This is a genomic window from Aetokthonos hydrillicola CCALA 1050 (genome assembly GCF_017591665.1).
Lineage (GTDB): Bacteria > Cyanobacteriota > Cyanobacteriia > Cyanobacteriales > Nostocaceae > Aetokthonos > Aetokthonos hydrillicola.
This window is the reverse complement of record NZ_JAAKGC010000047.1, coordinates 1-57671: the sequence shown is the minus strand read 5'-3', so window position 1 is coordinate 57671 and position 57671 is coordinate 1. Positions and strand designations below refer to the sequence as shown.

Sequence of the window (57671 nt, the reverse complement as noted above, 5' to 3'; positions counted from 1 at the left end):
GGGGATGGGCCAGAGGGAGAACGGTTAAAGTCCAAAGCATTGGGCAATATCGAGTTTTTAGGACATGTAACTGATGTAGAACGTACTCTGTTATTTTCCCAAGCCAAGTCTATCATCGTTGCAGCTTTGGAAGATTATGGGTTAGTTCCAGTCGAGGCTAATGCTAGTGGCACACCAGTGATATCCTATGGAGCAGGAGGGGTGCTAGATACTCAGATACCTGGTAAAACAGGAGTCTTTTTTAAGAGGCAAACACCTGAGTCATTGCTTGCTGCACTACTAGAAGCCAAACAAATCAACTGGGATTATCACAACATCCGCGATCATGCAATTCAAAATTTTTCAGAAGAAGCCTTCTTTAGTAAAGTTGAGCAAGTTATTGGCCAAGCTTGTGGCGTACATTAATTATTCATTTTATTTATTTATTAACTGAAGGATAGTAATCGTGGTACAAAGTAGTTTGAGTCCTCATGTAAATCCAGTTGTTGAAGAAGAAGCTGGTTATGGACAAATCTTTACAGTTCTGATACGTAGATTTCCTTGGTTTTTAACAGTATTTATAGTTTGTATCGCCATTGGGGGTTTAATCACTAAAAGGACTCCGCCAACCTATAAAAGCTCAATGCAACTTCTGATAGAACCTAACTATCAAGGTAAAAAAGAAGGAAAAAATCCAGAAAGTGAGTTTGCGGATCCTAGTATTCAGATAGACGCGGCAACTCAGCTTAATGTGATGCAGAGTTCTAAACTTCTTCAAAAAGCAGTTTCTCAACTCAAGCCCCAGTATCCTGATATGACAGTAGATGGTCTTAAACGCTCTCTACTGTTAACTCAAGTCAAGGGAAAAGAGGATACTGTCCCTACAAAAATATTTAAAGTAGACTACTCTGATAAAGATCCAAATAAGACGCAGGAAGTTTTAGAAGTTGTCCGCCAAGTTTATATAGATTACAACAAGAAGCAGCAAGAAGAGCGTTTGACAAAGGGACTTAAAGTGATCGCCGAACAGTTAAACAAAGTAGGCGATGAGGTTACTAAAGCTGAAACAAAATTACAAAGGTTCCGCTCCTCGCAAAATCTCATTGATCCAGAATCCGAAGCTAAAAATATCGAGGGAGCTTTAAGCAATATACAACAGGAGCGCCGTTCTACTCGTTCTCAATACGAAGAAGCTGTGGCTCGTTACAGTACTTTACAAAAGCAGCTGCAAAGTACTCCACAAAATGCTCTTGTTGAAGCCCGTCTTAGTCAGTCTACACGATATCAAGGATTACTCAATGAAATCCAAAAGACAGAGCTAAGCTTAGCACAAAAACGTTTGCTTTTTACAGACAGCACTCCTGAAGTGCAAAAGCTTATCGAACAACTCAAAAGCCAGAAGGAATTATTGCAGCAAGAGCAGAAACGGACTTTAGGAGGAATACCTGAAGGAAACCAAGGAGCTTTGTTAGAGCAAGGACAAAAAAGTCAGATTGATCTCAACTTAGCCAATCAGCTTGTTGAAACACAAACAAATATAGTTTCTTTAAGTGCTCGTGACAAAGTTCTTGCTAAAAAAGAACAAGATTTGAGTACACAACTCAAGCGCTTCCCAAATTTGCTAGCCGATTTCGGTCGCTTACAACCACAGATCCAACTTGGTCGAGAAAGGTTACAGCAGCTTTTGAAAGCAGAGCAGGAGTTGAGACAGGAAATTGCCAAGGGAGGATATGATTGGCAAGTTGTAGAAGAACCTCAACTAGGAGCGTTTGTTGGTCCTGATCTCAAGCAGAACTTGTTGCTGGGTGGAGTCGTTGGGTTAATGTTGGGAGGTATTGCGGCTTTTGCTCGTGAAGCATCTGATGACTCAGTTCATTCCACTGCCGAGTTAGAAAAGCAAATTCCTTTACCACTATTAGGCACAACTCCCAAGCTACCACCTGCTAGACCTAAAGAATCAATGGTTCAGTTGCCTGTTGGTAAGGCAGAAGTTTCTGGTCCTTGGACAATTCAAGTGCTCCAATCACCACCACGTTGGGAATCATTGGATCTAATCTATAAAAATATTGAACTGTTCAATACTGTTAGCACGCTGAAATCTTTGATGATCACTTCAGCGTTACCAGATGATAGTAAGTCATCTTTGTCTTTAGGTTTGGCAATGAGTGCTGCGCGATTACATAAAAAAGTACTCTTGATTGATGCTAACTTACGCGATCCCAGCCTGCACAAACACCTGAACCTTCCTAACGAACAAGGACTTTCAACTTTACTAGGAAGTGATAGCATGCTTCCTCACAAGATTGGGATTCAATCATTAGGCTCATCTTACATCGATATTTTGACGGCTGGCCCAGAGCCTGCTGATCCCGCTAATTTGTTGAGTTCCCCACGTATGCAACAGTTGATCTCAGCATTTGAGAATCACTATGATTTGGTTCTTATAGATGCGCCTCCAGTTCTGGGTATGGTCGATGCTGTACTTACAGGATCTTATTGTCGCAGTGTGGTACTCGTGGCAAGCATTGGTAAGGTGACTCGAACTCAGTTAGCCCAAACTACCACTATGCTGAGTAAGTTAAACCTCATCGGGGTTGTTGCTAATGGAGTTTCAAACTCTAATAGTACTTATGTTCCTTACACCAGACAACATCGATTTGCACTGCAGCAGGCAATGGAAAAATAATTCAATAAACTTAGTGGGTTTCCACAGGGTTTTACATTAGTCAATCAACTGATATAGCAATCCTAACTCAAGAACCAAACACCTCTACTTTTTCAGCTTTGTTTGGAACTCAAATAGGATTGCTATATTAATTTTTGGGTAAAGTCATACCAATTCTCTAAAACAAAACAACAAATAGAGTATAGGCTACGCCCCTACACTACGTATTTGTCTCAGTATTTTTGTGAAATGGTATTATCCGCACCAGAGTCAGGCTCAAACTACTTCTTTAAATTGAGTTTTTTGGAAAAAAATAATTAATTTTCTCTGGGTATGGAAAAAGAAAAAACTTTGATTTTTACATACCCTCAATCGACGTTGTTTAACTACTTTATTTACAAAAATTCAAGATTAAATCTTTGTATCGCAGTATATGGTAAATTTTTAGTACGTTGGTGATTCAGGGCGTTGGTAGACCAACCTACGCTACTATACAGCTTCTTTATTTACTACTTTCAAAGGGGGGATAAAATATTTCTTTCCCTATTTCCTAGATAATACAAAGAAGGCTTTTTGCGAACACTATAGCGCAAAAAAAGACCATCTAATTATTTACACGAGTTCTTTTTACTTTTTAAATTTTTCATTCAGGCTTGGGCAGAAGTGTAAAGGGATCGCTTTAAGTAATTAAAATAATCTTGATAATTGACCTTTTTTGTCTGAGAAATATACTCGGTAGTTATGCTATTATAAGTCTCAGTTATCAGGGCAATCCTAGCAGGATAGTTATATTACTGAGATAATTCATCGGAACTTAATAATCTTCGTAAAAACAGAGTGAATATTTAAAGAGTAAATAAAGAATTTACCTAATCAATATTCCTACTGACAGGCTACTATATCCTAGATAATATAACCCTTTCGAAAAATAGCAGCATAGATTTTAATTGTCTTGATTGATATCAAAACTAGTGTTTTAGTTATCGGTATCTCACAGTAAAGTGGATCTACAGAATATGTTATATCCTGTAAAGGGTTGTAAAGCTGCTTGTTCCCGTTCCCCGAACGCACTTTAAGTTTTCTTGACAATTCTAGAGATAAATGCGGAATCAAACTCGTCGGCGTTGTATGCCTTTGATATAGGTTCCTCGGCGTTTACTAAAATTTATGAGTTGAAATACTTATGACAACCTCCTTAATCCCAGCATCTAAATCTAATACTAGCTACTATACTTCAGCACAGGAAGCTCAAGATAATCACGCTCCATACTGCACACTTCAGTGGCGGTGTGGTCAGCTGTTGGTTAAGTCTCCTAGAAATGAGCAACAGCCATATCTTGCTGCACTCGATACAGAGGAGTCTTTGACAAAGTGTTTGGAACATTCTCGTATAAATTTGGTCCGCATAGATCCAAAATTAGGTGAAGCAAAGATCTTGCTATGGGCAAATGCTTGCCTGCAAGCTAAAAAGCCAATATTTCTCAATATACCCCCCGCACATAAGCCCCCAACATCAGGTGGATCACTGTCATTATGGGTGAAGAAGGCAATTAATTGGAGTCTTGGCTTGGTATTTCTAGTAGTATTAAGTCCAATAATGTTCGGATTGGGTCTTATGCTCCAGCGTCAATCTCCTGGTTCCGTGTTTACTCGTGAGTGGCACATTGGAAAACGCGGTAAACTATTTAGGGTGATCAAGTTTAGTACAACTACGGTAGCCAAAGAATCTTTAATTCAGGATGATGAGCAAAATACTTCATCATTAGGGCTTTGGATCCGTAGGTATGGATTGGACAATCTACCGATGTTATTGAATGTGCTGTCTGGTGAAATGAGTTTGACTGGATTCCGTAGCATAAGTTTGACAGAAGCTGTACGCCTGAGTCATGAACAGCAGCGACAGCTTAATCAAAAACCAGGAATGCTCAGCTCATGGGAAGTCGAGCCAGAAACCAACGTATTGCATCTAGATGGCCAAACTTTGTGATCGCTTAACTTTGTTTATTAAATATTTTGAAGGAGGTTTGCGATTAGAACACCTATCTGAAAAATATTATGGGCGCTAAGAGCGATCGCAAAAAATGATCTCGGCGATGGTAAATCTAGTAAAGTTATTGTTAACCTACTGAAAATTTGGTCTTTGTGTGAGTGTGCGGTAATTGATGCTTTCTTTTGCCGCGCTAATACCTGATCATGTTTTTAAGGCTAATAAATAATTCAATTTCAGAATTCTGTCAACAATTGTTGCAAAATATCAATCAATGCATCCCAACTCATTCGGCAATCTGCTCAAAACTACTAAATTCTGGCAAGATAACCGTTTAATATTACGGGAATTTCAATATTTTCGCAAAATTACTATTTTTGCTTTAGTATTTTCCTTCTTAGCCGCAACCTTTGAAGGCGTTAGTATTGGTTTTTTACTTTCATTTTTACAAAATTTAACAACTCCAAATTCTCCACCAGTGCACACAGGTGTTGAATGGTTTGATATTTGGATTTTAGGAACTAAGACATCAGTAATAAGTCGCCTATACCGAGTCTCTATTTTAATTTTATTAAGTACTTGGGTACGTGCAGCATTCAACTACTTTGCGCAAACCAACACTGAGTTTGCACAAATACATTTAACAGATCGCTTACGTAAGCAAATTTTTGAACAACTACAAGCACTACCACTGAGTTTCTATGCTAAAACTCGTGCTGGTGAAATTATCAATACAATCACGACAGAAATCGAGAGAATAAAACAGGGATTTGGGGCAGCCGCCTTTTTGGTGTCTAGATCGTTGACATTGATTGTCTACCTGATATCAATGTTTCTGCTTTCATGGCAACTAACATTGCTTTCAATACTACTAGCTTCACTGTTAGCGGTGGGATTAAAAACCCTGAATGCAAAAGTCAGAGAAAGAAGCTTCAGTACTTCGACTGCTAACGGTCAGTTTACCTCAACAGCTGTAGAGTTTATTAACGGTATTCGTACTGTTCATGCATTTTGCACCCAAGAATTTGAACGCCAGCGTTATTATAAGGACAGTGATGATGTCGTAAAGACTACCAAAAGAGTTATATCGGCTTGGGCATTGATTAGACCAATAACTGAAGGGGTATCCTCTACAGTTTTGATCTCGATGATCATTTTGGCGTTTACTATCTTTGTGCAAAATGGAACGCTTCAAGTCGCTTCTTTGCTAACATTTTTCTTTGTCCTGTTTCGCCTCGTGCCAATTGTCCAAGATTTCAACGGTACGATCGCCTACCTCAACACCCTTCAAGGTTCAACAGAAAACATTAAGGATCTGTTGAGAACAGACAATAAGTCGTACATGGAAAACGGCAAAATAGAGTTTCGGGGTTTGCAAAGAGCAATAGAATTTCTATCTGTAGATTTTGCCTACCAACCTGACAAGGTTGTATTGCATAACATTAACCTCACCATTGAGCGAGGAAAGATGACAGCCTTGGTGGGAGAATCAGGTTCTGGTAAAAGCACCCTCGTTGACTTGCTCCCCCGATTTCGTGATGTAACAGAAGGACAAGTGTTGATTGATGGGGTTGATGTACGGCAGTTTAACATCAATACCTTGCGTACTAAAATGGCTGTGGTTAGTCAGGATACTTTTATTTTCAATACTTCTGTTTGGAATAATATTGCTTACGGAACTCCAAGAGCAACCCCAGATCAAATTCGAGAGGTGGCGAAGCTAGCAAATGCGCTCGAATTTATAGAAGCAATGCCTGAAGGGTTTGATACACAGTTAGGGGATAGAGGCGTTAACTTATCTGGAGGACAAAGACAGAGGATTGCGATCGCGCGCGCCTTGCTGCGTAATCCAGAAATTTTAATTTTAGACGAAGCAACCAGTGCACTCGATTCTGTAACTGAGCGCTTAATCCAAGAATCATTAGATAAACTGGCTGTAGGTAGAACAGTGATTGCGATCGCTCACCGCCTCTCCACAATTGCCCAAGCAGATAAAGTTGTAGTACTAGATCAGGGACGTATCGTAGAACAGGGTAATTACCAACAACTATTAGAGCAACGTGGAAAGCTCTGGAAATACCACAAAATGCAGTACGAATCTGGTCATGCAGCTTAGCATTGACTGAGTCAGTAAAACAAAATAATCGCGCTATGACATTAGATCATAACTCCCAACAACCCTTAGTTAGTGTTCTCACTCCCACCTATAACCGTCCAGAATATTTAAAAGAAGCTCTCTCAAGCGCTATTGGACAAACCTATCAAAATATTGAAATTGTTGTTTCAGACAATTGCAGTCCCCAAGATATTCAAGGACTTATTGAATCTTTCAACGATAAGCGGATTCGTTTCTCCCGCAACGAAAGCAACTTAGGCATGATTGGCAATACCTTAAAAGTCTTTAAAATGGCTAAAGGAAAATACGTTGCTTGTCTGCTGGACGATGATATGTGGGAGCCAGAATTTCTGTCAAAGCTTGTCCCAATCCTAGAAGCCAATTCCAATCTCGCTGTTGCTTTCTCAGATCATTACGTAATGAATGCGAATAGCGAAATCGATCAATTTGAAACTGAAAAATGTTCACGTGGTTATAAGCGAGCAACTCTTAAAGAGGGAATTTATCAACCTTTTTATAAGTTAGGTTTGGTTGATAAATCCGTACCAACAGCAATGTCCACTTTAATTCGTCGAGAAGTTGTTGATTGGGATAGCATTCCCACCGACGTCGGAGGTTCATGGGATGTTTACTTAACTTACCTCTGCTGTCGTTCTGGTTTAGGAGCTTATTATTATCCAGAAAAATTAACTCGTTATCGCCAACACGAACAAACAGAAACAATGCTCAGTGGTAGTCGTCGAGATGTTCACATAAAAATGGGCAAAGCCAAGGCTGATGCTTTTTGTTATGAACAATTCATGAACGACGAAAAACTTCAAGAATTTAAACCATACTTTCAACAAAGGTGGGCATTCTTGAACACAACTATAGGAGTTGCATTTATGCGGACTGAACAAATGGAACAAGCCCGTTCTTATTTTTGGCGTTCTTTAAAACAAAATTTCAGTTTCCGAGCAGTTGCAGCACTTGCGCTTTCATTTTCTCCACCATCACTAGCCAGTCGATTTTAAAAATATAAAATTTATTGGAAAACCTATGCTTGAAAAATTTAATGTATCGGTCTGTATTTGTACAAGAAATAGACCAGAAAATCTCAAAAAAGCCTTAGATTCTCTAGAAAAATCAACTTACCCCATATTTGAAACTATTGTATCAGATGACAGTACCAACACTGATACAGAAAATTTAATCAACTCCTCCTATCCTAATATTAAATATCTGCCTGGTCCAAGACTAGGTTTAGGAGCAAATAGAAATAATGCATTAAAAGCTGTCACTGGTTCTCACGTTCTGTTTATTGATGATGATGTTGTCTTAGGGGAGAAATTTCTGGAGACAATTTTTACTAACTTAGAAACCTACACGAAGCATGGTGAGGATATTAGTAATCTTATTATCACTGGTCCACAATTGGATCATGGATATTTAATGTTCCCCAATGACCAAGACTTTTTAGGGTTTCAACGGATTACTTATAAAGAAGGTGAACCTTTAAAAACTGTCGTTATTAATAGCGCAGTTTTTCCTGCTTCTGTTTTCCAAAAAGTATTGTTTGATGAAAAATTAGTCTACGGTTGTGACGAAGTTGATTTTACAACCAGAGCAGTTAAAGCCGGTTACAGAATCAAACTTTGCTCCGAGGCTGTGAACCTTCACTTACCTTCCCTAATTAATCGAGACTTCTATAAACCATACCATGAAGCCTCAAGAATTTATGTTACATTTAAGCGGTATTTTTCTACAGAAAAAAATAAATTAAAAGCCTTGCTCTACTTGCCGATCGCATCAGCACATACAACAGCTCGAACTCTAAAAGTAGAAGGAATAAAAGGTCTTCCCAAAGCAATGCATACGTTTCGCCTAGTCTCATCCTACGTAACGCTAGAGTACTTTCCATCAAAGTAGATGTCGAGAAGTCAGGAACGAACAGGTGTAGGAACCCCATAGATAGCATGGGTAAAGCAGCTTGCGCGATCGGTAAAAAGCAAGACTCCGGTCGCTTGCAAGTTAAGAACAGGTGTCTTAACGCTCTAGGGTGAGAATCCCTAGCTCAAGTACCTGGGCGTGCGCTTGAAGGTGCGGCTTATTGTAAACCTAAGTTTGCCTAAGTTTTTGATAGCGCAAAAGCAACATAGTTGGGGAACTATGGCACAAAACTGTGTGGATTTATTCCAGGAACTAAGCAAGAATGGGGAATACGGTTCTTATACCGACTTACCACTGCCTTCAAGATCTGTCACGTTGCCTGTCGGTACTTCAAGCACAAACTAAATCACCCTTTTAGGTGTTCGTGGTTGTGAGAGATATCGATATGTAAAAGGGTAAGTATTAGCTGCTTTTTAACTGTGGAAATATTATTGTGAATTCTAAACAAATACATTTCAATAGTTTTTTAAATGAAAAGTACTTTCCAGAAAAGCGTTCAGCACAGGGTTGGATAGTCATCATAGGTTTTGTCTTGTTATCTATAGCAAGCTATTTTTCTGGTTCTACCTTACGTCTAATCTTCCCAGTAACAGCTTTCCTTGTAGCTATATTTCTCTACCTACGACATCCCATCCTTTACTTGGGCTTTAACTGGTGGATATGGTTTCTCACACCATTAATCACCCGCTTAGTTGACTATCGAGTTGGATGGGATCCAACTCGCCAAATGATAGTAGCACCTTATTTGGTTACACTGGTCAGCATCGGAACCTTAATCAGAAATATTCCCAATGCTTATCGTACGGGTGGGTTACCCTTTCTTATGGGGATCGCAAGTGTCTTCTATGCCTTACTTGTGGGACTGATTAGAAACCAACCAATGACCGCAGCCCGTGCACTTCTAGACTGGTCAACTCCCGTCATATTTGGGTTTCATTTATTTATGAGCTGGCGAGATTATCCTAGCTATCGCCAGAATATAAGACGCACTTTCCTGTGGGGTGTTTTAATTACTGGAGCATATGGTATTTTTCAATTTGTAGTTGCTCCTGAGTGGGATCGTTACTGGCTTATACAATCAAAACAGTTTACAAGTTCTGGAAATCCCGTACCTTTTGGGATGCGGGTATGGAGTACAATGCACTCAATTGGTCCGTTTGCAGGTATGATGCAAGCTGGTCTACTGTTATTATTCACACTCTCTGGTCCTTTAACCTTTCCTGCTTCCGCAGTGGGTTACTTGTCATTCCTGCTTACCCAAGCACGTACCAACTGGGGAGGATGGGCATTGGGATTAGTGATGATTTTCGGATCGGTCAAGCCACGCATTCAAATGCGCCTCATACTCATAATTTTGGTAATGGCATTGTGTGTTGTACCATTGACAACTTACGAGCCAATCTCCAAGTCAATTTCAAATCGTTTGCAAACTTTTTCTAATCTGGAACAAGATAACAGTTTTCAGGGTAGATCCGCAATATACCAACGAGACCTCGAGCTAGCCCTTTCTCAAGGGCTAGGTAAAGGGCTCGGAAGTACATGGGTTATTGATGAGAAGGGCGATCTCCAAGTCATAGTTATCGACAGTGGTGTTTTAGATACGTTTTTCACTCTTGGCTGGTTTGGAGCGATACCCTACTTAGGGGCCTTAATTTTGTTAACGGTTATGGTGAGCCAATATAGTGAAGCTCGTTTTGATAGTTTTGCCAGCGCTGCGCGTGCTATTGCTATAAGTTGTCTTCCTCAAATGATTATGGGTAGCGCCATGCTGAGTATATCAGGCCTTATTCTTTGGGGATTTTTTGGTATAACCATGGCAGCACATAAATACTATCAACATAATGGTCGGGAATGATCAAGGAATAGGGTGTATCAATATCATATACCTTCTGAAAATTAAAGCAAAAGAAATATATAAAGAGGTTAATTCAATGAAAATTCTTCTTGTTATGCCCCTGGCTGAAAAACGAGGCGGTGGTGAAATGATGCTTTGGGATTTGCTGCAGCAGGGGCGCGATCCAAGTATTCACTGGATAGTGATATTTTTGGAAGATGGTCCGATGGTCGAACAGGTAAGAGGACTAGGGATCGACGCGCGAGTTGTTAAAAGCGGTCGTCTGCGGGAAATCCATCGTTTGATCCTCACTGTTTTTAGAATAGCATCTATCGCTCGACGAGAGAGTGTAGATGTCATCGTTAACTGGATGTCCATTACCCATATATATGGAGGTCTTGCAGCAATGCTGACAAAGTTACCTTCTGTGTGGTATCAGCTAGAAGTGCCTTCTGACAAACCTTTGGTGGTAAGGCTTGCTACTTTAATATCAGCCCGTGCTGTTGTAACACTCTCAAAAGATGGTAAAGAAGCACAGTCCAAAATTTGGCCTTATAGACCAACGCTGCTAGTTTATCCAGGTGTGGCACTAGATCGCTTCGATCCCTCTATTTTGCCTTCTCCTGCTGATATGCGTCAGAAGCTCGGCTTACCATTAAACGGACCTTTAATTGGTATTGTTGGTCGATTACAGCGATGGAAGGGAATGCACGTTCTTGTGGAAGCAATGCCCAAGATTTTGCAGAAGTACCCCGATGCTCATTGTCTTATAGTCGGAGGTAAGCATAGTCATGAAGCCGATTATGAAGGCTTTTTAAACGAGAAAATTGCTAGTATGGGTCTGGATGAGCGAGTTATCAGAACTGGTTTACAAAGCAATGTCCCTGACTGGGTGCAGGCAATGGATGTATTCGTTCATGCCTCTGATAAAGAACCGTTTGGCATTGTCATTATCGAAGCGATGGCACTGGGTAAACCAGTTATTGCTGGTAATGCAGGAGGACCAACTGAAATCATTACTGAAGGTGTTAACGGATTGCTAACACCTTATGGCGATGCGGATGCCCTCGCAAATGCAATTTTGCGTTATCTTGATGATCAACAATTTGCCAATAATCTCGCAGCTGCAGCGCGACAACGTGCTCTTGATTTCTCAACTCAACGTTACGCCCAAAACTTGATTAATGCAGTTTCCTCTTTTGTGGTGCCAAAGGTTTCACAAGCGAAATTGTAAGATTTTTACCAGAATCCCTCCACCGCTATAGTCGGGGAGGGATTCAATTTAGACCTTAATCTAGACCTTAGCTTCGGTAAGCTTATCCAGTTAAGACAGCAGTAAAAATTGTCGGTATGAATACTTGCGAAACGAAGGAAATTGAAACAAATAATTATCTAAACCTTGTAGTTGTTTATGAAAATGCCCTTTGAGCAGATACACTGATGCCAGACCAAAGAAAACTAATTCGGGGTGCTCTACTTTTACCGAGAAATTTTTCTCCAGAATTTGGACTTCTTTGGGCATTAAAGGAAACTCTTCATCATCACCATACTTAGGAATACCGAATTTACCCACCAAGTTATTCCGAAACCAAATCAGAATATCACTAAAAGCACTATTTTCATGGAAAAAGGCTTTTCCTCCAGGTAATATTGATGCTCTCAAAATATCGGAAAATTCGGCGAATGGCTCCAAATGATGCAAGATCATATTACCAAATACAAAATCGAATTTGTCTATTTTGGCAATATCAAATGCTGAAGCTTGAATAGCAGTCAGATTCGGGATATTGTTCTGGCGACAAAATGCTGTAAGATTATCCACTGCTACTTGGCTAATATCAACAGCCACTACGTTTGCGCCTTTAGAGGCAAAATATAAAGAAGTGTCACCATCTCCACAACCCAGATCTAAAAGTTTTGCTCCTGTGACATCTCCAAAATGGCTCATTGCTGCTAACAAAACTTCATCATCTTCTTGCCTAAAATTGATATTACTATGTTGAGCATATATGTTGTCCCAAAAAACTTGTTGACTCATCTGTTAATTCCCTCTATAATTTTTTTTGCAAAAACTGACCTCAAATAGAGAAGAGGGCAAGCTTTTTTGCTCAATTCTCCAAGTACAATTACTCCTAGTTTGTGTGATGGCAAGCGTTGCGGTAGTGCGGAACGAGCTAATACTCGTGCCCTCTTCTCCAGAGAAAATGCGTGGAATGTGCCGGTAATTCTATAAATAGGCAGATGCGTTTTTTCTAAGATTGTCAGCGAACAGTCGCGACTCATCCCAGCCCTAGATCTCGTTGACTGGAGGGAGCCAAAGGTTTAAGCTCCCCAAGAGATCGTTGCCAAGTCTGCCAACCTTGCCAACGCCCACCCATAGAGGCAAGCCACTTTCGCCCTGCAATGGCCCCTTCTTTGGGCAGGAATCGTAAAAACTGTAACAAACCGAAGGCATCTCTAGTGCCAACGAAGATAGCCCAGAGGAAAAATACAGCCCGTTGTACAGGTGGGAAGTGTTCCAACAAGGCAAGGGTTTCATTATGCACCATATTACTGACGGCGATGTCGTTAAAATTGTCTCGCTGGTCTTCATCAAAACGCTGGGCTGGATAATGATCCACGGCCACTAGGGGATCGTAGATGATTTTCCAGCCTTTGCGCTTCAATGCCAAGGTAAATGCCAATTCAAAGTGCACCTGAGCACCTGTACCCAGCAGGCGCTCATCAAAGCGCATATTAGAGATTGCGCTTCGTCGATAACCCATATTCACACCCTTGAGTACATCTACCTCCCGAGGTCCTCCCACACCAAGATGATGGTTGCCAATCATTCGTCCAAACCACTGTAGGCGACCTACAATTTCGTACTCACCCAATTCCTTGAGTTGGTCCCCGACGTACTGCCAGTCGCGGCCACCTACACCACCAACGCGGCTATCTGAGAGAAAATGTGCCTCCATACGCTCCAACCAATAGGGATGCGGCGCGGCATCGTCATCAGTAGTTGCGATTATATCCCCCAATGCGGCATCTAAACCGGCATTCATGGCTGCTACTACCCCAGGGACACTGACACTAACGGTATCGAGAGGCAAAGGATCTGTATCGAAGTCTTTGAGCATCGTCCAAGTTTCAGTGTCGCTGTCGCGCACCACCACTATGACTTGATCCGCTGTTCGAGTTTGCTGCTTGAGCGCTAAAAGACAACGAGCTAAATCTTGTGGGCGACGGTAGGTCGGTATGAAAACAGTAATCTTCATTATTTATTTGTTATAGATTCAAATAAGTTGACGTAGCTTGCTGCCTTACTAGCCCAACTATGCTGTTGTGCTACATGGCGAGCAGCCTCACCCATTCTCTTCCTCTGGTCGTGATTGCTAATTAGTTTACTGAGTGCCTCTGCTAAAGCATTGGTGTCCTCCGAGTCAGACAAAACTACTCCGCAATCTGGTGTCACTATCTCAGCACCACCCGCTGTAGAAGCAGTAATCACTGGTAGACCTGTAGCCATTGCTTCCAACAATACAAGTGTACAAGCTTCATAACGAGAAGGAAACACAAATAAATCTACCGCCTGCATAATCTGTGCTACATCACGGCGAAAGCCTAAAAAATGCACTCTCCCACCCAATTGCAGCTTTTGGGCTAGCTCTGGATACGGGCTACCTTCAAGACTGCCCACAACTGCCAAGTGTAAATCCTGAACTTTAGTTAAAGCATAGAGAACTGTATCCAAGTTCTTGCGGTTTGAGCGGATATCGCCCACGAAAACAGCGAGGGGAACCCCTTCAGGGAGACCTAATTTGCTTCTTGAAGGCTCACCTGGAAAAAACTCCTGTAGATCAACCCCATTCAAAATTACGTGAATAGACTTGTCTGGGACCCCAATGTCTAGCAATTCTTTCTTAATTTTCTCAGATACCGCAATTACCACTTTTGCCTGACGAAACGCTCTTTTTTCTAGAGCTGCGTTGAAAAGTGTATAAAACCATTGGTAAGCAGCATAATAATCTCGACGTATTCGCGAAATATGTACTGGCGACTTTATCCAACCACTATGGACAAACTGTACTGTATTTACGTCTGCTGCTGCCCAGGTGATCGCTCCGTAAGCCTGTACTAGATCGAACTGTCGTCGGTGTTTTTGCAACCAAGCGGTGCTTCGACTAGCGAATACTATTTCTCGTAGAAGGTAGGTTGGGTATTGGTTAACTTGAAGAGAAATCCAGTCAACGAGGCTATGGTTCGCTAACTCTGGATCTACCTTACTCGCCAATAAAGTAACGTGATGACCCCGACGAACAGCTTCCCAGACAATCTCGTAGTTGGCCCGACCTTGACCATCTCCTTTAATGACATTAGGGGTAACGATACAAAGTTTCATAATTCACTTTAAAGTTCTTGACAGCACTCATAATATCTAATGGTATGGTAGATGTCTGCTTCTAAAATAAAATCGCCAAATTTCAAAGCGCTAAAAGGCTTGATTTTACTGAATACCTAGACTATGTTGTTCTAACTTCTGACAAACTCTTCGTAACTCTAACTGCACCGCAATTACTTAATAATTCATTATAAACATTTAGCGTTTCCTCCGTGACTCGCGCAACGCTAAACCGCTCCAGATTTTGTGCCGCTTCGCATCTCCACTTTTCCAATTTAGAAGGATCACTCAGTAGTTCTGCCAAAGCATCAGCTAAAGCATGACTATCTTTAGGCGGCACCAGAATACCAGCTTGGCGATTATCTAAAGTTTCAGGGATACCGTCAACATCGCTGGCAATAATTGCACAACCAGCTTCACGCGCCTCCGTGAGAACCAAACCAAAAGATTCGTTGTATGAGGCAAGAACGAAGATGTCTGTTGATAGCATGTAACGTTGAGGATTTGGCTGAAATCCTTCAAAATGAATGCGATCGCTAAAAGCTGTTTTTTGAGCTTTTGTCTCAAACATTGCCCGATCTGGACCATTACCTACTAAATATAGATGTGCTTGTGGAAAATCATTAGCAATTTTCACAAAAGCATCTATTAACTCGCCGATTCCTTTGCGTTGATACATCCCTGCTACGGTGGTGATCGCCGGACGTTGTAAAGGTAACGCTTTGTAGTCTTGAATTCTCTGACTGCGCGGACTCCCTAATGTCCCATTGGGAACTACCCGCAACTTCTTTTCGGGTATACCACGTCGTATCATTGAATCAGCTACTGCTTTACTAACTGCAATCACCCGATCTGCCAATCCCATTAATACAGCACTACGCTGAAATTCATTATGTACTGTGGAAACCAAACCATAGGAACTATTTCTCATAGCAGCTGCTAGCACAACTCCTGTCATCATATGCGCATGAACTATATCCGGTTGAAACTCATGCACAATCTCGCGATAATTCCGTGCAGCTTTTACAATATTTAATGGTGTTCTTGCTTGATCTAGTCTATAGTGTTTGATACCATAGTCTTTTAGTAATCTCTCGTACTCTCCTCCCGCCGAGGCTACAGCAACGTTATGATTACCTTTTGCTTGTAAAGAAGCGAGATCCACTGCAACATTAACAATACCGTTACCAATTTCTTGTAAATGATTAACTACATGTAGTATATTCATTTATATTTTCTCCATAGAATCGCTTTTAAAAATCCGCTAATCATTGTTAAAACTCTTCTGTTTTGAAGAAGATCTCATACGATCCCAAAAACCTCTTCACAAACCCATGGGGTAGGCTCTCTATTTGAGAACGATACGAGGCTATTGCTTTATTTTTTTTGTCTTGAACCGATGCAATAGAAAATCGGTAACCAGTAGCGATGTCCTCCAACTTGAGCATAATAAACAGTGGTGATCTCCAAAACAACCAGATAGGATACTGTACTAGTTCAACTTCAATTCCTGCCTGCTTGTAGAGGTTTTGCGTCTTTTCGTCACGTATTGCTTCCTTAACTAATTCATAGGTAGCCTCATGATCTTTATGACAGTCTTTTCGGTGTGGAACATAAATTTCTTCTGGCTTGTAAAAACTTATCAATTCAGCCAGTTGCTCAATGGTTTGTTGACGTTGTCTTGGTTCTAAATCTTGCAAAGTTCCATCTGGTTTCTCCAAAAAGTGAATTCTTGATTGCTCGACTCCTAATATTTGTAAGGCTTTGACTGCTTCTTGTTTGCGAATTTCGACGATTTCATTTTTCGTTTGCGCATCTGAACCACCAAATCCCTGTCCATCCGTGAGAAAAGTAACTGCGACTGGTATACCCTGTTCACGTTTGAGAGCAATCATCCCACCGCAGCCGAAGGTTTCATCATCTTGATGAGGAGAAAACACCATCATTGATTTTTGACTAAACGTGAGTGACTTACTCCCACGGTGTAAAATCCAGCGGAATAGTAAACTAGAGTGGATTTCTTGCAGCTGATATAGCCAAGTATGGGGAATTAATGTTTGAATTTTCTGGAGAATTTGTTTTGTATTCATAATATTATTTGTCGGTCTCTTATCAGCTTTTTTTATTGTTGAGTTTTTAGCAGATTATTCTTTTTAAGCGAAAATTATTCTAATCTTAATCAAACTATAGGTTTAGTGACAGCAATTAACTGGAATTCTTCGCTCATTGGATCTCGGCTTCCCCAAAATTATGGTTGAACCTATATAAGCTTATTACGAAATTTGCAGCTAAAGTTGCTGTAGTCAAACTCTTTTGTTAAAAAGTTGTCCACTTTCACCTTGCTTATTTTTATTTGATTGTAAAATTTGTGACCCTATCATAGCATCTTAGCCTGTACCAATAACTAGTGGAATTCTGAAGATTTCGTCAAAATCCAACTTTTATAAATAAATTTAAGATTAAAATATAGGCTCAGCTTGGATAAGAACAAAGCAACCATTTATTCACGTAATATTTTATACACGTGCTTCTTAGCTTGATAAATGATTTTGTGACTTACTCCAATAGGTAATCTCCAAGTATGAACGTATTCCGGTCAATTATCAGCCTTAACAAGGACATTTCCTGTTGTATAAATTCTTCCCCTTTCAAACTCGGAAGAAAATAATTGTCTTTGTGAAACATGCTCTTATTGATGATATGACTACTTAAATACTGAAGAATTTAAACCCTCATACTTAAACCGTGGATTTTCTCTTCTTCATCTGCCATAAAACAAATTTTGGCTCATATATCAGGTTCTTTGAAACACGCTGAAAGGACGGTACGTTGCGGCTTAGAAGTATTATTATTTACTAATTTACCAATAAAAGCTTTCATTGATAAGAATACTTCTGTGTTTCATGACTTTGATTAAATAAATGTATTTGAAACTACAAATACATTGATTCAAAGTCTAAAATCGACTTAACACCCATTTTTTGTATAAATTAAGTGTTTCTGGATTAAATATATAAATTTAAAAATAAGAAAAAGCAGTTTTACAAAAACTTTATCAAAAAAAATAAAAAGCTTTAAGATTTTAATTACCTAATTTTTCTGCATCAGAGATTCTTAATTGTAATAATATTAAGTCATCCCGTCTAATTTGGCTTTATACGAAGAAACTTGCCATCAACTCGAAGGAAATTCATCTCTTTTTCACCTTCACCTAAGCACCTCTTTCTCAACTTGTATGTTATGGGTAACAGGGTTCCAAATCATGATGTATTTATAGCTACGTTTTTTATTTTGTATTAATCATTACATCGGTGATCAGCATCACTGCTTTATATACATTCTTAGTGTTCTCTTTTCCTTGTAAAGAGTAGTATTCACCTAATTCACTCGTAACAGATTACCATGATATCGGTTTGTGGGATAAGAAATTTTGCTGAAATCCAAGAAAGAAACTCAAGTATCAAACTAAGCTTAATACGGAATTTTAAGGACAACAGTGAATAATGAGTTTATTCCAACAGTAACTTTTTAAATTTTTTCGCCAAAAATCGGTTATCCTGTTCCCTAAAATTCGTAGCGTGACACTTAAGGGTACAGAAGATGGGTTGAATTAAAAATTTTGATGACTAAAGAACTGCCGATGAGATAGACTGCTCTCCTACGAGAAACGGATTTCTCAAGATAGAATCCGTAAACCGATAATTTCAAGTATATTCTACTACTCAAGTAGGTTTTTTTAGGAGTTGGGAGTCAATCTCAGTTCGGAGCGGTAAGTTGTTTCATCGTGGATCTACTTAAAGGACGACTAAAACAAATCTATCATGTCTGGAATCTGGTCTGATTGAGTAGTAGTATTAAAAGTCTTTTGCTTTCAGCAAAATACAGTTGATGTGAATGTAGGAGAGAACAAACACAAAGATCTGTAGATCTATATAGTAAGTGGAGAAAAATTGGTGGAAAGTAGCAAAAAAAATTCTATTTCAGCATCTATTCTTTGTCTGGGATTAGGGTGGTTCCCTAAAACTCCTGGAGGTTTAGAACGGTATATGTATGAACTGACGCAAAAATTAGCAGCAAATCAAGACCAAATAGAAGTGTGTGGAGTTGGGCTACCAGAAGCTGAACCTAACATGGGAATTAAGCTAACTAACCTGGGTTCACCAGATGCGCCTATTTTACAAAGACTGTGGACTATTCGGGAAAACTTTCGGAAAACAAGAGTCGGCAACCCAGATGCCATTAATTTGCACTTTGCCTTGTACAGCTTGCCTATTTTAGATCTTTTACCAAAGAAAGTACCGATTACCTTTAACTTTCATGGTCCTTGGGCGTTTGAGAGTGAACAGGAAGTCGCTGAGAAGAGATTCAGTATTTTAGTCAAGCAATGGCTTATAGAAAAAAGAACCTATCACCGTTGCGATCGCCTTATTGTTCTCAGTAAAGCATTTGGCCGGATCTTACACGAAGAATATCAAATCCCTTGGGAAAAAATTCATGTTATTCCTGGTGGGGTTGACATTGAGCGGTTTCAACCGAAATTATCAAAGGAATCTTGCCGAGAAAAGCTAAATTGGCCTAGCGATCGCCAAATTTTATTCACCTCGCGTCGTTTAGTCCACAGAGTTGGAGTTGACAAACTATTAACCGCCCTAGCTAAAATTAAACACAATGTTCCAGATGTTTGGTTAGCAATAGGGGGGCGTGGACCAATACAAGCTGAACTACAACAACAAGCTACAGAACTGCGACTAGATAACCACGTAAAATTCTTAGGGTTTTTACCTGATGACGAATTACCCTTAGCATACCAAGCCGCCGACTTAACCGTGATGCCTAGTCAGTCTTTTGAAGGGTTTGGTTTAGCACTAGTAGAATCTTTAGCGTGTGGAACTCCCGTCTTGTGTACTCCGGTTGGTGGAATGCCGGAAATCTTACAACCTTTCTCTCCAGATTTAATCACTTCTTCTATTGAAGCCTCTTCTATTGCCGAACGATTAGAACAGGTTTTACTCGGAAAAGTCTCTATCCCTTTACCTCAAGACTGCCGCCAGTACGCCGTCGGTAACTTTGATTGGAATAAAATAGCTCAAGATGTGCGACAAATTCTATTAGCGTGAATTCAGGAAGTCTTAAATTGGTGGCATACTAAATGTTCGGAAGCCCTTATAGGCGCTTATATGGCTGAAAAACTAAATTCTCACTTATGAAAATTCTCTTTCTCGACCAAAGCGGTAAACCAGGCGGAGCAGAACTGTGCTTGATAGATATTGCTAAATCTTATAGCGATCGCTGTTTAGTCGGTTTATTTGCAGACGGTTCTTTTAAGAATTTACTTGAGCAAAACCAAATCCCAGTCGAAGTCCTGACAACTAACCAAATCCAAGTTCGTAAAGAAAGCAGCTTCAAACAAGGACTAAGCAGTCTGACTCAACTGGCACCTTTGATTGCTAAAGTTGTACAAAAAGCAGCTAATTACGATTTAATCTACGCCAATACACAAAAAGCGTTGGTTGTTGGGGCTATAGCTAGTTTTTTCAGCCGTCGTCCCCTAGTTTATCATTTGCACGATATTCTATCTCCCGAACATTTTAGCCCAACTAACCGGCGAATTGCTGTTACTTTAGCCAATCGTTTTGCATCACTAGTTATTGCCAATTCTCAAGCAAGCAAAATCGCTTTTGTCGAAGCAGGAGGACGTTCAGAAGTTACTGAAGTTGTTTACAACGGTTTTGCTCCTGGAGTGTATCATGTTAGTGAGTCTGAAGTTACTCAAATTAGACAGCAACTAGGAGTAGACAAACAATTTGTAGTCGGACACTTCAGTCGTCTTGCACCCTGGAAAGGTCAGCATATACTAATAGAAGCACTCGCAAAATGTCCTCCAGAAGTCACAGCAATTATAGTTGGTGATGCACTTTTTGGTGAGCATGATTATGTTGAGCGGTTGCACAATCTAGTAAAAACATTTGAGATAGAAGCCAGAGTCAAGTTTTTAGGCTTTCGTTCCGATATTCCCCAGTTAATGACTGCTTGTAATTTGGTAGCACACACCTCGACTTCTCCAGAACCTTTTGGGAGAGTTATTGTAGAGGCCATGCTTTGTGGACGACCTGTGGTAGCATCAAAGGCTGGTGGTGCAATGGAAATAGTAGAACATGGCGTCAATGGTTTTCTAGTCACACCAGAAAACCCTCAACAGCTTGCACAGGTTATTACGACTTGTCTCAACGACAAAGAAAATACGAGCGTAATAGCCAATAACGCACGTACTAGCGCCAGTCAGCGTTTCAATGTGACAACTATTAATCAGCAAATTGCTCAATTACTGGAACAGGGGATTGGGGATTAGGCATTAGGGTTTGGGGTTTATCAAAGTACTGTGTCAGTAGTTTTCCCAAGGCAGTTTATATTAGGTTTGGTGTGCGCACGTAACCCAATATGTAAAAGAATATGAAACAACGTTCATTCTTGAGTGTCCTTATAGTTAGTATCGTCGTCCTGTTGCTAGTAGGTATTACAGCTTGTAATAAGAGTCAGCTTGGTGTATTGAGCAGTGTTGCAACTACAGGAAAACCAAGTACTGCTATGTTTGTGCTTAAACAATCACCAGCTATGGTGTCTATGCTAGTGAATCCAGATCGCTTGGTAGAACAAGAAGGTAACGGATATCTCTCTAAAATAAAAACCGGCTTACTGGCTGACACTGGCATTGATTATCAAAAAGATATTCAACCCTGGTTGGGTAACGAAATTACACTGGCGGTTACTAGTCTAGATATTGATCACCAGCCAGAGAATGGAAAACAGCCTGGGTATCTCATGGTAGTTACAACTAATCAATCAAAGAAAAGCCGCGAGTTTGTAGATTCGTTCTTTTCTAAGCGGGAATTAGCTGGAGCTAAGTTGTCTGTTGAGAATTACAAAGGCGTTAAACTGATTGATGACAACAATCATCTTGTAGGTACAGCTGTAGATGATCGCTTTGTTCTATTTGCCAACAATCTCAAAGTTCTGCGAGAAGCAATCAATAATGTTCAAGCTACCGATCTCAATTTGGCGAGTTCCAGCCAATACCAGCAAGCTATCAAAGAGCTACCTAAGTCGCCAGTGGCGATCGCTTTTCTTAATCTGCCTAGAGTAGCAGAATGGCAAGGGTTACAACTCAAAGATAAGACTTATGATAGCCAAATTCTGTCTGTGGTATTAAACCCGAAAGGATTGCTAACAGAAACTACTTTTATAGCTAAAGACGAAACTTTGCCTCCAGCAAAGCAATTATCTAAGCCTGTAGGAGCATTACAATATATTCCAGCATCAGCGGGCTTGGCAATTTCCGGTTCCGATTTAAGCACTTTAGGTCAAGATAATTTATCTCAACTTTGGAAACAGGCGAACGCCGTCATATCTGGTTCGCAGGAAGATACCAAATTACCCAAACCTTTAGCCGATATTCAAGAACATTTGGGCATAGATTGGAAAGAGGATGTGTTGAACTGGGTAACAGGAGAATATGCCATAGGTTTGTTACCCCACCAAGAGCAAAAAACTCCTGACTGGGTTTTTGTAGTAGAAAAATCAGAGGCAACATCACCAGGAATTGCACGTTGGGATAAAATTGCTTCATCCCATGGACTTTTGCTCAATTCCTTTACTCTAGGGGAACAGCAAATTGCCGGATGGACAAAGTTAACAACTAAACCTGCTAGTACAAAAGACCAACAAGCGTTTACAATTCAAGCAAAGGTTTATGGAACGCACACCAGCCAAGGAAATTACGAGATTATTACCAACTCAATAGAGGCGATGAATCAAGTCCTCAATCTTAAGGGAGATTCTTTAATTGACAATCCCAATTTCCAAGCGAGTACAGCTGCTATGCCTCAACCTAACCAAGGGTATATATATCTCGACTGGAGAAAGATTCAGCGGACTGTAGAGAGCCAAATACCAGTTCTCAAACTCGCGAAAATAGTAGCTAAGCCGTTTTTTGAGAATTTGCGATCGCTCACCATTAGTAGCTATGGTAACGACACACAATTACTCAAAGGTGGCGTATTTTTCCAACTTAGTGATCCATAGAAAGGTAAAATAGAGTGTAACTTGTTTGGGCAAACGAGGTTTTGATAAAAGTGCTATCTACACTCCTTGCAGACTTTCGTATTATCTTTGATCGTGACCCAGCTGCTCGTAGCTGGTTAGAAGTTTTGTTTTGCTACCCTGGTTTGCAAGCTCTGTTATTCCATAGATTGGCTCATTGGCTACACATCGTTGGTGTTCCCTTTATCCCCCGGTTGATTTCTCATATTGGTCGCTTTTTCACAGGTATTGAAATTCACCCTGGCGCAACAATCGGACAGGGTGTTTTTATTGACCATGGGATGGGGGTGGTGATTGGGGAGACAGCTATTGTAGGTGATTATAGCCTGATTTATCAAGGGGTTACTCTTGGTGGTACAGGTAAAGAATGTGGTAAGCGCCACCCTACTTTAGGTGAAAATGTTGTAGTTGGAGCAGGAGCAAAAGTACTCGGTAATATCCAGATAGGCAACAACGTTCGTATCGGTGCTGGGTCTGTTGTTTTGCGAGATGTACCTTCTGACTGTACTGTAGTTGGTATACCTGGTAGGATTATTCACCGTTCTGGTGTTCGAGTCGAACCTCTAGAACACGGATCTTTACCAGACGCAGAAGCTCAAGTGATACGTGTTTTAGTAGACAGAATCGAGAAACTTGAACAACAAATTGAAAAAATGCAAGAACAAGAGCATCCTGCTTTAAGTTCAGCTTTTAGAATCCCTTATATTCCTGATTCTCACGTTTTAACAGAAGAAGTACATTTGACTAAAAATCGCTCTTGCCTTCTTGAAGATAGAGTGATAGAAGAGTTTTTGGATGGATCGGGGATTTAGCTGTAAGATAAGCCGATGGGGTCTTTTGAACCAGGATTTATTGAGCATCAGTTTATTAATCAAAATTTACTGCGTACTATCCGGTTGATTGGTGAGTACAAAGGTAAGCAAGAGTTATTCAAAGAACAATCACCCCAAGTCTTGGAAACTCTTCGTCAAGCAGCAATTATCCAAAGTACAGAGTCTTCTAACCGGATAGAAGGCATTACAGCACCTTTGGAACGTATTAAGGAACTAATCGCCGAGAAAACCACTCCGCGCGATCGCTCTGAACAAGAAATTGCTGGCTACCGAGATGTACTCACCACTATTCACAGCAGCTATGCGTATATTCCTTTTACTCCCAGTGTAATTTTACAATTGCATCGTGACCTTTACCAGTTCACTCCTGGGCAGGGTGGGCGATGGAAGTTAACAGACAATCTAATTAGTGAAACTTACCCAGATGGTACTAAGGTTGTTAGGTTTCGACCAGTTCCAGCTTACGCCACACTATATAAGTCCTCCCAAGACTGGCATCAAGGAGAGCATAGTTTATTACCTTGGTGGGAGTATTTTCTAGAAGTGATGTTATTATCAGCGTACCGAAATTTCGAGCAGGGAGTTGGGTTAGTACCTATTTAATATGGATGGCAAGATCAAAGTATAGGTAACAAAATAATCTTTTCGTAGATCCAATACTGGCTAATTTCAGTGTTGGATGTTCATTATGCTAACAGAGTGGGAACTTTAGGGAATGAAACAAAAAAAATATAACATTGGCTACATAAAATAATAAAGATGAGACTAGCTTTAAAAAATCGTTTGCCTCCACAAGAACACACAACGCGATCTGCCTTTGGCAGCAGCGCTTCGCGAACGCTATCGCCTAAAGTGCAGCGCCAAAGGCGAATGCGTAACTTGACGACGCCATTGATTTTGATTAACACAACCTTGATTGTAGGAGCAATCGGTATTTTTAGCTATCTACTAGTTCGACAGCTAATTCTTGAGCAAATTCAAGCAAAAGCCTTACTTCAAGTTCATCAAAGAACAGATGAGATTGATCAATGGTTAGCGGTTCGTAAAGCAGAAGTCTACACTCTTGCGAATACAGATACTGTACGTTCTTTAAACTGGTCACAAATAGAACCATATTTGCGCGGAGAAGTTAGGCGTATTCAGGAATTTTTTACATTTGCTGTCACCTATCCCGATGGTTCACATTACAACACCCGAATAGGTAACACTCACAAAAACGTCAAGTCTAGAAATGATATACGCAAAGCACTAGCGGGACAAAATAATATTTCTGATCCCTTCTTTACGCCTATTACTAGAATTCATGTGGTGGCGATCGCGACACCAATTCGCCAAACTTATGATCCAGCCAGTCCTCCCATAGCAGCACTTAACGGAAACCTAACAGTCGGTCGTGTCAGTGAGATAATAAATAAACTACGCTACGGCGAGGGCAGTTATGCTTTCGCACTTAACTCTACTGGAGAACCAATCATTCATCCTCCTCAAGCGTTGATGTCAACAACCAAAAAATCAGCTAAAAGCTTTTTGGAGTCAAACGATCCTAACTTAGCTGATATTGCTCGGCGAATGGTCAACAAACAGGAAGGAATGAAACTTGCTTTAGTCGATGGAAAATGGAAGTATGTTGCCCATGTTCCTCTTGAACAAGCAAATTGGTCAGTAGCCCTGATTATACCCCTTGAGAACATCGAATCTCAACTAGTACCACTCAATGTACTTGCTTCGGTATTGGGCGGACTTCTTGTAATTGCCACAATTGTAGCTTGGCAGCAAATACTATTAACTGAACAAACAAAAGCGCAGGTATTACAACTCAGTGCACAAGAAAAAACACTGCAACAGCAAGCGCAGGAACTCGCGCACACTTTAAAGCAATTGCAACAAACCCAAATTCAGTTAGTCCAGACTGAAAAGATGTCCAGTTTAGGTCAGTTAGTAGCCGGAGTAGCACACGAAATCAACAACCCTATTAGCTTTATTTCTGGTAACCTGACCTACGCACGACAGTACACTGAAGATTTACTTAAACTTGTACAACTTTATCAACAACACTATCCTAATCCAGCACCACAAATTCAACAAGAAGCAGAAGCTATTGAACTAAATTTCTTGAGTCAAGACTTACCAAACCTGCTCACTTCAATGGAAGTCGGAACTGAGAGAATTAAAAAAATTGTGCTATCTTTACGAAACTTCTCCCGCTTAGATGAAGCAGAAAAGAAAGCGGTTAATATCCACGAAGGTATAGATAGTGCATTGATGATTTTAGAACATCGCTTCAAAGCTATCTCTAACCGTCCAGCAATCAAAGTTACTAAAGAATATAGTGAATTACCAACAGTAGAATGCTACCCAGGACAACTCAATCAAGTATTTATGAATATCTTAACAAATGCAATTGACGCAATTGAGGAGTCACTTGTAGAGAACGAAGTACAAGGGGTAAATCCTGAAATTCGTATTTGGACTAAACTCACCGACGACAAGCACTTGCTTATTGGAATTGCGGATAATGGTTCGGGTATTCCTGAAACTCACCAACAGCGATTGTTTGATCCTTTTTTCACAACTAAACCTATCGGTAAAGGTACAGGATTAGGTTTATCTATTAGTCACCAAATTATCACACAGAAACATTGCGGAAAATTACAGTGTATTTCTTCTCCAGGGAATGGAGCAGAATTTATCATTGAAATTCCTGTAGGTCAATAGAGGAATTAAAGAGAACTTAATTTCCTCTTAAATCTAGTAATGGATGATATTAGCAGGTTCTTATGTGCGCACAAGACGAATTAAAGACAACTAGAAACTGGTGAGCTAATTTTAGTTACTCCAGAAAACAGAGCGAATCTGCAATTGAGAAATTTGACCAAAGGATTATATATGTTGAGAAGCAGACAATGGGCTGGTGCAATTACCAATGGATTGGCGGTGTTAGCTAGTGTCGCAATGAGCGCTCAAGCAGCGTTAGCAGCGGTAGTACCGAGTTTTGATCATATTGTTATCGTCATTGAAGAAAACCATGGATACTCACAGATCATTGGTTCCAGTAGTGCACCATACATTAACTCGCTAGCAAGCCAAGGAGCGCTCTTTACTAATTCCCATGGTGTGACACATCCAAGCCAACCGAACTATCTGGCGTTGTTTAGCGGATCAACACAAGGCGTTACAAACGACAATTGCCCATTAACATTCAGTGGAGATAACCTGGCTCACCAGTTAGTGGGCAGTACTCACACGTTTATAGGTTATTCCGAGAGTATGCCAAGTGTGGGTTATACAGGATGTTCGTCTAATAGTTTGTACTATCGCAAACACAATCCTTGGGTTGATTTCAGTAATGTTGCTAGTAACCTAAATCAGCCGTTTACAAGCTTTCCTACGAATTTTAGCAGTTTGCCAACTGTTGCAATTGTTGTTCCCAATCAGCAAAATGATATGCACGATGGTACGATTCAAATAGCTGATACCTGGCTCAAAAATAATATCAATGCCTATGCACAGTGGGCAAAAACTAACAACAGCTTACTGATCGTAACTTGGGATGAAGATAATGGAACTACCAGCAATCGGATTCCGACTATCTTTGTTGGTGCTCATGTCAAAACCGGACAGTATAGTGAGTCGATCAATCACTATAATGTTCTACGCACAATTGAAGATAGCTATGGATTAGCTGGTTTGGGTAATGCTGCTACCGCAGCCTCAATTATTGATTGCTGGCAGTAAATTTTTAGCACCTGTGTCGTTAAAAAGCTAGGATAGCGTAACTTACGAAGGTCGACGTGAGTTGACTTGACACGTTGACCCTCGTTTTTTGCTTACTACAGACGTGTCATGCAATGGAGAGTTTATCCCAATTCTCTAAAACAAAACAACACATAAGGTGGGTAAGGGCGAACGCCGTTCGCCGCACAAGATTATTGATCTGTTGCAACATTTAAGGTGATTTACACGAATAAATATACCACCCTAGTTGGTTTCGGCTTCGCTCAACCAACTGAGAGATCGCGAGTTGAGCGAAGTCGAAACTCGCATTCCCCAGGTATTTTCTTTTTTGGAAATCACCTAAGAGAATGATTATGAACAGTTGGGATTTCTGTTTTCTCGGACTGAGGCTTTACTCACATCTTGCACCTCTCAGTATAATCCCAGATAACGTAAAAAAATGCGCAATAAAGCTACCTGATTTTTCTTGACTTTTATCGCTACATCAAGAATTGTAGTTTAATACTGAGTAATAAAAATTATATCATATTTTCAGGTGCAAGATGTAAGTTTAGAAGAATTTGACCCTAAGCAGAAGTAATTAAAACGGCTATGAATATGGCAACGAGAGGTAACGACGGCGATAAATGGAACTTTACACTATTAGTGATGTCCACGATCTATAGTTAAATTACGGTCGGAATCAAGATAGGTGTTTCAAGTCTAGGCAGACCCTTATAGTTGTCGCAAGCTTAGGTAAGTCTTCCTTTTCTTGTACCTAGTCTCGAATCTCCCTTCAACAAATTAAAACAAGACAAGGAAAACTAAAATGTGGTTAAGGCCAAAGAAACATGTCGAAGTATCAATAAAAATTGATACTTCTTGGATGATTGTAAGCGTATTTCTTAGTATAGCAATAGTAATAACTACGACTGCTTTGCTAGGGAAGAATGTAACTACTAGCTTCGGAAATTTCAGAATGGAAATAAATTCAGCTAGTACTTGCAGGATGACACCAAAAAAACCAGAGAAAAGAGAAGCCTTAATAGCTAAGGATATCTGAATCTGTTCAGAAGTTTAATTAAGATTGCCATTCATATTGCTGATCTTATTGGTTGCTGGTCGCCGGAATCTTGAATCTGGCGACTTTCTCTATTAAACGCCCCCGTTCCCTGATTAATTAATGGTCTAGCATAACAACTACCGAAGAACCAATTTTTTTGATTAAGAATAGACTTTTAAAATATTCAGTAATCGTTGAAGTAGCAGTTGAACAGATGTTCAACTGCTGCCCCAGCTGCCCGTAGATTTACTCATTAGTACTAACTTTTGAGCCCTTTGGACAGACCCTTATTGTTGTCGCTCTTATATCTTATAGGATCTATTTAGAATCGTCAATCGCAAAAGTCAAAAATCTCATTGTATTAGATACCAGAGTAATCGTCAATAAGCATTGTGTCAGTCTCCATAACTACACATAGTTGTTCAGAGTGGAAACTGAGTAGGAGTATGGAGTGAATTTGCTCGAATGTGTATAAATAAAGCTGCAGTGTTGCTGAATCATGAAACGATTTCATCCGATGGGGAACGAACGAATGTTCAATTGTTTCAACTGTCAATTGGCTCAGTTTTTATGCAACGCCGAAGTTTCTTACCGAAGATCAAAGACGAAGTCTAAAATGTGAAAAAAATCAGTAACCGTAATATAGTTTCAGCCAATATATAGTCTTTTATTATTTGGTTGTTTAGTAAAAAAACCTTAGAACAACTGTATTCCGGATTATTGTAATCTTGTCAAAAAATGATAACTTTCATTTCGTACTGAAGTTTAAGATTCCAATTCAAACGGAACAGGAACCGACGCTTTTAATCACTTCTCATTACCCAGAACTCTAAATTCCGCCAGCAGCAACAGATATACCTTAACAATCATCATGATTATACAAAGATAATTTTTTTTTATTTTAAAATTAATTATTATAGAAATTTTAAATAATCCATAAAAGTATCAATCTAAGATAACGAAATCGAATGTAGTAATTAAATATAGCACTCAAGGGTTTGCAGCACCTAAATTCCAGAGATTTTAATCGGTACAGTTTTTTTGCCCTCAACCAATAAATATAGAATTTGTCATCATTGCTTACAGTACTATCAATTTCTTTACCCGTTAAGCATTTTGGGCATTTTAGTACCTCTGCAATAGAGGTAATTCATTAAATATTGCCGCTTATTGCCGCCTGTCGCTACTCACAGTATACTTCTTGCATGGCTATCAGTATTGATAAAAAGGAACCAACTAACCATGAATCAAAGTACTGTTAACAAAAGTTCCGCTAAAAATGTATGCAAGCACAAGGCAAATGATAACTGGGTAGAAGGCTGTTGTGGACAAGATTTGTTAGCACAGAAGAACTTTAGCGATATTGAGGAGCAAGAAAAAGACAGTATAAACACTGTTAAGGCGGTTACACCAGGTGACCAATCAAAATAACTATTCCCAGTAATAGAAAAATAAGTTAAGAATTGAAATTAGACAACTAACTACCCACACGTACATACTTCCATAACAAACCTGTGAACGTTATTTGGTTTGTGGAGTGAGGAAAGATAGCAAGAGTAAAACGTTAGGTTTAATAATTAAGTTTACGAGTGGGTATGTAAAATACTTTTGCCCGTATTTGAGTAATCTGTTGTACGTCTGTTTTTTTGTGTAAACTCACTCGGTTATACTGATAACTCTGTAATAGTCAGCTACCTCCTTTATGCTTCAACTCAACAATCTAGTATTTAGGAGCAGCCCTTTGAATGTGACTAACCAAGACAGCTTGTTTCAGCTGCTAATCTGACTTCTATCCTGAAAAATTTAATCTCTTGACAATTGAAATGGCCGATTTTCGTTCCCCATTCCACCACCTTGAAAGAACTGGTATTTAGGATTTAAGCACTGTAAAAGTTGACCAATATATGAATTACAAGCTAGTTAAAATAAAAACCTTATACTACCAGGGAACGCCAACCAGTGAGTTTTCCCTCCCAAAATAACATCAGAAGGTGGAGAGAGTCCTGTAAGGTTACACATATGTTTATCTCATAAACCATCCGATACTCAACGGTCACAATTAAATTCAGCGGCGATAAGCGGCAATAAGCAGTGATTTCGCATAATGTAAAATCTTTCACTTTATAATAGAGCAGTCTTAAATCATTCATGAAAAACTAAGTACATCTGCAATTCTATCTTTCCTATGCCCTGTCTTAAGCAGTAAGTTTGCAACTCTTTCACGAATTACTATAGATGTGTTAGTTTTTAAAATCAATTTTTTAAGATTTATTTTCTAGCTAATTTGATAATATAACGTCTTTAGTAAATAATAATTCCTTAAAAGGAGTAAAAAAATGGCAGTTGAAGTTGATGTAGAAGTTTTTAAAAGATTAAAGCAAGCTTATAGCAAGCAGTGTGGTAGTTCGCCTAAAAAACTTGTAGCAAAGCTTAATGAGAGATTTAAAAATGAGGTTGAAAAAGACTATAACTTAATTTCAGAGAGAACGATTCGTTCTTTCTTTAATGATGAACCAACACCAAAAATACAGGAAATAAACCTCAATTATTTATGTATTTTTTTGCTAAATAATGATAGTTATTGGGAAGCATTAAATCAATCACAACTCCCATCTATTTATGTACGAAAAAGCTGGATAAAATCTTACTGGGAAAAGATTGAACGAGAATGTAACAAGATAAAAATATTGATAATGAATCAACCTATAAAATTAAATGATATTTTTGTAAAAGTCAATCTTTTAGAGGGAACTTTAAAAAGACGACAAGTAAAAACAATAGAAGAATTACTTGATGATAGATATGATCTGAGTCGGGACACTAATAACTTTGGTCAGGTAGTTATTGAGAAAGGTCTTTCGGGCGAAGAAGTAGTAAAAGGAACCCGCAGACTTATAGTGTGGGGAACAGCAGGAGCAGGTAAAACTACTTTTCTAAAATATATTGCTACCCATGTTAAGCAAATTTTTTGTATCGATAATCAGGAAAATATAATAGAACAACCTTTACCTTTTTTAATTCCACTAAAAAAATTTGCAGAAGATAAACTTGAACTAAGCCTGGCAGATGCTCTTATACAGGAGTTTTCTAAATCTATTTCTGATATTCCCTTGAATGTTCAAAAACAGTTAGAGGAATTTATTCGACAATATTTAGAGCAAGGTAAATGTTTAATTTTGCTAGATGGATTGGATGAAGTTTTAACTAGAGATCTTAATCATGTATACAAAAGTATCGATGATTTTAATGAAAAATACAATAAAAACTATATGATCATAACTTGCAGGCATGGAGCTTGTGAATACGTATTTAAAGACTTTGTTGAAGTAGAAATTGCCGATTTTGACATAGAGGAAATAAAAATCTTTATAAGAAAATGGTTTAATAATTCTCACGAAGATAAAATAAAACACTTTCTATTCAAACTAGAGACAAGCAAATCTATTATAAATTTAGCTAAAAATCCTTTGCTACTCACTCTATTATGTTTAATAGTTGGAGAAGGTTATGATTTACCTAAGAATAGATATCAGTTATATCATGATGCCGTGGAGATACTCCTAAGTAGATGGGATGCCAGTCGGAATATAGAGCGTGAAAATATTTACAGAGATATGCTTTCACGTCAACGCAAAATCAATATGTTAGGAGAAATAGCTTATGATGCATTTATCCAAGAACCTCAACGTTACTTCTGGCATCAATTCGAATTAGAAGAGCAAATTGGTAAGTTTCTCGAAAATATTGATGGGGTTGGAACTCAGGTGGATACCCAATTAGTGTTAAAGACTATTGAGACTCACCATGGTCTTCTTACTGAACAAGCTAGAGGAATTTATGCATTTTCTCACTTAACTTTTCAAGAGTACTTTACCGCTCAACATATATTGGAAACTCGTGATACTCATTTCTTAAACTACGAAATCATTAATCAGCATTTGACAAATTATCAGTGGCGAGAAGTATTTGTAATAATTGCTGGATGCTTATCGCGTGATACTGATAATTTTCTAAAATCCATCTTCTCCTATGCAAATAAGCTGGTTAAAAGTGACGAATTGCAAAAAATGTTAAGATGGTTAAAAAAAGTTACAGATGCATTCCAAATTTCATCCAGTTCATGGAGAATAATGTACTTAACTCTTGATTTAGATACGGACTTATATATTAATAATGATATAAATGTTGACCGAAGTATCGCTAAAAGTATCTCTATAAAATTAAGAGATATTAATGAGAAAAGAAAAAAGCTTATTAAACCTCAACCAATATCTTATATTGCTGTTAATTTATCAGTAATTCATAATTTTGCTACCTATAAAAGCTCTAGTCAAAATTGGCAAATTCCACAAGCTGATCCCTTTATTCATAAACGTTTAGACATTGATCCTAATCATTTTAATATTCGCTCTAAGTTTAACGAAACAGTTAATTTAGTAAAAGATAACGCCTATGCTGATTTAGCAGATGATTTAATATCTTTACAATCTTGTCAACCAGCCAATGATAGCCCTGCATTGGAATGGGAACATTGGTCAAACAAGTTGCAACAAGTAATGATTCAGCATCTGGATATTGGATATAGTGTAGAGTTCTGCGAAGAAGATAGTAAAGCTCTAGATAAGTATCTCTACGTCATTAATCTTTTGTTAGATTGTCTTCAAGGTGATAGCTATGTGTCTAAGCATCTGCGGGACGAATTGATTGATTATTTACTGCTTCCAAAGGAAAGTATTCCAATACATCTATTAGGCGAATAGTACTCCGTTAATACACATGATAGTCAATTTGTATAGTGCGTAAGTCTTAGGGATCAGCCCTTTCAAGGTGGTGGAATAAGGAACGAAAATTGGTCATTTCAATCGTCAAAGGGTTTGATTTTTCAGGACAGAAGTCAGAATGATCGCCCTGAAACAACGCGTCTTCGTTACCCACCTTGAAAGGGCTGGTATTAGGGATTTAGCGATCGCGTCTAAACTCATCCTTCTGCGTGCCTTACGATGAAATTATTATAACTTCCACCTAGGTAGTAAGGAAGATACAACGATTTTACGGATTAACCTCCACAGTAGACCAAATCTCAGACTCCCCACGTAAATAAAACCACCGATTTTGGGGATCGCCTTTTAATTGCAAATGATCAACCTTAACAGGATCGAGTAACAATAAACAAAAATTCCCTAAAGGATTAACTGGATCAGGCGAAGGTGGTGAGAAAGTATCTTGACTAGCCCTAGCCTCACCAGGTTGTTCCCAAGCAAATTGTAACCGAGCATTATCCGAAAGACCTTGCCAAGTTGACTGACGCGCTTTTTGGAGTTCTGGATCGGGATGATTAGCATCGACGAGTGTCAATTCTCCTGCAAGGCGAAATTGCTCACGAGTTTCGGTAAAGTACCAGCAAATTTCTCCCCAAGGTTGATGTAGTATTTGCTCATACTTTTGGCTGCGAGTGTCTATAACAATTTTGAGTTGATTCGTATCGCCAAGAAAACCCCGAAAAACAACGGTACGATTAACTGGGCGTCCATCAGCTTGGACAGTCGCTAGTTGAAAATACCGGGAATGTGGCTGACTGCTGTTACAATTAAGCGCATCATTAAGAGAAGATCGCCAAGGGCTTATGTTCATGATAAGAAATATAAAAATTAAACGTCCGGAAGCTTAAAAGGTTGATCCCCTGTCTCTAGCCCAAGATGTAGCGTAAATATAATAATTTTTCAATCTTTGACCCATAATTTCAGTTAGCGTATAGTCTTGATCTGTCGATAAGCAACAAGACTTAAATTATGGTTCGAGAGCTTGAACGCAAACGCCAAGGTGCAAAATTTCCGGAAACTGCTCCCGCTGCTAATCCTGTGTTTTTTAGGACATATAGCCGCTCTAAAGGTTCTCTGCTGCGAGAATCATGGGATCAGGTGTGCGATCGCACCCTACAAGGTTTAATCAGCCTTGGAAAGCTACTTCCCCATGAAGCTGATATTCTAGAGCGGATGCAGCGAAACTTAAAAGCACTACCTAGTGGACGCTGGTTATGGGTTGGTGGTACCGATTGGCTAACAAAGCAAAAGAACTTTTCTGGCGCTTACAACTGCACTTCTACCAATCTTCAAAACTGGAGTGCTTTTGGGTTAATTATGGATTTGGCAATGATGGGCTGTGGTACTGGAGCTGTTATAGAGCCGAAGTATATCAACCAATTGCCTACTATCCGCAATTACCTCAATGTTACTGTGCAGGGTGAGCTCGGTAGTACTCCTGGGCAAGAACGTCGTGAGGAAACACAAGTAAATATAGAAGGCGATAGCGTCACAATTCACGTTGGTGATAGTCGTCAAGGTTGGGTGAAGTCTTACCAAACCCTATTAGAACTGTCCACAGATGAACGATTTTCAGGAAACGTTCAAGTTACTGTTGATATCAGTGACGTCCGTAAAGCCGGAGAAACACTCAAAGGCTTTGGCGGGGTAGCAAATCCTGTAAAATTGCCTGGACTTTATGAACGATGCGCATCCATTCTTAATAATGCTATAGGAAGACAATTAAATTCAGTAGAATGCTGTTTATTAATTGATGAAGCTGCTGTTACAATTGTTGCTGGTAACATTAGAAGATGTTTACCTGAAGATGCATTGGTTCATACCTCTAAAGGTCTTGTTTCTATTCGCGATGTTCAAGTGGGTGACTTAGTACAGACTCCCCTTGGCTTTCGGCGAGTTGTCGATAAATTTGACCAAGGATTTCAGGATGTTTATGAAATCGAAACCAATGCTACTTACCCAAGAGCAACGTTAAACCACGAACAAGCAGTTCTTTTTGATGCTAAGGGCGGAATTAACTGGAAGCGTGTTGCGGATTTAGTTGAGGGCGATCGCCTTCTACACAATACACAAGTACTACCCGGTACAGTTACACATCTACCTAGTAAAGACGGAGTGAACCGTCTCTCTAGTTTAAGAATTCCGGATCTCACTCCTGAAGTAGCTTGGTTAATTGGGTTGACTCATGGCAAAAGCTATATAACCCTAGGTTTTAATTTTGGTAGCGTTGAATGGTCAACAAACAACGTAGATCAAGAATTTTGTGCAAGAATTCAAGCAAAAATAGATTCTGCTTTAAGTTTATTTGGACTGAGTGCTTCTCACAGCATCAGCAAGGTTGATAACACTGCAAAATCAATCTGCTCATCCATGGAACTGGCTGAATATTTCGACAGATACATCAAGCAGCCAAATGCTCCTCTTGAAGTTCCTAGTTTTATTCTGCAAGGTTCAGTAGACACTCGATCTGCCTACTTAGCAGGATTAATGGATAGCAACGGATCTGTTAATAATAGACCACCCCATTTAGTAACAACAGTCTATCGCTCATTTATTAGACAAGTTGGAGCAGTTTTATCGAGCTTAGGTATTGCAAGTAGAATCTCTATCACTCATCCAGAGCAACAGGGATGGCAAGCTAAGTATAACCTTACGATTCCAGCGTTAAAAGAGCGTTATAATTCTTTGATTGCTCCCCACAGTCTCAAAGGAGAGCTCAGCCAAGGACTAAAAATGTACGGCTTTACTGTACCCAGTAATATTATGCAGGAGGCGTACACCTTTAACGAGATGCGAGAAATGGGCTTTCAAAGTTCTCTCTCTGTTGATACGAACTATGAACGTTATCTCGCTGAATCAGATATCTCCTTGGATATTCCAGTCACAGTGATGGGATTAGGTAGCTACGATTATGTTCAAACATACGACATAGAAGTAGAAGAAGCTCATTGTTTTTACTGTGATGGCTATCTAACCCATAATAGTGCGGGAATGCGGCAGTTTGATTTTAATGATCAATTAGGAAGCACCGCCAAAGATAACTTATGGCAACAGGATGAAAACGGAAACTGGCGCATTGATCCACAACGTGATGCTCTCAGGATGGCAAACCATACAAGAGTTTTTCACCGCAAGCCCTCATTAGAAGAATGTATTGATGCTGTACGTAAACAGTATCATAGTGGTGAAGGCGCTATTCAATGGGCTGGTGAAGCTGTAGCTAGAGCAAATTGTGATCTGCTTACAACTAAAGCCCTGAAAGTTGACTTTTTGAAATCCTACGAAAAAGGACAAGGAAAGGAATGGCTACAGCAACATTATCCTAATCTTGATCCGTTGGAGTTAGAACATCGCTTAGCTAGGTTTGGTCTTAACCCGTGTGGTAAGTAATTTTGCCTCACGTTAAACATCGGGCAAATACGGGGAAAGCTGAAATTTGCTAATCCCGTGGTAATTAAAGGGACTAAAAAACCTTTAACACCGTACAGCGTAGAGAGTGAAACTAATCAAATCAGTGATCAGTCATCAGTCATCAGTTATCAAAAAAATGATAACTGTTAACTGTTAACTGATAACTGTAAAAGAATATAATCTCTCCAAGAGTGTCCGACTACGTAATGTAGAAAATGTACGCGGATCTACTGCGAATGATGAAGTAGTAGAACTAGAGGATAAAAAGCCTCTAGGATAACAAAAATGGAAATTATTGGTTCTAACTTCCACTGCAATTTGGCAGAAGTTCACCTGAATCAAATAGATCCAGATAACTACAAAGAGCAGGAGGAGGCTTTCACTGCAGGTGCTTTGTCTGTAGCAACGCTTTTACATCACGAATTTGTTGAACCACGCTATCAGTACAGCCGGGAGTTAGATCCCATTGTTGGTGTTTCTTTTACAGGCTTATTTGATTTCTTTGTTCACGCTTTTGGTGCTGATTGGTTAAAATGGTGGCAAGAAGGAAGACCTGAAACTGCCCAAGGACTGATATTTAAGAAGAAAGAGGAGGAATACCTGAGTTTTTGGAAAGACGTTGTGCATCGTGTTGTTTGGGAGTATTGCGATCGCCATAATCTCAAACGTCCAAATCGCTGTACAACTGTTCAACCTAGTGGTACTAAATCTCTATTGACTGGTGCTAGTCCTGGTTGGCATCCTCCAAAAGCACAAAGATTTATTCGTCGAATTACCTTCAGGAAAAATGACCCAGTAGCTTTAGCTTGTATTGACTACGGCTACAATATCATTCCATCTCAATCTGATAAAGACGAAAAAGGTAATTTATTGAACGATCCTTTCGATCCAAGAGTTAGTGAATGGCTAGTGGAAATTCCTGTTGCTGTACCTTGGGCTGATATACCAGGAGTCGATGAAATTGACGTTTCTAAGTTTCCTGTTTTAGCGCAATTTGATTTTGCTATGCAGGTTCAACGTCACTACGTAACTCATAACACATCTTCTACTTTAGAACTACGCTTTGATGAAATCGAAGCTTTAGGTCAGCAAATTCACCAAGCTATTGAGAATGATGAGGGATATATTTCCGCTGCTCTTTTAGCTCGCTTTGATGATCACCAATCATTCCCTCGTTTACCATTTGAACCTATCGACAAACAAACATATGAGCGTTTGGTTGATGAGGTGAAAGCACGACGCAAAATAGATGACTTTTTGACCGCCCTCAGCCACTACGATGCTGGTGAGTTGATAGAGGCTGGACCATCTGGTTGTGATAGTGATAAATGCATGTTCCCTGAATGAAAGGGAGCAGGGAGTAGGGAAAACTAGGTTGCCACCATTCCACTCAGGTTCAACCTACCCTGCAATAAAATTGCGCCCATAAGGGGCGTTTTCTCCCCTGAAGGGTAGGTAGCAGTTGATGTTGGGAAGCCGCGCTTTAAGTGATTCGCGGAATTCCCCATCCTCTACTTCTTACGGTGGGGAAGCAAGCTTGTTATTTGTACTATACTTAATAATTGTTGACCAAAGTTTTACGCATTGTTTACTTTGGTTAAGAAAAATTCAAACTGTGCCAAGCGAAGTGTTCAATATTTAGTTCTCTGAAAGTCTAAGGAAATTTTTTATGTTTCTTGATGAACTCACACCGATATTCAAAGAATTTATCCAGCACCCAGGTTCATTTGCAGGCGGATTCTTCTCTGGGATACTGCGACTTCACCTTTCGGACGAACCTGTTAAAAGCTGGCTAGATAAACAGACTGGCTCAACTAACCAAACTACTTTTACCACTAATGCCCATAATGGAAGATCTGATGGTCCTCAATCGATCTCAATTGATTGAACTTGAGTCGATGCCATTGTGCAATAGAAAACTTCTTGCCCTCAATCTGTGATAGGGACAATTTTATAAGGAAGGCTAGGCTTTCATCTAACCTGTGTAAATCTGGGCAACCTTGGCAAAAAACGCCCATTTCAGTGTCAACAATACCATTTAATGAGAATGAGGGGGCGTTTTTTGCCCCCCAACCATTTAATGGAAGGCTTTCCACACTTAAGGTGGGGGAAGGTTGCCCAGATTTACCTATGTTTACCCAAGGGCTGAAAACCCTTGAGGATGTGGCACGTCATAGTGACACATCCGTACTTTAGGCTCATAGATGAAAGCAGCAGTAGCGCCCTTTGCTTCTTTTTTAGATTGGGACAATATCCCAACTTATAGACCTAACAAAAAGCATTCTTTCTCCGGTCGACGTCTACAAAGAGCGTGGTATGTTTCCAAAAATGGTACCAAGATCCATGCCGATATCAATGGCGCGTTTAACATTGGTAGAAAAGTAATCCCAAATTATTTTGATTGCTTGCAAGAACAATTAAAGAGGGATAGAGGGTGTCTGGTAGTACATCCGAGGCGTATCACACCGACTTTCAAGCGTGAACATGCTTCCGTCAGTGTTGCTTAAACACCTGTAAAGTAGCCTGTCTATGTTTGGCTATGTAAAAGGTAACTATTGAAAGAACAGTTTCTTTGCCTTGAGCTTACCAAATACATTTAAGCATTTATACTTAATAACTATTTCTTAACCTTAAAATATCAAATAATTGGGACCAAAAAAGTTTACGCTGGCTCTCTCTTAAGAAGAATTATATCTAGCGATAATTTAAATTTATGGATGTTTGTGAGATTACATACTTTGAAAAATCTCACAATCAGTTATTATATGAGCGTATGCGAAATTTCAGCATAACTATTGGTTAGGTTCAGATTATGCTGCCGTATTGGGTGCTGATTTGTTCCAAAGTTCACCATGGTTAATTCAGATGAGACGAAAGCAATTAGTGCTTGTTGTTTCAAACTGTTTTCAAGCTGGAGCGATCGCTAAGATAAGCAAGTTGCGTGATCCACATGACTATTTACGTTGGAAATCTCTCCTACCGAGCCACCGAAGCTGATTTGAGATTAGTCTTCGCAGAATATGGCGAGGTTAAAAGAGTTGTACTACCTACAGACCGCGAATCAGGCAGATTGCGCGGCTTTGCTTTTGTTGACATGAGCGAGGATGCCCAAGAGGATGTGGCCATCAATGAATTAGATGGCGCTGAATGGATGGGCCGCGAACTCAGGGTTAATAAAGCAAGACCACGAGAAGAAGACCGCCGAAGTAACTGGACTAACAAAGAGTCTTAAGAGCTACTAAGAAACAATAATAGCAAATTGTTTTTTACTTGGGCAAGTCTAATCTGTAGAAATTTCCTACAAAAATTAAGAATTTTACAGGGGGCAGGGGGCATGGCGCATGGGGCATAGGCTATAGGTGGGGAAATTGCAACCATTATCCATCACCCATTACCCGGTGCCCATTGCCATTACCCATTACCCATTACCTATGCCCTATGCCCTATGCCCATTTTTATTGTATTTAAATTACCTGTTAGACCAGGTAAACCTACCTTAACATGGTATCTGGGAATAGCCATGAGACTTTGGGTTTGCCCAGAACAAAATAAATTCTTTAGTTTATCTAAAATCACATTTCGGTTGTCACATTACCTTTCTAAGATAGAGGCAGCAGCAGCTGTGAAGTTGCAAACTACGGGATAAACCAAACTAACACCCAATCTAAGCGCGAGGACAGACAAATGGCTCAAGCCCCAGAATCTTTAGAGTTGCCTAACAACAACACTACAGACAAAAGTTTAGATCGCGACTGTACAACATTATCCCGTCACGTTTTACAGCATCTTCAGAGCTTTGCACAAGAAGCTCAGGATCTGAGCGCACTGATGAATCGGATTGCCTTAGCTGGCAAATTGATCGCTCGTCGCCTCAGCCATGCTGGCTTAATGGAAGGAGCTCTTGGATTTACAGGGGAAGTCAACGTGCAGGGAGAATCCGTCAAAAAGATGGATGTCTATGCTAATGATGTATTTATCGCGGTCTTCAAGCAAAGTGGCTTAGTCTGCCGCTTAGCTTCTGAAGAAATGGAAAAACCCTACTACATTCCTGAAAATTGCCCAATTGGTCGTTATACTCTACTTTATGACCCGATTGATGGTTCATCTAACACTGATACCAATCTCGGTCTGGGTTCTATCTTCTCTATTCGTCAACAAGAAGGAGACGATCTAGACAGTGAAGCGAGAGACTTGCTAGCTCCTGGACGTAAACAGATTGCAGCTGGGTACATACTTTATGGTCCCAGTACGATGCTGGTCTATACTATAGGAAAGGGAGTTCATTCATTTACCCTTGACCCTAGTTTGGGCGAGTTTATCCTCACCGAAGAAAATATTAAGATTCCCGATCACGGTTCAGTCTACAGCGTCAATGAGGGGAATTTTTGGCAATGGGATGAGTCGATTCGGGAATACATTCGTTACGTTCATCGAACAGAAGGTTATACCGCTCGATATAGTGGCGCAATGGTGAGTGATATACATAGGATATTGATTCAAGGTGGTGTATTCCTATACCCTGGTACACTTCCAAAACCAGAAGGAAAATTGCGCTTACTTTATGAATCGGCTCCGTTAGCTTTTATCATTGAGCAAGCAGGCGGTCGCGCTACTACAGGGCATACGGAGATATTAGACGTAGTGGCTAAAAAACTTCATCAACGCACTCCTCTGATTATTGGTAGTCCTAAGGATGTAGCAAAGGTGGAATCTTTCATTCAGAATGGGCATTAGAGAAGTGGTTAGTCGTTGGTTATGGGTGCTTAATAAAACAACTAACAACAAAATTTCAATCCCAGAAGCACTCTGGTTTGGGTGAGGGAATGTCGAGACGCACTTTTTGAAACTTCAGTCACCATGAGAGCAAGCTAACCCTCAAGGTAACGCTGGACGTAGTAACAACAAAAACAAGCAGGAGTTAAACGAACATAGCTATGGCAACTAATAAACTGTTAGAGATTAAAAAGTACGGTCAAAGTATCTGGATGGATAATTTGTCCAGAGATCTCATTCGCTCAGGTGAGTTGAAAGACTTGGCTGAAAATAAAGGGATAGTGGGGATTACTTCTAATCCAGCTATCTTTGAAAAGGCGATCGCAGGCAATGCCATTTACGATGCTGATATTGAAGCGGGTGTTCGTGCAGGATTATCTCTAGAGAAAATTTATGAATCACTGGTTTTCGACGATATCCGCAACGCTTGCGATATTTTGCGCCCTGTTTATGACGCGTCAAATGGGTTGGATGGCTACGTGAGTATAGAAGTACCACCAACCATTGCTCACGATACAGAAGCAACAATCAGAGAAGCTCGTCGCTACTACCAAGAAATTGGTCGTGAAAATGTCATGATCAAAATTCCTGGGACAGACTCTGGTTTACCTGCTGTTGAGCAGGTAATTGCTGATGGAATTAACGTTAACGTAACGCTGCTGTTCTCTGTACAAAGCTACGTTAGTACAGCTTGGGCTTATATTGGTGGCTTAGAAAAACGGGCAGCAGAAGGTAAGGATATCAGCAAAATTGCTTCTGTAGCTAGCTTCTTCCTCAGCCGGATCGATAGCAATATTGACGGTAAAATTGATGCGAAGCTGAAAAAAGGCGTTGATGATATAAACGTCGAAGCAAAGCTAAGAGATGTGAAGGGCAAAGTCGCGATCGCCAACGCTAAAATTGCCTACCAAGAATACAAAAAGATTATTAACGGCGATCGTTGGCAAGCCTTAGTTGCAAAAGGTGCAACAGTACAACGCTTACTTTGGGCAAGTACCAGCACCAAAGATCCCAGCTACAGTGATGTTATGTATGTCGATGAATTAGTTGGTCCCGAAACCGTTAACACCTTACCACCAGCAACAATAGATGCTTGTGCAGATCACTGCGACGTTGCTAGCCGCATTGAAACAGATGTAGAAGAAGCTTACACACTCATAGAAAGTCTCAAAGATCCAGACATAAACATCGACATCAATCAAGTGATGGACGAACTGCTAGTTGACGGAATTGACAAGTTCGTCAAACCCTTCCAATCACTGATGGATTCTTTAGAAAATAAGATTAAGCAGTTGTCACCAGTGTAGGGACTTTAACAGTTATCAGTGAACAGTTATCAGTTATCAAGAGGTATGGTCACTGATAACTGATAACTGATAACTGATAACTGAAATCCCCATGCCCCATGCCCTAAAAAACTCAACAAAGTCCGAAATTGTTATGGTTAGTCTATTAGAAAATCCTTTGCGAGTTGGTCTGCAACAGCAACGGATGCCTGATCCTCAAATTATAGTCATCTTTGGTGCTTCCGGAGACCTTACTCAGCGTAAGTTGGTTCCAGCACTTTACAAATTGCGAAGGGAAAGGCGCATTCCACCAGAAACGACTGTAGTTGGTGTTGCTCGTCGAGACTGGAGCCATGATTACTTTCGGGAACAAATGCGGCAAGGTCTAGAAGAGTTTCATGACGGTATTGGACCTGCAGAACTCTGGCAAGATTTTTCCCAAGGTTTATTTTACTGCTCTGGGGACATGGATAATCCAGAGAGTTATCAGAAATTGAAAAACTTGCTAACGGAATTAGACGAAAAAAGAGGAACAAGAGGAAACAGAATATACTATCTTTCTGTTGCACCAAAATTCTTTGCAGAAGGAATCAAGCAACTAGGTGCAGCAGGAATGTTAGACGATTCAGAAAAAGAACGTCTAGTCATTGAAAAACCTTTTGGTCGTGACTTGGCTTCTGCCCAAAGCCTGAATAGAGTGGTGCAGAAATATGTTAAAGAGAACCAAGTTTACCGTATTGACCATTACCTAGGTAAAGAGACAGTTCAAAACCTGTTGGTATTTCGCTTTGCCAATGCAATTTTTGAACCATTGTGGAATCGTCAGTTTGTTGACCACGTTCAGATAACTGTAGCAGAAACAGTGGGAGTGGAAGACAGAGCTGGGTATTACGAGAGCTCTGGTGCACTGCGAGACATGTTGCAAAACCATCTGATGCAACTTTTCTGTTTGACTGCGATCGAAGCGCCTAATTCTTTAGATGCGGACAGTATCCGTACAGAAAAAGTTAAAGTACTTCAAGCAACTCGATTAGCTGATATCAACAATCTACAGCGTTCAGCAGTGCGGGGTCAATACAGCGCTGGGTGGATGAAGGGAAAACCTGTACCGGGGTATCATGACGAACCTGGAGTTAGTCCCAGCTCTACAACACCCACCTATGTTGCAGTAAAGTTTCTGGTAGACAATTGGCGCTGGCACGGTGTTCCATTCTACCTACGCACTGGTAAGCGGATGCCGAAAAAAGTTAGTGAGATTTCGATCCACTTCCGCGAAGTTCCTTCTCGGATATTTCAATCGGTCACGCAGCAAACAAATGGCAACATTTTAGCAATGCGAATCCAGCCGAATGAAGGAATTTCCCTACGTTTTGATGTCAAAATGCCAGGAGCAGCATTCCGCACCCGTTCCGTGGACATGGATTTTAGTTATGGTTCCTTTGGTATCGAGGCAACTTCCGATGCCTATGACCGCCTCCTCCTAGATTGTATGATGGGTGACCAAACATTGTTCACACGAGCAGATGAAGTGGAAGCCGCGTGGCAGGTAGTAACACCAGCCCTTTCTGTTTGGGATCTACCAGGAGATCCGGCGTCCGTTCCAAAATATGAAGCCGGTACTTGGGAACCAGCAGAAGCAGAATTGTTGATTAACCAAGATAATCGCCGCTGGCGCAGACTCTAACAGTTATCAGTGAACAGTTATCAGTTATCAGTGTACTATACCCCTCGATAACTGATAACTGATAACGGAAATTCCCAATCCCCAATCCCCAATTTACCTATGACTTCCCAAGCTCCTACTATTTTTTCACTCCAAGCACCGAAGGATATTTCACTAACAGAAATTGAAACGGAACTTAGTCAAATTTGGCAAAGCTATGGCATTACGGGTGACGACGGCACACTCCCAGCTGCTACCCGAGCCACAACATTCACTTTAATAGTTTACGAACCAGAAGAAACTCAGTCTTTGTTAGCTACGTTGGGATATTATCATGGTCCAATTGATGGTATCCTCGGACCACAAACTGTCGCAGCAGTACAGGAAGCACAAAAAGCTCTTGGACTAGAACCGACAGGAAAGGTAAATCCGGAAATGGTAGCCCGACTGAGAGAAGAACTTGCTAAACGGTACAATAGTGGAAAAACAACAGATAATTCTTCTGGAAGTGTAACCTATAGCGCAGAAGCGTCAAGCCCCAGAATTGCTGATGAAATTGCCCTCCGTAATCCCTGCCGCATTATTACTCTGTCTCCAATAGCAGGAGAAGACGAAGGTGTTAAGGCTCAGGTTTCTGCTTATTGCCCTATACAAAAGCATTCGTCAAGTACACTCGTTTGCTGCGAATACATTACTCTTACAGGAACTGCGATCGCTTTAGAAAGAATAGGCGGTATGATTCCAGCATTATTAATTGGGGGCTTACCCAAGTTTCTTTGGTGGAAGGCAACACCAGATCCCAATAATGCTTTATTCAAGCGATTGGCGTCAGTTTGTAACAACGTGATTGTTGATTCTTGTAACTTTAACACCCCAGACACTGATCTGCTTAGCTTACAAGAGTTGATAGAAAGTGGTGTACCATTGGCTGATCTGAATTGGCGTCGCTTATCAGGTTGGCAAGAGTTGACAGCTGAAGCTTATGATCCACCCCAACGTCGTACAGGTTTGCAAGAAGTAGACAGAGTTAATATTGATTACGAGAAAGGTAATCCTGTACAGGCTTTGATGTTTGTGAGTTGGCTAGCTAGCCGGTTGAATTGGCAGCCTGTTTCTTACCAAAAAGAAAACGGAGATTACGAAATTACGCGAATTCAGTTTGTTGCACAAGACCAAAAACAAATAGAAGCCGAGTTAGCAGGAGTCCCGGTTGGTGATGTCGGTGAAGTTTCTGGTGACTTGATTGCTCTACGTTTGAATTCCACCAACCCCCAAGCAAACGCTGGTACACTGATCTGTTCTGAAACAGGTGGTTGTATGCGGATGGAAACACAAGGTGGTGCTCAATCTAGTGGTGTGTATCAACAGGTTACTTCTCTTTCTGAGCAAAAAGCCGAAGCTTTGTTGAGTCAGCAGGTTCAACGCTGGGGTAGAGAAGCATTGTTTGAAGAGAGTCTCGCAGTTGCAACTAAAGTTATAAATTTAGGCGCTAAGAGTTAAGTTCTTGGTTTGTAGTTGCGCTTCAGCGCACCAACGTGCAACTACAAGCCTTCCAGTCCATCTTACAAAAATTTACATAGTTTCTATTATTTTCGCAGTTTGCTGCAATCAGCATCTGGATATCTCTGAAGCTTTCCCCGCCGTTTTTTGCGAAAAATACCCTAGTAAGATTCTAATCAATTCTACCAGATGCCTGAATAGTAATATTTACTCAGTGCTTATAATCCCTAATTTCTCGTTAAATTATTGACATTATTCTCAATATTATTGAGAATAAACCTAGATTATTGAGAAAATCAAGCAATTTTCATTTGATATAAAACTTAATATTTAAATAACTTATTGATTTTTGGTGTATTTTGAGTCTGACTTATTACGAGATACGGAACAATTTTTTAATTTTAAGCAACCAAAACTTTTGTAGTTGCACCGTCTTTGGACAATAATTAGACTCCATCAAAAGCAGGTGGATAAACAACCTTACCGATATATTTTTTCTGATAGTTGTGGAATGGCTTAACCATGAAAAAATCTTCTGGAACTGGAAACGGCGACTCGATTCCATAAACAATTGAAGGTTGAAAGCCAAAGCGAGTATAGAAGTCCGGATGACCTAATACAACTGCTATCGCTTCTCCTTTTTTATCTGCTGCTTTTAACCCTGCTTCTACCAATGCGCTGCCAATACCTCGTCTTTGAAACTGTGGACGAACTGCCAAAGGTGCTAAACCAATTACCTGTAGTGTTTCTTCGTTAACTAGATCAATATAACTAAATAAAATGTGACCGACTACGACATCCTCAATCTCTGCTACTAGTGAAAGCTCTGGAATATAGCGGTTAGATTGGCGAATTTTATCGACAAGTCTAGCCTCATTGTACTGACAAAAGGCTAATGTATTTACCTCAGCTATTGCCGGGTGGTCTTGCAAAGTTTCACAACGAATTTTGATCATCTCAAAGCCAATTCTCTTCTAACAATCAATTTCCTGCTTTCCACGTTATAATATGAATAAAAAATAGAAATTTATTCAAAAAATTAGGAAAATGCAGCGCTTTTCTGTTAAAGAAATCCAAAATACTCATAGTGAAGTTTTAAATCAAGCTGCTGTTGAGCCTGTTTTATTAACAGAAGAATCACAACCTAGTTACGTCATTATGTCGGTTGAAAACTACGAGCAATTGATAAACAGACTAGCTCAGTTGGAAGATTTAATTATAGGTCAACAAGTCGAAGCTGCGCTATCTAACTCACGGATGGTTGGTACGGAAACTTTTACCGCAGAACTCAAGCGTTTGGCTGCGCTTGAAGATAATAGCTCAGTAGTATGGCGAAACTCGACGCTCTTGAAACGGTTCTTGATTTCCTCAAAGGTTGACAGCCTAAAGCCGATCTCTTCTAGGCTGTCTGACAAAATCTAATTTTTTGCGCCCCCTAAATTCATCAAAATTATTGGGTAGAAACCCCGTCCTAGAAGGACGGCTTTACGATTACTACCATTACCGCCTTGGAGCTACTAAATCCGGGGTGCCATTGTATTGCACTTTCAACGGGACAATTACCATTTCAAATCGTTCGCTCTGTACGCATAATGGTTTTGCTCAAATGAGCCTTCCCGAATCGGGAGTGATGTTAGCCTTGCCAAGGTTAAAGGGCGGTGAAGCAGTGTGCAGAACAGGGGGTTTCCCCCATGAACAACTGCTGAACCCCGAAGGGGTAACTATCCAAGCAGCACTGACTTAACCTGATAAATCTGTTTAACCACTTGGTTCTAGAGCTACAAACTGGCTGCGCATCTGTAGGTAGGAACTTAAACACTTCCCTTTAACGTAGTACACAGGGTACTTAAGCGGGTCAACTATCCCTAAAGATTAAGGCACGTTCGCGTAAGCTTCTCCCAAGGGGAGAAGCCCTGCACCTTTAGGTCAGGGTGCTGACTGATGAATTGGACCTGTACCCCGATAACTAATTAAGATGGCTCGTCAAGCTCGTTAATCCATCTGTCCAAATCCACCAAAGAATTTAAACCTAAGTTTTTTACTGCCAAAGCTAGGCACAATCTTCCATTAGTACCTGGAGTACTATAGCAAGAATCGAGTAGACTTTGCCGTTTATGAACTATCTCAGTTTTCAGGAGATCTCTACATAAATCTCTATCCAGTGTGGTTGCATCGCAAACCGCAAACAAACTGTCTTTTACATTACGTTGTTTCCAAGCTTGTTCAATATCGTCATACAGTTTACTTCTGGCACTGTTTGTATCGTCAGAATCAACAAAAGCTAAAACCTGAATAGGTGCTTGGAGTTGCTCGGAAGATGCTACTACATTTGTGTTGACATCAGCAAAAGATGTGGTGATGGTAGAGAACCAAACAACAATGCTGACAAGTGCGATCGCTAGCTTACGGTATGTACTCATTTGTAAGGCTTTTCCTGTGATAATTTGAGCTAATTGCTTTAAGTTGAAAACAAGTTTAACTACTCGGATTGCTCGATTCTATTCAACTCCATTTGCATTGAAGTTGTCTAAATTAATTCGATTCAACCGCTTATTAGCTAAATATTAAGCTCTTTTTATGGCCACATTTAACAGTAAGGGATGAGAAAGCATACAGTCAAGTAAAGAAAGATACATTTTGTGTGCAATTGTCCAATTAAAAAAAATCGGAAAAAATTTTTGTCAATCAACTCGTTGAGTATCCCGCTTTCATGGCCAGTACCTTTATTGAGAGGAAAAATATTATGAATACTGAGCGATTTAAAAAGTTTACCATCTTATACCATTTTTATATGAAGACGCATAAGAATCCGCACCGCCTTCTTTCCTCCCCTTTGCAAGGGGAGGTTAGGAGGGGTAAAAATAATGTGCAGCTTCACCCAAAATTGGTATGAACTATGCCTAATTTCGCCTAACTTTTTCTTGTGCAGCACAAGCGCCGATCTCTTCTAGGCTTTCTGACAAAATCTAATTTTTTGCGCCCCTTCAATCATTGTTAGAGCAAATTGAGCAGACGTGAAATTTTCTTGGTAATTTAGCTTTTTTTTGATACTATCAGCTAAATTCTCGACGTCGATCACTCCTAGTTCTTTATTTTTAAAGGGGACGTTTATTTCTTTTTTGCCTTGCTCGCCTTGCTCTCCATCCACTTGCTCTCCATCCAATTTTCGCAATCCTTTTGTTATTATTTGACCTTGATTAATTGGATCTACACCACAATTCACTGATTCTGGCTTAAGAGAGAAGTCAATTGTCTTCACTTCTCCCTTAAATAAACAGAGTAATACACTATCTGATAACTGCTCTTTGCGTAGGATTGTCAGTTTCTTGCTTGAGTCAGCAACACTTAGATTGTCTCTAAGGTCACTGTAACCCTCTACTTCTAAACCAGGCCAACCAGATACTGCTTCTGAATGTAACAAAAAACCCGTAATTAGTTCATCTGGTCTCGGTACTGATGCCTTAAACTGAATTTGAGTATCTGTTTTTAAGTCTTCTGCTGTGACTCGCCCGATGCTAAAAGCTCCATCTTGCAAACAGTCAACCCAATAAGAATCTACCCAAAAGAAGCGGAGAGATTCAGGCGGGAGCAATTTTTCGTCGGGAAGGAGATAGTTAAAGGGAATATGCCTCAGGAGTTCTAAATCTCTGAACCAAGTGGCGATCGCTTCTGGCGGCATATTCGTAGTGCCGTTACTGGCTTCTCCCTGGAAAGGCAAGTAGAGTACCTGTTGCTGTATCTGATGGAGATTTTGAGCATTGGAACGTTTCCAGTTAAAAAGTTCAACGGCAACAGTTTTGTTGTGGAGAGTGAGCATCCGCCCTAATTGCCAAGCGGCAGCATAGGAAACATCAAACAGACCGCTATTAGAATCGTAACGCACCAGTGCATCAGCCATGACAACTGGACCCGATAGCTGATCAGGATTTTTTCCCGGACTGAGGGGACTGTGATACCAGGAGATAGTTTTGTCTCCTTGTCGGAGAGCGTGGGCGAGAGGTATATAGCCTAAATTTAGGTAATTATCTGCCTGGTTATTGTTTCGGCTAGGAAGTCTCACAGTTCCTGGTTCGCGATCAAGTTTTTCCAGTAATGCAGTGAAATTGTGCCTCTGATTGACGCAGGCAAAGCTCCAACTTTTAAGACTGACTAAGCGGATTAAATCGTCATCTTTTGCTCCTTGGTAGTCAAATTGTCCATCTGGGTAGCGATTTTCCAAACAAACCAAATGGACTGTGCTGACTTCACCTGCTTGAGGTAGGCGGTTACCTAGGATAGTTGCTAAGGGTTCACTGAGGGAGCCGATATTAGGATCCGTATTCGTCAGTTGGTTGATGTGAGCAAGGAGAGCCACATCTTTTTGGGTAGGAAGAATCTGTGCTAAAAGTTTTTTGGGGACATCAATAACGGTGAGTTCATCCTCTGGAATTTCTCCAGGATCCGAAATAAACTGAGGGAATTTTGCGGGACTGGCTTGAATGTCTTTTAATTGAATAGTTTTCGGGGTTGGTTTTTCTGATTCCCGAAATAGGAGCAGGGCTAACCAAGGGAGTGTTGGCTCTTTTACATTGATTGAGCGTTCCCAAGGTAAGGTGCTACGCTTGAGGGTAATATGTGGTAGAGCATTAGAGTACTCACCTAAGTTGCCTGATGGGGGAAAAATGGCGTAAATATCATCAGAGGTTAGAGGGGCAAAGCGATGTCCACTAACCACAAAATTAAGCGTATTTGAGAATTCCTGTAGTGGTATTTTGCTAGATTTATTGCTTTTAATGGTTTGCTTAACCGTGATTTTATAGCTCCCACTATCTAGGGGGGGTTGGTGATACTCGATGAATTTAACTTCAATATTGGATGCAGACATAGGATTAATCCTCTTTGTAAAAAAGCCGTTGATTGTGAGGGAGTATTCGTTACGCCTTAACTTGTGGAGCAATAACAAAAGCATCAGCTACCGAATTAGTTAGTTTCACGTCTTCTGTAGGAGTGAAACCGAGAGACGTTAAGATCTGGTTACGGCGATTAATAGTATTGGGATCAACAATGTTGTTTTTAATAGTCGTTATCCGCTCAGCATCTAAGCTTGAACTGACCGCAAATTTAAGGATTTCTTGCCAAGCGTAGACGTCGCTTATTAACTTTGTATCATATTGCAACTTGGTGACCTTGATACTATCTGTATTGCCTGCCTCTGGTGGTTTTCCAGGAAGAATGCGGAAACCAGAAAGAGTATTTTCTAAAAACCTTTGTTCATTTGTTTCTGGTGGGAGAAGGTACTCATTTGAAGCCATCGTCTTAACGCGAGCATCGCCCCAAAGACCAGTAGGAATTTGTTTAGTCGCCGGCTTAAATGTCCACTCTGCTTTCTTAACTTCTATGTCATTATTGCTGCCATCCTTGCGGGTAATCTTAATTGTATGAGTTGTCTCTAAGTCGCCAGCCTTAATGCCCATAGAACGAGCGCCAAAATTGGTATTTGCCCCCTCATCAGGGAGAACAGTGTTATCGTTATCGTGATAATATCCTTTCTGCGTAGGAATGACAGAATTAGTGACTAGCTCAAACTCTAAGGGATTAACAATAAATAAAGGCGTTCCATCCGCTTGTGAGAGTTGCCTGGCAAGTCCTTGAGTAACGGCGATGGTACAAATTTCTTGATCGCTCGGTAAGAAAGATTCTCTGAAAGTCTTCCAGTTAATCGGACTTGGGAAGCGAGAAGACTGATCGCCAAATTCAATTACCACCTTGACGAACACAATCTTTAATCTGACAATACCACCAAATTCTGGACCCCAAATCTGTAGTTGGACTCCAAGGTTAACAGGGCCTAAAATCCCTACACCAGCTTGAATTCTTACTTGTATCTGGATCGAGTAGAAGTAGGGCTTCCAAGAGATTAAGAAGTGAGCTTCGGCAACAAAATACGCCCACAGGGAACCACTACGGAAACTCGCTTCTAACTTACCCCCAACCATCAGGGCATGAGAGCAGAGGGCAAAGTACATTTCGCCTTTGAGGGAGAGGCAACTGTCAACTTGCCAATTAAACCCGAGGCGTGGGACATTGGGGTAGTGGGCAGGTTTTTTGAAGCTGGGATGGTAACCACCCAAAGTAATCACAAAGTCGCCAGCGTTAGGGCCATCAAACCAAGTGTAGAAGGCAAAGCCCCCAGTTAATCGGCAATTTTTGGACAAGATGTAGGAATCGTTAGAAAGTTGGGCTTCAACGGCGATTACCCCTTCATTAAGGGAAAACCTGGCTCTGAGGAGCATCGTCACCTCGGCGACGGGGGGGATTGTTTTCTCGGCTTCTCCTTCTACTAGAGGGGGCAATTTCATGCTGGCAATTCCCAGGAGATTGATCTCGAAATCTTCTCCGAAGGCAATGGTCAACAGGGCAAAACAGTCCACCAGCTTAAAGGAGGTAAACTTAATGCCAATAGCAATAAATCCTGACCCTGGCGATAGGGTGACGTATTTATCCAGGTTTTGCAGTTGCTGGGTAATTAGTTTACTGGTGTCTTTTACCTCGTTCTTGGCAACTCCACCAACAGCTTGCGCGACAAGGGGGAATTCAGCAAGTTTATTAATGGGTGGAACTTTTAGGTAGCGGTTGTAGCCGAAGCCTAGGGCAAATCCGGTGACGAAGAAGAACGCAGGTCCCCCCAAGGGATAATCAAGTACAGCATAGAAGAAAAGAGCCGGTTTGCCATTGTAGTTGGCATAGGAACCAATAGCACTCAAACCGAGAGTTTTACCTGGTTTGTCTCCCTTGCCTGCGAACTTGAATTTGAGGATGGCCATACCCAGATATTCGTCATAGGCAATGCCATTTAATGTCTTTTGCTTGCGTAGTAGTGCACCTGCTATTTCTATATTTTCGCTCTTGTACTCTACGCCAACTCCATCTAGGTTGAAGGATGGTGTGAGGTTTTTTAATGGCAATTTGACCCCTAGATTGTCACAGGTTAGGGTAAAAGCAGACACCTTCAGGGCAGCATCAAAGAGAATTGCCAGTTCTTCTTTCTCATAAATGAAACCAATCTGTTTGACAGATAAAGCACCGATGGATTTTTCGATATCGAACCAAACGCCTTTTTTGCTGATTGCGGTTGACTGGCTAGGTGTTGGTGTTGGGGTGTTTCCCCCTGCATTTCCTGGACTGACGGGTAGGTTTAGAACATAGCTGGTATGGGAAAAGTCTAATTTACCCGACAAGCTAAAGCCTTTGGGGATAGCTATGTCATCATCCTTGCCTTTGCCTTCACCGGGATCGGGTAGTTTGTCTAAGCTGGACACCTCTGTGGGAAATAGTTTGTTGAAGTCGCGAACTTCTTTGAGCGTGAAGGATTCGGAACTAGCAACAATTCGTAGGGATGAAATGATGGATGTTTGATTTTGGAAAGCGTCACCCACTAAGGGGAGGTTGCTGAATTGCAACTGGTTAGCGAGGTCTAAATCTAAAGCGAACAGCCATTTACTTGGTTTGCCAGATTGATCTTTGCTGTAAATCACTATCAGTCTTTTGAAACTGATAGATTGGTTCATCAACCCTGTGCCGGTAAGCAATTCGGCAATTTCTGTAGATAGGGTTTGGATCACACTGCTCACTTTTAGCTTGATTGCGTTGCTTGTTGTATAACCCAATATGTTTTTGTTCGTTTGATCTACGCTTTTCTTGTAGTTAAAAGTTACTTTTGTTGAATCAATCTGAATCGTGATCACGCCCGCGCTTGGAGTTGTTTCAGCTGCTGTCTCTAGCTCTTGTGCTAATTGCGGTTTGGTGGTAGTCATGGGCTTGAGTGTAGATGAGTTATGAGTCGTCAGGTTTTGCTGTAATACAATCTGGGAACTTCTATTTTGATCCCAATTCCGTATGAAAATGCGCTAAATCAAGTGGCAGCTTTAATCTATGCTGCAAGCTTTCTTGCCAAACAGAATTGGGCGCAGCTTCACAAAAAAATGGTATGAGATGTTCGTGCAGTAGTCCTCATTGGTGTCAATGGTGCCCAATGAGTTTGCTCTTGAGTTACTTTCAAGCAGTTCGATTGAAGAATCGTGTCAAGATAAAGTTTCTATAATTCACTCCAATGAAAGTAACTCAAGAGACAAAAGTAACTACCAAGAGATTAGAATGATTTCACTAGTTTTGATGAAATAAATACAACTCTGATCTCCCATGACTTTTCTGCGACGCCTGGGATGTTACAGCGGATGACCCACTTATTATTTTCCACTTCAGGCAAAAAAGAGAAGGGCGGATAACCTCCCGAGCCTATTGATTCTCCTACTCCCACCATGGCATCAAAAGGGGGTCCGATAACTTTAACCCCCGCTACTATTGGAAACCAATCTGAAGTAGAATAAGCTGTCCCAATTGTTGGGTTATTCTTCGTCGATGTATACGTGCGATATTCGATGGGTGGCTTTCCGTTGATATGAAACTCCCCATGAACATCCAACGTAGCAGATGGAGTAGTCGTACCAATGCCGACGTTACCATCATTGATAACCATCTGTACTGTTCCCCCCCCAGGACTCAGTCCATCATAAATATGTTGACCACCTTTGTACCAGGCGAAGTGATTGCTAGTCCGAAAATATTGAGTACTATTTTGTATCCCAATACCAAAAGATGTGTTCCACAAATTAATCATCTGTCTGGGCTGGTCACCAAAGCTAAGATTTCCTACTACCTTGCAGCTTCCGTTAACTTCTAACTTTTCACTTGGAGATGTCGTACCAATGCCAACATTGCCTTGAGCATTAATTCGCATCCGTTCTGTATTGGCTGTGTATATGGCTAACTGGTTGTCCCCTTGTTGCTGGAGTCCTGTATCGTGATCACCAATTGACAGATGAAGGTTAGGACTAGTCGTACCAATGCCAACCTTGCCTCCATCAAGCGTCATTGTATGGAGAGTGCCAATATCATCTTTCTTGTCGGAATCCTTCTGCCAGACATAAAAGTCCATCGCATTGCCGCTCTTGGCGGAAGCATTATGTCGAGTTTTAATCGCATGGCGATAATCGTCTGTGTTACCATAGCCAAACGTAATTTGATTGCTCTTATAATTGTTGCTATTGTTGCCACCTCTCAGTTGTAGGGATATCTCCCCAGTATCAGCAGTTCCAGCAACGTCTAATCTCGCTGTCGGACTAATGGTACCAATGCGGACTCGATTCTCTTGATACAAAAGTGGTGTTTTTTCCACAGGTACGACAAACTGACCATCTGGATAGTTCGGAATATTTTTGTAGCGGACGTACAGATAGCCAGAACCGGAAGAATTGCCCGTCACCAGATTGGTAATATTTAGCTTAATTGCCTCGTCTGAAGCTAATGAATTAATTCCCGATTTTGGCTTAACCGTCCACTCTGTCGAACTCGGAACGTGCTGCACCTGCCAATTGCTGGAAGTGGTACTAATGCTGATATTTTTAATTTGCGCCTCGGTTGCCACTGCTCCTTCTTGAGCTTTGTCGCCCATCTCGAACCTAATGACAAACTCAGAATCTTGACTTAAGGACAGGTTACTGCTAGGCCAGTTTTTATTAGCGATTAATAACTCCAAACTATTTGTTGAGGTGCCATCGTTGAGAACAGAATTGCCAGCGGCGAAACCTACTTGCAGTGGCAGGGTTTTCTTTCCCGATCGATTGTTCGTAATGAAAATTGTATTCCCGTAAGAGAAATATTGATTGTGTTCATCCTTAAATTGCTTGTCGTCTTTATTTCTGAGCAAGGGTCCGTATATCAACTCAGCGCGGATCGTGCGAGTCCCACCCTCTGGAAATGCCCTGAATGTTCCCAGGTTCAGCACGATTTTGTTAGTTGAGGCGTTAGCAGCTTTCGGCTGTAAATCGCTTGCTTCCTGTTTGAGAAAATAGAACAAGTTGTCTGATTCTTGTACTACTTTCCATCCCTGTGGCGTCGTTTCTAAGCAATATTGTCCGTCCAAATTCAAATAAAAATGACAGTTCTGTCCGCTGGCATCTTCAGCGTTATTAGGAGGAGCAGCAAATTTGACAACTTCGTCGGACTGATTGAACAGTTCCAGAGACAGGTCAACTAGCGGACTCCCATCATCTAGGTAGACGGTATTGATTACTTCATAATTGCCATAAAAAAGCAGGAAGTTTAAAGGATGGTTTTTACGAAATTCCGCGAAGTCTATGGCTCTCAATTGCTGGGATTGCATAGTATTTTCTCCTTGATAAAAATGAACTACTCGCTGACAATTTGACTTTCCATAGGAAGTATATTTGCATTTGCAGGGGGCTGCAATTGGTCTTCTGCTTGTCTCTGAATTTTGCCAATTAGTTGATAGATTTGCCGGTAAGGGATGTTGCCCAAAGCATCTAATATTTGGTTAACTTCCCCTATACTTAACGTGAGTTGAACTTCCTGATTCTCATTCATGGATTTAGTGATTTTTGAGTTAACTTTAGCCAGCCTTCATAAATTTTTTGCGGGCTAGATGAGGTGGCTTGGGAATTAAATGGCTTGAGTTCTACGGTTGACCAATTATTTCCCTCTTTCCCCAACCAAGACCAGTCATAACCAGGCACTTCGGGAAGTGAGAGGTTAATTTGGTTGAGGTCACTCAGGAGGGGGGCTGACAGGAACGTGACCTCAATCGCTTGTAAAGCGGGGACATACTGTTGCGGCGGAATTGAAATCGTCTTGGCGGGAAGTACGCCGCAACTCGCGTGTATCTGCCCTCGCGGATCTATTAACATGACTAGGGTTTGTGCGGTGTTTGCCTCCAAGGTTTGTTCCAAGTTCACTGGGGTGGGATCGTTGGGATTGTCAAACAGAGTTGTAACCTGCCGGTGAGGGACAAAACAACTCTGAGGAGCGTAAAAGTTGTTGTCTTTGTAAGTACCATCGGCTGTTTCTACCCAGTATCCTATGAGACTATCATTTAACTGCTGGTACTCACCAATGCGGATGGGAAACTTAACTTTGGGGAAAGCATGGGTTGTGCGGTAACGGTTCGTCTCAACATCCGCCCTCATATCAGCGGAATTCTGGCTAATGGCAGGCAGTCCTTGCAGTTCTAAATTAACTTGCGTCCGTACCAATGCCAGAGGTCGCGCCACTAGCAAAGATATAGCTTGATTTTGAGCAAAATTTTCCGGGTCAATTGTTTCTAAACCTTTATTAACAGCGGTGAGGAAATCTCCAAAAAACTCTTTTGTCTGATCAAGCAGATATTTCACCAGTTGGCGCAGGTATTTGTTGGCAATGGAGTCGATAGAAAGTGGGTTGCTACCGGGAATTGCTTGCCAAATTCCCTCGCGGTTAATAATACCCAGCGGACTCCCCTGATTGTTATAAATCGTCAGGCTGCTATCTAAATTGTTGGGCAAAATCCAGCCGCAAATGGGAGTTGTGGTCGGAGCGTCGTTCATTTCCTGCTGTCCCTGAGTAGCAGACAGCCAGCGGAAATTCAGGCGAGCCGGTTGTGCAAGGCGCGGTGGCAGGTAACTGGAGTTTGGACTAATCCGGTTTCGACCAGCAGTTAACAAGCAAGGGCAGGACAGAGGGACTCAACTTCAAATTTGAAGCTGAGTCAAGCGGCAGGATCAAGAAATTAGCCGAAACTAAGCAG

General features: G+C 40.6%; 40 protein-coding genes and 1 pseudogene (1 of these 41 running past the window's edge). 28 read left to right on the top strand and 13 right to left on the bottom strand.

Annotated elements, in window-relative coordinates; translation table 11 throughout:
- From G4P69_RS21915 to G4P69_RS21880, 8 genes are all read left to right on the top strand, one after another.
- Positions 1-405, top strand: partial view of a glycosyltransferase gene (locus tag G4P69_RS21915; protein ID WP_208340577.1) — the final stretch only. The gene continues 684 nt to the left of window position 1, outside the view; 405 of the gene's 1089 nt are visible here — the last part of the coding sequence; the start codon falls outside the window, past its left edge; its stop codon occupies positions 403-405.
- Positions 406-445: 40 nt separating this feature from the next.
- Positions 446-2665, top strand: a complete 2220-nt coding sequence (locus G4P69_RS21910) for a GumC family protein (RefSeq protein ID WP_208340576.1) — start codon at positions 446-448, stop codon at positions 2663-2665.
- Positions 2666-3827: 1162 nt separating this feature from the next.
- Complete coding sequence (hepC, locus tag G4P69_RS21905) at positions 3828-4631, top strand: heterocyst development glycosyltransferase HepC (protein ID WP_208340575.1); 804 nt, start codon at positions 3828-3830, stop codon at positions 4629-4631.
- A 274-nt stretch (positions 4632-4905) separates the two neighbouring features.
- Entirely contained in the window at positions 4906-6747 is a 1842-nt protein-coding gene (gene hepA, locus G4P69_RS21900; protein WP_208340574.1) for a heterocyst formation ABC transporter subunit HepA, read from the top strand.
- Positions 6748-6782: 35 nt separating this feature from the next.
- A complete protein-coding gene (locus G4P69_RS21895) occupies positions 6783-7760 on the top strand; it encodes a glycosyltransferase family 2 protein (protein ID WP_208340595.1) in 978 nt (325 codons plus the stop codon).
- A gap of 25 nt (positions 7761-7785) precedes the next feature.
- Entirely contained in the window at positions 7786-8655 is an 870-nt protein-coding gene (locus G4P69_RS21890) for a glycosyltransferase family 2 protein (protein WP_208340573.1), read from the top strand.
- Between the two features lie 454 nt (positions 8656-9109).
- Positions 9110-10531, top strand: coding sequence for an O-antigen ligase family protein (locus G4P69_RS21885; RefSeq protein ID WP_208340572.1), 1422 nt, complete (start codon positions 9110-9112; stop codon positions 10529-10531).
- 76 nt (positions 10532-10607) lie between these two features.
- Positions 10608-11744 carry a glycosyltransferase family 4 protein gene (locus G4P69_RS21880; RefSeq protein WP_208340571.1) on the top strand — a complete coding sequence of 379 codons (1137 nt, stop codon included), beginning with the start codon at positions 10608-10610 and terminating at the stop codon, positions 11742-11744.
- 90 nt (positions 11745-11834) lie between these two features.
- Here the strand turns inward: G4P69_RS21880 and G4P69_RS21875 are convergent, their stop codons facing one another.
- The 5 genes from G4P69_RS21875 to G4P69_RS21855 form a co-directional block, all read right to left on the bottom strand.
- The gene (locus tag G4P69_RS21875) at positions 11835-12548 is read right to left on the bottom strand and encodes a class I SAM-dependent methyltransferase (protein WP_208340570.1); all 714 of its coding nucleotides are present in this window, start codon (positions 12546-12548) and stop codon (positions 11835-11837) included.
- A 241-nt stretch (positions 12549-12789) separates the two neighbouring features.
- On the bottom strand, positions 12790-13770 hold the full coding sequence (locus G4P69_RS21870; protein ID WP_208340569.1) for a glycosyltransferase family 2 protein: 981 nt from the start codon (positions 13768-13770) through the stop codon (positions 12790-12792).
- On the bottom strand, positions 13770-14894 hold the full coding sequence (locus G4P69_RS21865; protein WP_208340568.1) for a glycosyltransferase family 4 protein: 1125 nt from the start codon (positions 14892-14894) through the stop codon (positions 13770-13772). Before G4P69_RS21865 ends, G4P69_RS21870 begins: the two co-directional genes overlap by 1 nt.
- 121 nt (positions 14895-15015) lie before the next feature.
- Positions 15016-16122: a glycosyltransferase family 4 protein gene (locus G4P69_RS21860; RefSeq protein WP_208340567.1), complete on the bottom strand. Its 1107-nt coding sequence runs from the start codon at positions 16120-16122 to the stop codon at positions 15016-15018.
- A gap of 46 nt (positions 16123-16168) precedes the next feature.
- Entirely contained in the window at positions 16169-16984 is an 816-nt protein-coding gene (locus G4P69_RS21855; protein ID WP_208340566.1) for a PIG-L deacetylase family protein, read from the bottom strand.
- Between the two features lie 1863 nt (positions 16985-18847).
- On the opposite strand from G4P69_RS21855, the gene G4P69_RS21850 reads away from it, so the two are divergent.
- The 9 genes from G4P69_RS21850 (at position 18848) to G4P69_RS21810 (ending at position 33361) form a co-directional block, all read left to right on the top strand.
- A complete protein-coding gene (locus G4P69_RS21850; protein ID WP_208340565.1) occupies positions 18848-20011 on the top strand; it encodes a glycosyltransferase family 4 protein in 1164 nt (387 codons plus the stop codon).
- Between the two features lie 86 nt (positions 20012-20097).
- Positions 20098-21243: a glycosyltransferase family 4 protein gene (locus G4P69_RS21845; RefSeq protein ID WP_208340564.1), complete on the top strand. Its 1146-nt coding sequence runs from the start codon at positions 20098-20100 to the stop codon at positions 21241-21243.
- A gap of 101 nt (positions 21244-21344) precedes the next feature.
- Positions 21345-22973, top strand: coding sequence for a DUF3352 domain-containing protein (locus G4P69_RS21840; RefSeq protein ID WP_208340563.1), 1629 nt, complete (start codon positions 21345-21347; stop codon positions 22971-22973).
- A 50-nt stretch (positions 22974-23023) separates the two neighbouring features.
- Positions 23024-23803, top strand: coding sequence for a serine O-acetyltransferase (cysE, locus tag G4P69_RS21835; protein ID WP_208340562.1), 780 nt, complete (start codon positions 23024-23026; stop codon positions 23801-23803).
- Positions 23804-23818: 15 nt separating this feature from the next.
- Positions 23819-24427, top strand: a complete 609-nt coding sequence (locus G4P69_RS21830; protein ID WP_243902280.1) for a Fic family protein — start codon at positions 23819-23821, stop codon at positions 24425-24427.
- Between the two features lie 156 nt (positions 24428-24583).
- The gene (locus tag G4P69_RS21825) at positions 24584-26539 is read left to right on the top strand and encodes a sensor histidine kinase (protein ID WP_243902279.1); all 1956 of its coding nucleotides are present in this window, start codon (positions 24584-24586) and stop codon (positions 26537-26539) included.
- Between the two features lie 171 nt (positions 26540-26710).
- Positions 26711-27559: an alkaline phosphatase family protein gene (locus G4P69_RS21820; RefSeq protein ID WP_208340561.1), complete on the top strand. Its 849-nt coding sequence runs from the start codon at positions 26711-26713 to the stop codon at positions 27557-27559.
- A 2284-nt stretch (positions 27560-29843) separates the two neighbouring features.
- Entirely contained in the window at positions 29844-30032 is a 189-nt protein-coding gene (locus tag G4P69_RS21815; RefSeq protein WP_208340560.1) for a hypothetical protein, read from the top strand.
- A gap of 905 nt (positions 30033-30937) precedes the next feature.
- Positions 30938-33361 (top strand): NACHT domain-containing protein, encoded by a 2424-nt coding sequence (locus tag G4P69_RS21810; protein WP_208340559.1) that lies wholly within the window; start codon positions 30938-30940, stop codon positions 33359-33361.
- A gap of 289 nt (positions 33362-33650) precedes the next feature.
- Here G4P69_RS21810 and G4P69_RS21805 read toward each other — a convergent pair whose 3' ends face one another.
- Entirely contained in the window at positions 33651-34232 is a 582-nt protein-coding gene (locus G4P69_RS21805; protein ID WP_208340558.1) for an Npun_F5749 family FMN-dependent PPOX-type flavoprotein, read from the bottom strand.
- 158 nt (positions 34233-34390) lie between these two features.
- On the opposite strand from G4P69_RS21805, the gene G4P69_RS21800 reads away from it, so the two are divergent.
- The 9 genes and pseudogenes from G4P69_RS21800 (at position 34391) to opcA (ending at position 46054) form a co-directional block, all read left to right on the top strand.
- A complete protein-coding gene (locus G4P69_RS21800; protein WP_243902278.1) occupies positions 34391-36811 on the top strand; it encodes an LAGLIDADG family homing endonuclease in 2421 nt (806 codons plus the stop codon).
- Between the two features lie 309 nt (positions 36812-37120).
- Positions 37121-38179: pseudogene (gene nrdJ / locus G4P69_RS21795) on the top strand (ribonucleoside-triphosphate reductase, adenosylcobalamin-dependent); the annotation flags it as partial.
- 322 nt (positions 38180-38501) lie between these two features.
- Positions 38502-38720 (top strand): hypothetical protein, encoded by a 219-nt coding sequence (locus G4P69_RS21790; protein WP_208340557.1) that lies wholly within the window; start codon positions 38502-38504, stop codon positions 38718-38720.
- Positions 38721-39036: 316 nt separating this feature from the next.
- On the top strand, positions 39037-39339 hold the full coding sequence (locus tag G4P69_RS21785; RefSeq protein ID WP_243903010.1) for a transposase: 303 nt from the start codon (positions 39037-39039) through the stop codon (positions 39337-39339).
- A gap of 443 nt (positions 39340-39782) precedes the next feature.
- The gene (locus tag G4P69_RS21780) at positions 39783-40064 is read left to right on the top strand and encodes an RNA recognition motif domain-containing protein (RefSeq protein ID WP_208344156.1); all 282 of its coding nucleotides are present in this window, start codon (positions 39783-39785) and stop codon (positions 40062-40064) included.
- A gap of 452 nt (positions 40065-40516) precedes the next feature.
- The gene (gene fbp, locus G4P69_RS21775) at positions 40517-41566 is read left to right on the top strand and encodes a class 1 fructose-bisphosphatase (protein ID WP_208344155.1); all 1050 of its coding nucleotides are present in this window, start codon (positions 40517-40519) and stop codon (positions 41564-41566) included.
- A 200-nt stretch (positions 41567-41766) separates the two neighbouring features.
- Positions 41767-42912, top strand: a complete 1146-nt coding sequence (gene tal, locus G4P69_RS21770) for a transaldolase (RefSeq protein ID WP_208344154.1) — start codon at positions 41767-41769, stop codon at positions 42910-42912.
- Positions 42913-43045: 133 nt separating this feature from the next.
- Positions 43046-44575 carry a glucose-6-phosphate dehydrogenase gene (gene zwf / locus G4P69_RS21765; RefSeq protein ID WP_208344153.1) on the top strand — a complete coding sequence of 510 codons (1530 nt, stop codon included), beginning with the start codon at positions 43046-43048 and terminating at the stop codon, positions 44573-44575.
- Positions 44576-44674: 99 nt separating this feature from the next.
- Positions 44675-46054, top strand: coding sequence for a glucose-6-phosphate dehydrogenase assembly protein OpcA (gene opcA, locus G4P69_RS21760; RefSeq protein ID WP_208344152.1), 1380 nt, complete (start codon positions 44675-44677; stop codon positions 46052-46054).
- A gap of 446 nt (positions 46055-46500) precedes the next feature.
- Here the strand turns inward: opcA and G4P69_RS21755 are convergent, their stop codons facing one another.
- Positions 46501-47010 carry a GNAT family N-acetyltransferase gene (locus G4P69_RS21755; protein ID WP_208344151.1) on the bottom strand — a complete coding sequence of 170 codons (510 nt, stop codon included), beginning with the start codon at positions 47008-47010 and terminating at the stop codon, positions 46501-46503.
- Positions 47011-47101: 91 nt separating this feature from the next.
- On the opposite strand from G4P69_RS21755, the gene G4P69_RS21750 reads away from it, so the two are divergent.
- Both G4P69_RS21750 and G4P69_RS21745 read left to right on the top strand, forming a co-directional pair.
- The gene (locus tag G4P69_RS21750) at positions 47102-47476 is read left to right on the top strand and encodes a type II toxin-antitoxin system prevent-host-death family antitoxin (protein ID WP_208344150.1); all 375 of its coding nucleotides are present in this window, start codon (positions 47102-47104) and stop codon (positions 47474-47476) included.
- Positions 47477-47660: 184 nt separating this feature from the next.
- Positions 47661-47798: a hypothetical protein gene (locus G4P69_RS21745; protein WP_208344149.1), complete on the top strand. Its 138-nt coding sequence runs from the start codon at positions 47661-47663 to the stop codon at positions 47796-47798.
- A 226-nt stretch (positions 47799-48024) separates the two neighbouring features.
- On the opposite strand, the gene G4P69_RS21740 is transcribed toward G4P69_RS21745, so the two are convergent.
- The 6 genes from G4P69_RS21740 to G4P69_RS21715 all read right to left on the bottom strand — a co-directional run bounded on the left by G4P69_RS21740 (position 48025) and on the right by G4P69_RS21715 (position 57471).
- Positions 48025-48474, bottom strand: a complete 450-nt coding sequence (locus G4P69_RS21740; protein WP_208344148.1) for a hypothetical protein — start codon at positions 48472-48474, stop codon at positions 48025-48027.
- Between the two features lie 527 nt (positions 48475-49001).
- Positions 49002-50918: a hypothetical protein gene (locus tag G4P69_RS21735; RefSeq protein ID WP_208344147.1), complete on the bottom strand. Its 1917-nt coding sequence runs from the start codon at positions 50916-50918 to the stop codon at positions 49002-49004.
- 49 nt (positions 50919-50967) lie between these two features.
- Positions 50968-53847 carry a DUF6603 domain-containing protein gene (locus G4P69_RS21730; protein WP_208344146.1) on the bottom strand — a complete coding sequence of 960 codons (2880 nt, stop codon included), beginning with the start codon at positions 53845-53847 and terminating at the stop codon, positions 50968-50970.
- A 335-nt stretch (positions 53848-54182) separates the two neighbouring features.
- Positions 54183-56255 carry a hypothetical protein gene (locus G4P69_RS21725; protein ID WP_208344145.1) on the bottom strand — a complete coding sequence of 691 codons (2073 nt, stop codon included), beginning with the start codon at positions 56253-56255 and terminating at the stop codon, positions 54183-54185.
- Between the two features lie 26 nt (positions 56256-56281).
- Positions 56282-56476: a hypothetical protein gene (locus G4P69_RS21720; RefSeq protein ID WP_208344144.1), complete on the bottom strand. Its 195-nt coding sequence runs from the start codon at positions 56474-56476 to the stop codon at positions 56282-56284.
- On the bottom strand, positions 56473-57471 hold the full coding sequence (locus tag G4P69_RS21715; protein WP_208344143.1) for a hypothetical protein: 999 nt from the start codon (positions 57469-57471) through the stop codon (positions 56473-56475). The genes G4P69_RS21720 and G4P69_RS21715 overlap by 4 nt, the downstream gene beginning before the upstream one ends.
- Positions 57472-57671 lie beyond the last annotated feature (200 nt).

Coding starts and splice junctions, on each gene's coding strand:
- hepC (WP_208340575.1), top strand. CDS start 3,828: ATGACAACCTCCTTAATCCCAGCATCTAAATCTAATACTAGCTACTAT.
- hepA (WP_208340574.1), top strand. CDS start 4,906: ATGCATCCCAACTCATTCGGCAATCTGCTCAAAACTACTAAATTCTGG.
- G4P69_RS21895 (WP_208340595.1), top strand. CDS start 6,783: ATGACATTAGATCATAACTCCCAACAACCCTTAGTTAGTGTTCTCACT.
- G4P69_RS21890 (WP_208340573.1), top strand. CDS start 7,786: ATGCTTGAAAAATTTAATGTATCGGTCTGTATTTGTACAAGAAATAGA.
- G4P69_RS21880 (WP_208340571.1), top strand. CDS start 10,608: ATGAAAATTCTTCTTGTTATGCCCCTGGCTGAAAAACGAGGCGGTGGT.
- G4P69_RS21875 (WP_208340570.1), bottom strand. CDS start 12,548: ATGAGTCAACAAGTTTTTTGGGACAACATATATGCTCAACATAGTAAT.
- G4P69_RS21870 (WP_208340569.1), bottom strand. CDS start 13,770: ATGAAGATTACTGTTTTCATACCGACCTACCGTCGCCCACAAGATTTA.
- G4P69_RS21865 (WP_208340568.1), bottom strand. CDS start 14,894: ATGAAACTTTGTATCGTTACCCCTAATGTCATTAAAGGAGATGGTCAA.
- G4P69_RS21860 (WP_208340567.1), bottom strand. CDS start 16,122: ATGAATATACTACATGTAGTTAATCATTTACAAGAAATTGGTAACGGT.
- G4P69_RS21855 (WP_208340566.1), bottom strand. CDS start 16,984: ATGAATACAAAACAAATTCTCCAGAAAATTCAAACATTAATTCCCCAT.
- G4P69_RS21845 (WP_208340564.1), top strand. CDS start 20,098: ATGAAAATTCTCTTTCTCGACCAAAGCGGTAAACCAGGCGGAGCAGAA.
- G4P69_RS21840 (WP_208340563.1), top strand. CDS start 21,345: ATGAAACAACGTTCATTCTTGAGTGTCCTTATAGTTAGTATCGTCGTC.
- G4P69_RS21830 (WP_243902280.1), top strand. CDS start 23,819: ATGGGGTCTTTTGAACCAGGATTTATTGAGCATCAGTTTATTAATCAA.
- G4P69_RS21825 (WP_243902279.1), top strand. CDS start 24,584: ATGAGACTAGCTTTAAAAAATCGTTTGCCTCCACAAGAACACACAACG.
- G4P69_RS21820 (WP_208340561.1), top strand. CDS start 26,711: ATGTTGAGAAGCAGACAATGGGCTGGTGCAATTACCAATGGATTGGCG.
- G4P69_RS21815 (WP_208340560.1), top strand. CDS start 29,844: ATGAATCAAAGTACTGTTAACAAAAGTTCCGCTAAAAATGTATGCAAG.
- G4P69_RS21810 (WP_208340559.1), top strand. CDS start 30,938: ATGGCAGTTGAAGTTGATGTAGAAGTTTTTAAAAGATTAAAGCAAGCT.
- G4P69_RS21805 (WP_208340558.1), bottom strand. CDS start 34,232: ATGAACATAAGCCCTTGGCGATCTTCTCTTAATGATGCGCTTAATTGT.
- G4P69_RS21800 (WP_243902278.1), top strand. CDS start 34,391: ATGGTTCGAGAGCTTGAACGCAAACGCCAAGGTGCAAAATTTCCGGAA.
- G4P69_RS21790 (WP_208340557.1), top strand. CDS start 38,502: ATGTTTCTTGATGAACTCACACCGATATTCAAAGAATTTATCCAGCAC.
- G4P69_RS21785 (WP_243903010.1), top strand. CDS start 39,037: ATGAAAGCAGCAGTAGCGCCCTTTGCTTCTTTTTTAGATTGGGACAAT.
- G4P69_RS21780 (WP_208344156.1), top strand. CDS start 39,783: ATGACTATTTACGTTGGAAATCTCTCCTACCGAGCCACCGAAGCTGAT.
- fbp (WP_208344155.1), top strand. CDS start 40,517: ATGGCTCAAGCCCCAGAATCTTTAGAGTTGCCTAACAACAACACTACA.
- tal (WP_208344154.1), top strand. CDS start 41,767: ATGGCAACTAATAAACTGTTAGAGATTAAAAAGTACGGTCAAAGTATC.
- zwf (WP_208344153.1), top strand. CDS start 43,046: ATGGTTAGTCTATTAGAAAATCCTTTGCGAGTTGGTCTGCAACAGCAA.
- opcA (WP_208344152.1), top strand. CDS start 44,675: ATGACTTCCCAAGCTCCTACTATTTTTTCACTCCAAGCACCGAAGGAT.
- G4P69_RS21755 (WP_208344151.1), bottom strand. CDS start 47,010: ATGATCAAAATTCGTTGTGAAACTTTGCAAGACCACCCGGCAATAGCT.
- G4P69_RS21750 (WP_208344150.1), top strand. CDS start 47,102: ATGCAGCGCTTTTCTGTTAAAGAAATCCAAAATACTCATAGTGAAGTT.
- G4P69_RS21745 (WP_208344149.1), top strand. CDS start 47,661: ATGAGCCTTCCCGAATCGGGAGTGATGTTAGCCTTGCCAAGGTTAAAG.
- G4P69_RS21740 (WP_208344148.1), bottom strand. CDS start 48,474: ATGAGTACATACCGTAAGCTAGCGATCGCACTTGTCAGCATTGTTGTT.
- G4P69_RS21735 (WP_208344147.1), bottom strand. CDS start 50,918: ATGTCTGCATCCAATATTGAAGTTAAATTCATCGAGTATCACCAACCC.
- G4P69_RS21730 (WP_208344146.1), bottom strand. CDS start 53,847: ATGACTACCACCAAACCGCAATTAGCACAAGAGCTAGAGACAGCAGCT.
- G4P69_RS21725 (WP_208344145.1), bottom strand. CDS start 56,255: ATGCAATCCCAGCAATTGAGAGCCATAGACTTCGCGGAATTTCGTAAA.
- G4P69_RS21720 (WP_208344144.1), bottom strand. CDS start 56,476: ATGAATGAGAATCAGGAAGTTCAACTCACGTTAAGTATAGGGGAAGTT.
- G4P69_RS21715 (WP_208344143.1), bottom strand. CDS start 57,471: ATGAACGACGCTCCGACCACAACTCCCATTTGCGGCTGGATTTTGCCC.